The organism is Parasedimentitalea nitratireducens (assembly GCF_057444295.1).
On record NZ_JBYAXC010000003.1, the window covers coordinates 506,367 to 564,037 of the forward strand.

45 protein-coding genes and 3 pseudogenes (2 of these 48 cut by a window edge) are annotated in these 57,671 nt (G+C 55.3%); 11 read left to right on the plus strand and 37 right to left on the minus strand.

Features of this window, described 5'->3' with window-relative positions; genetic code table 11:
- From pbfA to AC2T28_RS13175, 4 genes are all read right to left on the minus strand, one after another.
- Window positions 1–1,178: the 5' portion of a (R)-1-hydroxy-2-aminoethylphosphonate ammonia-lyase gene (gene pbfA, locus AC2T28_RS13160; protein WP_486749446.1), read on the minus strand. It extends 181 nt beyond the left edge of the window; 1,178 of the gene's 1,359 nt are visible here — the first part of the coding sequence; its start codon is at window positions 1,176–1,178; its stop codon lies off the left edge, out of view.
- Window positions 1,179–1,249: 71 nt separating this feature from the next.
- Window positions 1,250–2,701 (minus strand): phosphonoacetaldehyde dehydrogenase, encoded by a 1,452-nt coding sequence (gene phnY / locus AC2T28_RS13165; protein WP_486749447.1) that lies wholly within the window; start codon window positions 2,699–2,701, stop codon window positions 1,250–1,252.
- A 19-nt stretch (window positions 2,702–2,720) separates the two neighbouring features.
- Complete coding sequence (gene phnA, locus AC2T28_RS13170; RefSeq protein WP_486749448.1) at window positions 2,721–3,965, minus strand: phosphonoacetate hydrolase; 1,245 nt, start codon at window positions 3,963–3,965, stop codon at window positions 2,721–2,723.
- 18 nt (window positions 3,966–3,983) lie between these two features.
- Window positions 3,984–5,171, minus strand: coding sequence for a 2-aminoethylphosphonate--pyruvate transaminase (locus AC2T28_RS13175; protein WP_486749449.1), 1,188 nt, complete (start codon window positions 5,169–5,171; stop codon window positions 3,984–3,986).
- A 113-nt stretch (window positions 5,172–5,284) separates the two neighbouring features.
- Here AC2T28_RS13175 and AC2T28_RS13180 point away from each other — a divergent pair, with 113 nt between their 5' ends.
- Window positions 5,285–6,151, plus strand: coding sequence for a LysR substrate-binding domain-containing protein (locus tag AC2T28_RS13180; protein WP_486749450.1), 867 nt, complete (start codon window positions 5,285–5,287; stop codon window positions 6,149–6,151).
- 64 nt (window positions 6,152–6,215) lie between these two features.
- On the opposite strand, the gene AC2T28_RS13185 is transcribed toward AC2T28_RS13180, so the two are convergent.
- The 3 genes from AC2T28_RS13185 to AC2T28_RS13195 all read right to left on the minus strand — a co-directional run bounded on the left by AC2T28_RS13185 (window position 6,216) and on the right by AC2T28_RS13195 (window position 10,619).
- Window positions 6,216–8,237, minus strand: coding sequence for a putative 2-aminoethylphosphonate ABC transporter permease subunit (locus AC2T28_RS13185; RefSeq protein WP_486749451.1), 2,022 nt, complete (start codon window positions 8,235–8,237; stop codon window positions 6,216–6,218).
- Window positions 8,237–9,370 (minus strand): putative 2-aminoethylphosphonate ABC transporter ATP-binding protein, encoded by a 1,134-nt coding sequence (locus AC2T28_RS13190; RefSeq protein WP_486749452.1) that lies wholly within the window; start codon window positions 9,368–9,370, stop codon window positions 8,237–8,239. Before AC2T28_RS13190 ends, AC2T28_RS13185 begins: the two co-directional genes overlap by 1 nt.
- Before the next feature lie 229 nt (window positions 9,371–9,599).
- Complete coding sequence (locus AC2T28_RS13195; protein ID WP_486749453.1) at window positions 9,600–10,619, minus strand: putative 2-aminoethylphosphonate ABC transporter substrate-binding protein; 1,020 nt, start codon at window positions 10,617–10,619, stop codon at window positions 9,600–9,602.
- Window positions 10,620–11,073: 454 nt separating this feature from the next.
- On the opposite strand from AC2T28_RS13195, the gene AC2T28_RS13200 reads away from it, so the two are divergent.
- Together AC2T28_RS13200 and AC2T28_RS13205 are read left to right on the plus strand one after the other, a co-directional pair.
- Window positions 11,074–11,877: an inositol monophosphatase family protein gene (locus tag AC2T28_RS13200; protein ID WP_486749454.1), complete on the plus strand. Its 804-nt coding sequence runs from the start codon at window positions 11,074–11,076 to the stop codon at window positions 11,875–11,877.
- Between the two features lie 13 nt (window positions 11,878–11,890).
- Window positions 11,891–12,673, plus strand: coding sequence for a DeoR/GlpR family DNA-binding transcription regulator (locus AC2T28_RS13205; protein ID WP_486749455.1), 783 nt, complete (start codon window positions 11,891–11,893; stop codon window positions 12,671–12,673).
- Here AC2T28_RS13205 and AC2T28_RS13210 read toward each other — a convergent pair.
- The 6 genes from AC2T28_RS13210 to AC2T28_RS13235 all read right to left on the minus strand — a co-directional run bounded on the left by AC2T28_RS13210 (window position 12,660) and on the right by AC2T28_RS13235 (window position 19,051).
- Window positions 12,660–13,958, minus strand: coding sequence for an amidohydrolase family protein (locus AC2T28_RS13210; RefSeq protein WP_486749456.1), 1,299 nt, complete (start codon window positions 13,956–13,958; stop codon window positions 12,660–12,662). The genes AC2T28_RS13205 and AC2T28_RS13210 overlap by 14 nt on opposite strands.
- 76 nt (window positions 13,959–14,034) lie before the next feature.
- Window positions 14,035–14,976 (minus strand): ABC transporter permease, encoded by a 942-nt coding sequence (locus tag AC2T28_RS13215; protein WP_486749457.1) that lies wholly within the window; start codon window positions 14,974–14,976, stop codon window positions 14,035–14,037.
- A complete protein-coding gene (locus AC2T28_RS13220) occupies window positions 14,976–16,046 on the minus strand; it encodes an ABC transporter permease (RefSeq protein ID WP_486749526.1) in 1,071 nt (356 codons plus the stop codon). The genes AC2T28_RS13215 and AC2T28_RS13220 overlap by 1 nt, the downstream gene beginning before the upstream one ends.
- Window positions 16,046–17,557: an ABC transporter ATP-binding protein gene (locus AC2T28_RS13225; RefSeq protein ID WP_486749458.1), complete on the minus strand. Its 1,512-nt coding sequence runs from the start codon at window positions 17,555–17,557 to the stop codon at window positions 16,046–16,048. The genes AC2T28_RS13220 and AC2T28_RS13225 overlap by 1 nt, the downstream gene beginning before the upstream one ends.
- Before the next feature lie 134 nt (window positions 17,558–17,691).
- Window positions 17,692–18,684: a BMP family protein gene (locus AC2T28_RS13230; protein ID WP_486749459.1), complete on the minus strand. Its 993-nt coding sequence runs from the start codon at window positions 18,682–18,684 to the stop codon at window positions 17,692–17,694.
- Window positions 18,685–18,907: 223 nt separating this feature from the next.
- A complete protein-coding gene (locus AC2T28_RS13235; RefSeq protein WP_486749460.1) occupies window positions 18,908–19,051 on the minus strand; it encodes a hypothetical protein in 144 nt (47 codons plus the stop codon).
- Window positions 19,052–19,171: 120 nt separating this feature from the next.
- Here AC2T28_RS13235 and AC2T28_RS13240 point away from each other — a divergent pair.
- The 5 genes and pseudogenes from AC2T28_RS13240 (at window position 19,172) to AC2T28_RS13260 (ending at window position 23,872) form a co-directional block, all read left to right on the plus strand.
- A pseudogene (locus tag AC2T28_RS13240) lies at window positions 19,172–20,742 on the plus strand (dihydroxy-acid dehydratase).
- Window positions 20,742–21,513 (plus strand): annotated as a pseudogene (locus AC2T28_RS13245) (SDR family NAD(P)-dependent oxidoreductase). Before AC2T28_RS13240 ends, AC2T28_RS13245 begins: the two co-directional pseudogenes overlap by 1 nt.
- A pseudogene (locus tag AC2T28_RS13250) lies at window positions 21,513–22,425 on the plus strand (2-dehydro-3-deoxygalactonokinase). Before AC2T28_RS13245 ends, AC2T28_RS13250 begins: the two co-directional pseudogenes overlap by 1 nt.
- Entirely contained in the window at window positions 22,422–23,027 is a 606-nt protein-coding gene (locus tag AC2T28_RS13255; protein ID WP_486749461.1) for a 2-dehydro-3-deoxy-6-phosphogalactonate aldolase, read from the plus strand. Before AC2T28_RS13250 ends, AC2T28_RS13255 begins: the two are co-directional and overlap by 4 nt.
- Window positions 23,024–23,872, plus strand: a complete 849-nt coding sequence (locus AC2T28_RS13260) for an SMP-30/gluconolactonase/LRE family protein (protein ID WP_486749462.1) — start codon at window positions 23,024–23,026, stop codon at window positions 23,870–23,872. Before AC2T28_RS13255 ends, AC2T28_RS13260 begins: the two co-directional genes overlap by 4 nt.
- A gap of 42 nt (window positions 23,873–23,914) precedes the next feature.
- On the opposite strand, the gene AC2T28_RS13265 is transcribed toward AC2T28_RS13260, so the two are convergent.
- From AC2T28_RS13265 to doeA, 3 genes are read right to left on the minus strand one after another with little or no spacing between them, the layout of a single operon-like run.
- Window positions 23,915–25,285, minus strand: coding sequence for an aminotransferase (locus tag AC2T28_RS13265; RefSeq protein WP_486749463.1), 1,371 nt, complete (start codon window positions 25,283–25,285; stop codon window positions 23,915–23,917).
- 11 nt (window positions 25,286–25,296) lie between these two features.
- A complete protein-coding gene (doeB, locus tag AC2T28_RS13270; protein ID WP_486749464.1) occupies window positions 25,297–26,292 on the minus strand; it encodes a N(2)-acetyl-L-2,4-diaminobutanoate deacetylase DoeB in 996 nt (331 codons plus the stop codon).
- A 2-nt stretch (window positions 26,293–26,294) separates the two neighbouring features.
- On the minus strand, window positions 26,295–27,476 hold the full coding sequence (doeA, locus tag AC2T28_RS13275; RefSeq protein WP_486749465.1) for an ectoine hydrolase DoeA: 1,182 nt from the start codon (window positions 27,474–27,476) through the stop codon (window positions 26,295–26,297).
- Window positions 27,477–27,629: 153 nt separating this feature from the next.
- Between doeA and AC2T28_RS13280 the strand changes: the two genes are divergently transcribed.
- Entirely contained in the window at window positions 27,630–28,097 is a 468-nt protein-coding gene (locus tag AC2T28_RS13280; RefSeq protein ID WP_486749466.1) for an Lrp/AsnC family transcriptional regulator, read from the plus strand.
- A gap of 163 nt (window positions 28,098–28,260) precedes the next feature.
- Window positions 28,261–29,001 (plus strand): hypothetical protein, encoded by a 741-nt coding sequence (locus tag AC2T28_RS13285; protein WP_486749467.1) that lies wholly within the window; start codon window positions 28,261–28,263, stop codon window positions 28,999–29,001.
- Window positions 29,002–29,052: 51 nt separating this feature from the next.
- On the opposite strand, the gene AC2T28_RS13290 is transcribed toward AC2T28_RS13285, so the two are convergent.
- The 21 genes from AC2T28_RS13290 to AC2T28_RS13390 form a co-directional block, all read right to left on the minus strand.
- Window positions 29,053–29,373, minus strand: a complete 321-nt coding sequence (locus AC2T28_RS13290; protein ID WP_486749468.1) for a hypothetical protein — start codon at window positions 29,371–29,373, stop codon at window positions 29,053–29,055.
- A 257-nt stretch (window positions 29,374–29,630) separates the two neighbouring features.
- A complete protein-coding gene (locus AC2T28_RS13295) occupies window positions 29,631–32,765 on the minus strand; it encodes an alginate lyase family protein (protein ID WP_486749469.1) in 3,135 nt (1,044 codons plus the stop codon).
- 1,517 nt (window positions 32,766–34,282) lie between these two features.
- Complete coding sequence (locus tag AC2T28_RS13300; RefSeq protein ID WP_486749470.1) at window positions 34,283–36,445, minus strand: glycosyltransferase; 2,163 nt, start codon at window positions 36,443–36,445, stop codon at window positions 34,283–34,285.
- A 318-nt stretch (window positions 36,446–36,763) separates the two neighbouring features.
- Window positions 36,764–39,184 (minus strand): molybdopterin-dependent oxidoreductase, encoded by a 2,421-nt coding sequence (locus tag AC2T28_RS13305; protein WP_486749471.1) that lies wholly within the window; start codon window positions 39,182–39,184, stop codon window positions 36,764–36,766.
- 13 nt (window positions 39,185–39,197) lie between these two features.
- Window positions 39,198–40,457, minus strand: coding sequence for an NADH-quinone oxidoreductase subunit NuoF (nuoF, locus tag AC2T28_RS13310; RefSeq protein WP_486749472.1), 1,260 nt, complete (start codon window positions 40,455–40,457; stop codon window positions 39,198–39,200).
- Window positions 40,454–40,966, minus strand: a complete 513-nt coding sequence (locus tag AC2T28_RS13315) for an NADH-quinone oxidoreductase subunit NuoE family protein (protein ID WP_486749473.1) — start codon at window positions 40,964–40,966, stop codon at window positions 40,454–40,456. Before AC2T28_RS13315 ends, nuoF begins: the two co-directional genes overlap by 4 nt.
- Window positions 40,963–42,180, minus strand: a complete 1,218-nt coding sequence (gene nuoD / locus AC2T28_RS13320) for an NADH dehydrogenase (quinone) subunit D (RefSeq protein WP_486749474.1) — start codon at window positions 42,178–42,180, stop codon at window positions 40,963–40,965. Before nuoD ends, AC2T28_RS13315 begins: the two co-directional genes overlap by 4 nt.
- Window positions 42,177–42,686, minus strand: coding sequence for an NADH-quinone oxidoreductase subunit C (locus AC2T28_RS13325; protein ID WP_486749475.1), 510 nt, complete (start codon window positions 42,684–42,686; stop codon window positions 42,177–42,179). Before AC2T28_RS13325 ends, nuoD begins: the two co-directional genes overlap by 4 nt.
- Entirely contained in the window at window positions 42,686–43,183 is a 498-nt protein-coding gene (locus AC2T28_RS13330; protein ID WP_486749476.1) for an NADH-quinone oxidoreductase subunit B, read from the minus strand. Before AC2T28_RS13330 ends, AC2T28_RS13325 begins: the two co-directional genes overlap by 1 nt.
- Window positions 43,171–43,533, minus strand: a complete 363-nt coding sequence (locus tag AC2T28_RS13335; RefSeq protein ID WP_486749477.1) for an NADH-quinone oxidoreductase subunit A — start codon at window positions 43,531–43,533, stop codon at window positions 43,171–43,173. The genes AC2T28_RS13330 and AC2T28_RS13335 overlap by 13 nt, the downstream gene beginning before the upstream one ends.
- A 109-nt stretch (window positions 43,534–43,642) precedes the next feature.
- Window positions 43,643–45,094, minus strand: a complete 1,452-nt coding sequence (locus AC2T28_RS13340) for an NADH-quinone oxidoreductase subunit N (RefSeq protein WP_486749478.1) — start codon at window positions 45,092–45,094, stop codon at window positions 43,643–43,645.
- Window positions 45,095–45,104: 10 nt separating this feature from the next.
- Window positions 45,105–46,583: an NADH-quinone oxidoreductase subunit M gene (locus AC2T28_RS13345; protein WP_486749479.1), complete on the minus strand. Its 1,479-nt coding sequence runs from the start codon at window positions 46,581–46,583 to the stop codon at window positions 45,105–45,107.
- Complete coding sequence (locus AC2T28_RS13350) at window positions 46,580–48,352, minus strand: Na(+)/H(+) antiporter subunit D (RefSeq protein WP_486749480.1); 1,773 nt, start codon at window positions 48,350–48,352, stop codon at window positions 46,580–46,582. The genes AC2T28_RS13345 and AC2T28_RS13350 overlap by 4 nt, the downstream gene beginning before the upstream one ends.
- On the minus strand, window positions 48,345–48,551 hold the full coding sequence (locus AC2T28_RS13355; protein WP_486749481.1) for a hypothetical protein: 207 nt from the start codon (window positions 48,549–48,551) through the stop codon (window positions 48,345–48,347). Before AC2T28_RS13355 ends, AC2T28_RS13350 begins: the two co-directional genes overlap by 8 nt.
- Window positions 48,552–48,598: 47 nt before the next feature.
- Window positions 48,599–50,092 carry a monovalent cation/H+ antiporter subunit D family protein gene (locus AC2T28_RS13360; protein WP_486749482.1) on the minus strand — a complete coding sequence of 498 codons (1,494 nt, stop codon included), beginning with the start codon at window positions 50,090–50,092 and terminating at the stop codon, window positions 48,599–48,601.
- Between the two features lie 5 nt (window positions 50,093–50,097).
- Window positions 50,098–50,400, minus strand: coding sequence for an NADH-quinone oxidoreductase subunit NuoK (gene nuoK, locus AC2T28_RS13365; RefSeq protein ID WP_486749483.1), 303 nt, complete (start codon window positions 50,398–50,400; stop codon window positions 50,098–50,100).
- Entirely contained in the window at window positions 50,397–50,948 is a 552-nt protein-coding gene (locus tag AC2T28_RS13370; protein ID WP_486749484.1) for an NADH-quinone oxidoreductase subunit J family protein, read from the minus strand. Before AC2T28_RS13370 ends, nuoK begins: the two co-directional genes overlap by 4 nt.
- A gap of 57 nt (window positions 50,949–51,005) precedes the next feature.
- Window positions 51,006–51,446 (minus strand): CBS domain-containing protein, encoded by a 441-nt coding sequence (locus AC2T28_RS13375; protein ID WP_486749485.1) that lies wholly within the window; start codon window positions 51,444–51,446, stop codon window positions 51,006–51,008.
- Window positions 51,447–51,508: 62 nt separating this feature from the next.
- Window positions 51,509–52,087, minus strand: coding sequence for a NuoI/complex I 23 kDa subunit family protein (locus tag AC2T28_RS13380; RefSeq protein ID WP_486749486.1), 579 nt, complete (start codon window positions 52,085–52,087; stop codon window positions 51,509–51,511).
- A gap of 17 nt (window positions 52,088–52,104) precedes the next feature.
- On the minus strand, window positions 52,105–53,091 hold the full coding sequence (gene nuoH, locus AC2T28_RS13385) for an NADH-quinone oxidoreductase subunit NuoH (RefSeq protein ID WP_486749487.1): 987 nt from the start codon (window positions 53,089–53,091) through the stop codon (window positions 52,105–52,107).
- A gap of 145 nt (window positions 53,092–53,236) precedes the next feature.
- Window positions 53,237–56,182, minus strand: coding sequence for an ATP-binding protein (locus tag AC2T28_RS13390; protein ID WP_486749488.1), 2,946 nt, complete (start codon window positions 56,180–56,182; stop codon window positions 53,237–53,239).
- Between the two features lie 377 nt (window positions 56,183–56,559).
- On the opposite strand from AC2T28_RS13390, the gene AC2T28_RS13395 reads away from it, so the two are divergent.
- Window positions 56,560–57,671 carry the 5' portion of a cation:proton antiporter gene (locus AC2T28_RS13395; protein WP_486749489.1) on the plus strand. It continues 97 nt past the right edge of the window, so only the first 1,112 of its 1,209 coding nucleotides appear in the window; its start codon is at window positions 56,560–56,562; the stop codon falls past the right edge of the window.

The window sequence follows — 57,671 nt, forward strand, 5'->3', positions numbered from 1 at the left end:
GCGGCGCGATCCTCGACAATCTCAACCCCGAACATTAGGCCACGGCCACGGATGTCGCCGACGGTTGGCACATCGGCCAGCTCATTTTGCAGGCGTTGCATGGCGTAGTCACCCAGCTCGGCGGAACGTGCAACAAGGCCCTCTTCCTCGATGATCTGCAATGTGGTCAGGGCGGCGCGGGCGGTGACCGGGTTTTTCTCGTGGGTGTAATGGCCGATGGCAAAGTCGCCGCAGACATCCAGGTCCTTGTGGGCCACACAGGCGGCAATGGGCAGGATGCCACCACCCAGCGATTTCCCAAGAGTGACGATGTCGGGGATGATGTCATCATGTTCAAAGGCAAACATTTTGCCGGTTTTTCCTAGCCCGGTGGGGATTTCATCCATGATCAGCAGCGCACCATGGCGGTTGCAGGCCTCGCGGACGGACTTCCAGAAACCTGTGGGGGGGACAAAAGGTACCGCGCGCATCGGCTCGGCGATCACGGCGGCCACGTCGCCTTCGCGTTCCAGCACGTAATCGACCATCTTGGCACAGGCCAAGCCACAGACATCCGGCCCCGCGTGGTTATAGGGGCAGCGATAGCAGGCAAAGGGGGCGACATGTTCACAGCCCGGCAGCAATGGCCCAGCGATATGGCTGCGGAAGGTTGCCTCGCCGCCAACCGAAGCGGCACCTAGACCTGCGCCGTGGAAGGCATCCCAGAACGAGACAGTTTTGAACCGGCCAGTGGCGGCACGGGCGATTTTCAGGGCGACTTCGTTGGCATCTGATCCGCCGGTGGTGAACAGGGTTTTGCTTAGGCCGCCGGGGGCGATTTCAGCCAGTTTTTCAGCCAGCTCTACCGCCGGGTCATTGGTGAACCGACGTGGGGCAAAGGGCAGATCATCCAGCTGTGCCTTGATTGCGGCGACCAGTTTGGGGTGGCCATAGCCAATGTGATGCACGGAATTTCCGTGGAAATCCATGAACCGGCGACCGTCTTTATCTTCGATCCAGATGCCATCCGCCTTGGCGATGGTGCTGACGCAGGGGCTGGACAGGCTTTGATGCAGAAAGGCATCAGCGTCGCGGTCCAGCAGAGGTTTGGATTTGGGGCCGATGGATTTTTTCAGCCAGGCTTTGCGGGCGTCCGAGGTATTGGACTCCCCTTCGGTGTGTACGATCTGGGGTGTCATGATGCCTCGACCAGTAGTGTGGAAAAAGGCGGGGCCCATGACAGGCCCCGCAGTCGGGGAGAGATTCTGTATCAGTTTGGCCAGGGCAACGAGTAAGTTTTGACGTTGGTGAAGAACTTCATCGCTTCGGTCACGCCCTCTTTGACGCCATTACCGCTATCTTTGATGCCGCCAAAAGGCGAGGTTTCGATGCGATAGCCGGGTTGTTCCCAGATGTTGCAGGTACCCACGTCTAGCCCGTTGATATAGGAAATCGCACGGTTCAGGTCGTTGGTGCAAACACCCGAGGACAGGCCAAACTCGGTTGAGTTCGAAATCGCCATCACCTCGGCATCATCATCCGACACCCGCACGATTGGAATGATCGGGCCAAAGGTTTCTTCCATCACCAGTTCGCTTCCATGGGGCACGTGATCAACCACAATCGGCGGCAGCAATGCGCCCTGACGACCGGGGTGATAGAGGATTTTCGCCCCTTCTTTTTCGGCCTGGTAGACACGGTTTTCAAACAGCTCAGCCGCTTGTGAATGAATCACGCAACCCAGTTCGGTTTCCGGGTCCTGCGGATCACCAAATTTGATTTTTTTGGCTTTCTCCAACACCAGCGGCACGAACTTTTCGGCGACGCTTTCCTGCACAAGAATACGCTTGATCGCGGTGCAGCGCTGGCCCGAGTTGCCGGTGGCACCTGCCACTGCAATAGTTGCCGCCTTTTCCAGATCGGCGTCAGTCAGGTCGTTGCAGACGATCAGTGGGTCATTGCCGCCCAGCTCTAGCGCCTGACGTTTGTAGCCTGCCTTGTCGGCGATGATTTTGCCCACAGGCACGCCACCGGTGAAGGTGATGATGTCGATATTATCATTGGTGATCATCTCGTCACCAATGTCCTGAGGCAGACCGGTGACGATCTGGAACATTTCCGGCGGCAGGCCCGCATCATACAGGATATCTGCCAGCGCAATCGCGGTGAGCGGGGTCAGCTCGGTTGGTTTGCAGACCATGCAGTTGTTGGTGGCAATCGACGGGGCGATCTTGTGGCTGACCATGTTGAGCGGGTGGTTGAACGGCGTAATCGCCGAAATCGTGCGCACAGGTTCCCGCTTGGTGTAAATCTTGCGGTCTTTGCCGTTGTGGGTCAAATCGCAGGAGAAAATCTCGCCATCGTCATTCAGCGCCTGATGTGAGGCAAACTGATAGACGTCCTGCGCGCGCTTGGTTTCATACAGGGCGTGCTGGTGGCAGATGCCCAGCTCCAGTGTCAGCCATTTAGCAAGATCATCGCGACGTTCACCAATCAGCTCACCCGCACGCTGCAGGATCTGACTGCGCTCGTACCGGGTGAGTTTGGATTTGTAATTGGCCGCAATTTCAAAGGCGCGGGCCGCATGTTCGGCGGTGCCCGCAGGCACCGTTCCGATCACTTCGTCCGTATAGGGGTAAAGCACCTCGACCACGTCATCGGTGAACACCTTTTCCCCACCAATGCGCATACCTTCGTGGCGCACTTCAATTTTGTCTGCCATGGACTGGTTATCCTTCATATCAGAGCGCCGCCGCTGTGGTGGCATAGAAAAACGCATCAAAGTTGCGCAGATCCGGCATGCTGCCCAGATCAATCTTGCGGTTGACGATGAAGGGGACAACCTGTTCGGTCAATCCACCATGGCTGCGCAGTGGCTCTTTAAGCGCGGCCAGATCATGGCGGTGCTCGGATGTGCCCAGGCAGATGTTTTCACCCGAGACCATCACAATGTCGCCGATACGGTCGGCGGGCATTTCAAAGTCTACAACCGCGCGTTCACGGGTCAGCACATGAGTGATGCCGTCAATCGCTTGCAGGCGGGCAACAATGTCGTTGCGGTCCGCATCTTCAGGCAGATAGGCGGTGGCAAAAGATCCCAGCGCACCATGGTGAACCACATAAGGGTCGGTGATCGGCAGGATGACGCGGGCCGCAGCCTCGCCCAGCCATTCATCTAGTACGTCCTGAACATAGATCACGGCTGGGGACCCGTCGGACAGGTGCTTGGGCTTCATGCCGTGGTCGGCGGTCACAACGATGGCTGCGCCCATTTCATCGAGCTGGGCCAGATACTTGTCGAACATTTCATAGAACGACTTGGCGTCTGCATCATCGGGCGCATATTTGTGCTGCACATAGTCGGTGGTGGTCAGGTACATCACGTCCGGTTTCCACTCGGCCAGCAGCTTTACACCGGCAGCAAAGACAAACTCAGACAGATCAGCTGAATAAACCTCAGGCTGGGGCATACCCAACCATTTGCTGGCTTCGGCCTGGCCATGTTCAGCAGCAGTCGAAGTATCGGATTTCTCGGCCGAGAAGCACTTGGCGCGGTCATCGTCGAACGACAGCCCAGCCCCCAGCAGCGCGCGCAGTTTGTCCTTGGCGGTGACAATCGCCACCTTGGCGCCGGCCTCGTAGAATTTGGAGAACACGGTTGGTGCGCGCAGGAAGCGCACGTCGTTCATCATCACTTCTTCGCCGGTTTCCGGCTCATACAGGAAGTTGCCACAGATACCGTGCACCGATGGCGGGCGGCCTGTGGCGATGGACAGGTTGTTGGGGTTGGTGAATGACGGGATTACCGAATGGGCCAGCCGGTCGGTGCCGGTTTCGCGCATGCGTTTCAGGGTTGGCATCAGGCCGTCGGCGATGGCCTTGTCCAGATATTCCGGCTCGCAGCCATCCAGACAAATCGCAATCGCGGTCACCTTAGGTGTGGGATATGTGCGGCCATTGGCAGTAACGGGGGATTGAATAGTCATAGGTCTTCCTTTGCGTAATCAGGCCGCCAATATGGCGCGTTCTTCCAGTGCCCGGGCGGGGGGCGTTGCGGATTTCACGCCCATCTCGTCCAGCGAGTCTTTGGCTGCGGCAACCACCTGCCGCATCACATTTGCATCCATCTGCCCGATGCAGCCAACGCGGAAACTTTCCACAACCGTAAGTTTACCAGGGTAGATAATAAACCCCTTGGATTTCATCAGATTGTAAAAGTCACCAAACACGAAGTTCGGGTCTGCCGGGCAGAAGAAAGTGACGATGATCGGCGACAGCCAGCGATCTTTGAGCAGGGTTTCAAAGCCCAGCTCGCGCATGCCTGACACCATCACATCACGGTTGTTGGTATAGCGCGCACCGCGACCCTCTACTCCGCCCTCCGCCTCGTGCGCGCGCAGCGCCTCAAGGAAGGCTGCAACCACATGGGTTGGCGGGGTAAAGCGCCATTGGCCGGTCTTGTTCATTGTGGCCCATTGTTCATGCACATCCAGGCTTAACGAGTTGCAGTTGCCCTTGGCGGCCTCAAGCTCGGACTTGCGAGCGATGACAAAGCCAAAGCCGGGCACACCTTCGATGCATTTATTGGCCGAAGACACCAGCGCCTCGTAGCGGATCTGGCCTACCTCAAGCGGCAATGCGCCAAAGGCGGACATGCTGTCCACCAGCAGTTTACGCCCGGCGGCATAGGTGGCCTCGGAAATCTCTTCGATCGGGTTGAGAATGCCTGAGCTGGTTTCGCAGTGAATCGCAACCACATGAGTGATGGCCGGATCATCCGCCAGGATCTTGGCAACCTCGTCCCCACGGGGTGGCAGGTAGTCGCCCTTGTCCAGAACCACGTGATCGCGGTCCAGATAGGCCAGGGTTTCTGCGGTGCGTTGACCGTAAGCACCATTGGCCAAAACCAGGGCTTTGCCATCGCGGGGGATAAAGCTGCCCAGCATCGCCTCGACCGAGAAAGTGCCGCTGCCTTGCATGGGAACGCAGTCGAACTCATCAGCGCCCTGCCCCAGCATCGCCAGCAGCTTGCGCCGCAACTGAACAGTCATAGCGCGGAAGTCATCATCCCAGCTGCCCCAGTCACGTAGCATGGCCTCTTTGACGGCATACGAGGTGGTCAATGGCCCCGGCGTCAGCAGATAAGGCTCACCCAATCGGGGGGATTCAATCGCGCAGTTCTGGCTGGTCATTGTTGTCTCCGAACTCTCGTTTCTAGGTTACAAATGCGGCATGATGGTCTATATGTAAAATTGCAAAAAACGATCAGACTATAGGTTCAACCTATGCAACTTGGAGGTAGGTTATGCGCCATAGCCAGCTTAAGGCGTTTCACTACGTAGCCCTGTTGGGCGGGTTTTCACGGGCGGCGGAAAAACTGCTTTTGACGCAGCCCGCGATTTCCGAACAGGTGCGCAAACTGGAGCAGGAAAACGACGTGCTGCTGTTCCACCGCGAGCGCAAACGGGTGCGATTGACCGAGGCGGGTGAACAGCTGTTTTTGATGACCAAGCAGTATTTCGAGATTGAGCAGCAGATCCACGACTATATGTCCGAGAGCAGTGCCTCGATTGATGGCAGCCTGCGTATCATCGCCGATTCAGCGCATCACGTGACGGACATTCTAAGCGCTTTTCGCACGCGATATCCCAAGGTCACTGTCAGCCTGCGGGTTGGCAACACCGGCGATATTCTGGAAGAGCTGCGTTCGTATAATGCTGAGATTGGCGTTGCGGGCAGCACCACACCGGGCAAGGACATGGAAGGGCTGGATCTGGGTGCAACCGAGATCATCGGCTTTGCCAGCGCTGATTTCCTGCCTGCAAGCAAGACATCGGTGAGCTTGAAGGAACTGTCGGAAATGCCACTGATTTTCCGCGAACAGGGCTCAAAAACACGCGAGAAACTGGTCACCGAGGCGGCAAAGAAGAACATCACCCTAACCCCGGTGATCGAGGCTGAAGGCCGCGAGGCGGTGCGCGAGGTTGTGGCCTCGGGGGCTGGCATCGGCTTTGTTTCAAGGGCCGAGTTTGGCCATGATGAGAGGCTGGTTCCGCTGATCATTGAAGACACAGATATCAGCATGGGTGAATCGCTGGTGCATCTGGGTCAGCGTCGTGATGTTCGCGTGATCCGCGCCTTTATGGACTGTGCTCGTAATTTGCAGGGGTAAAGAAAACCCTCCGCCCCTTACTCAAAAGGCACGGAGGGCGGCACTCGTTACCAGCACGTAACGACTATCTTGCGCGCCATGCCTGGGTGCGCTGCAGGATGCCCTTGGATATGATTTGGTGCAGGATGCGGGCCGCAGCGTTGGTGTAGAAAATCATCATCCCCATTGCGGCCGCTGGCGCGATGTCGCCTGCATCATCCATGTTCAACACCGCAATCGAGGCCAGCGAGGTTTTGGGAGAGTACAGGAACACCACCGCCGACACCGTCGTCATCGCGTTGACGAACAGATAAATCGAGATATCCAGGATCGCAGGCATGCAAACTGGCACCGTGACCCGGCTGAACAGTTTCATAGTTGGCTGTTTCAGCGAGGCCGACACCGATTCAAATTCACGATCCATCTGTTTCAGCGCTGTTACAGCCGTAAGGTGGGACACTGTGTAGAAGTGGGTGACAGCAGAGATGACAAGGATTGCCATGGTTCCGTAGATGATGTTCAGCGGATTGGATGGGTTGTTGAAGAAGAAGATATAAGCCAAGCCCAAGACCATTCCGGGAATGGCCATCGGCAGCATCGCGATCATCTGGAACAGCGACCGCCCCACCCGGAAACCTTTGGATTTTTCCACCAGATAGGCGCCAAAGAAGATGACTGCGGTCCCGACAACTGCGGTGATCAGGCCAAGCTTGATCGAGTTGTAGTAAGACCCCCAACCGCCACCATCCATCTTATCGAACTGATAGTTGTTCAGCGAAAGGCTGAGATCATAGGGCCAGAACTTGATCAGCGCAGCAAACTGACAGACCGCAAGGATGCCGACAATAAACAGAGCAACGACGCAGGAGTAGATCAAGAAGATCCGGTCTGCTTTGGTATTTGGAGAGGGCTGATAGGGAACAGAACGCGCCGACAGGGCTGCCACCTGTTTGCTTTGCACATATCGATCCAAGGCAAAGGCAAAGATCGCCGGGATGATCAGGACAACGGAAACCACCGCCCCCATTTCAAAGTTCTGCTGGCCGATCACCTGCTTGTAGATATCCACCGCCAGCACGTTGAACTGACCGCCGATCACCTTGGGCAGGCCAAAGTCGGTGATGACAAGGTTGAACACCACAAAGCTGGCCGAGATCAGACCATAGCGGGCTCCGGGGATGGTGACGGTCCAGAAAGTGCGCCAAGGGGTGGCACGCAGGGACACTGCCGCCTCGTATAACCGTGCATCAGAGATCGCCAGCGCGGTTGAAATGATCAGGAAGGCATGCGGGAAGGTGAAGAACACCGAGCCGATAACAATGCCGATGGGGCCATAGATGCTGGCACCAAACAGCAGTTCCTTGAGCATACCCTGATTGCCAAACAGATAGACCAGTGCGATACCCGGCAGCAGTGATGGCACCAGGATCGGGGCCATGGCGATGAGACGGAACACCCCCTTGAAGCGCATACAGCTGCGGTTCAGGGCGTAGGCAAACCAGAAAGCCAACGTGACGGTGACAATGGTGCTGACCACCGCAATGAACAGCGAATTCTTGATCGAGTTGAACAAGGCCGGGGTCGAGAAATAGTTGACGAAGTTATCAACCCCAGTGGATTTCACCGGCCGCAATTGCACCCGGCGGAAAGTGTTGCTGTCGAGCGTGACCCATTCCAGATCGTTGTGCAGAGTGGAGCCTACCAAGAAACGCCCACCGGGCTCGGCATTGCGGATCTGGTACATAACTGGACTGCGGAAACTGAAATTAGGGAACAGTTTGGTCACCGGCATGCGACTGTCAGAGCTTGCGCTGAAGTCTTCCTCGGTGAAGGCACCGGTGGCGGTATTCAAATCCAGTGGCCTCAGGATGGTGCCGTCAAACACGCCCGCCTCGTCCGAGACCTGCATTTCGTATTGCGACAGGTCAAAGCGATAGGTTGAAAAGGATTTTGACAACATAGCGTAGAGCGGGAAGGCCAGTGTCACCACCAGATACAGCGCAATGATAACCATGCCGCTGCGCATGATGATGTCATCGCGGCTCAGCTTGCTTTTAATCTCGGGGCCCGGAGGCATCGAGGAGATATTGGTCGAAGGCGTGCTCATCAGTTTGCCTCCGGGCGGGGAAAGGCCATCAGACGGTCTTGTGGCAGCTCAACCACCATTGTCTTGCCTGCCTCCAGCTCAAACCGGCGCACGGCGTTGATCGAGAGATCAGCAATCAGTTCAGAGTCGCCAAAATATTCATTCTGCAACCGGCAGCGCCAGAAGGAGCCGAGAAACTCCATTTCGGCAATCAGCACGGTAAAGACGTTTTCCGGATCGCCAATAACGTCTGTCTCATCAGGCGTACCCGAGCCATTGGCATGGGGGATCACATCTTCGGGACGGATCGCGGCGACGATGGTCTCTCCATCCGCGAAATGGTGTTGCTGGCTTTTGACGACATCACTGTCGGCTCCGATGGAAATGCCCGCTCTACCCCGCGCAGTGGCGGGCAGCTGATTCATCTCACCGATGAAGTCCGCGACAAACAGGTTGGCCGGTTCGCGGTAGATTTCAGTTGGCGATCCGACCTGTTCGATCACCCCCTGGTTCATCACCACGATCTGGTCGGCCATGGTCAGCGCTTCTTCCTGATCATGGGTCACCATTACAGTTGTCACGCCCAGCTTACGCTGCAATTCCTTGATCTCATGGCGCAGATGGACGCGTACTTTGGCATCCAGCGCTGACAGGGGTTCATCCAGAAGAAGAAGCCCGGGATTGGTGGCGATGGCACGGGCCAAGGCGATACGTTGTTGTTGGCCACCCGACAGTTGTGCCGGGTATTTGCTGCCCTGTTCGGGCAAGCCCACCAGTTCGAGCAGTTCATGCACTCGCACTGCAATTTCGGACTTATCGCGGCCGGTATTTTCCAGCCCAAAAGCGATGTTCTTTTCAATCGTCAGGTTGGGGAACAGCGCGTAAGACTGGAACACGATGCCAAAGTCCCGTTCCGAGGGTGGCAAGTTCGACACGTCTTTGCCGTCTTGCATAACTGTGCCTTTGGTCTGCAGGTCCAGCCCGGCGATGGCACGCAGCAGGGTGGTTTTGCCGCAGCCCGATGGGCCAAGGAAGCAGATGAATTCGCCCTCGTTGATGTCCAGGGAAATGTCTTTCAAAGCCAGGAATTCGCCAAAGGCTTTCCACAGGTTCGAGATGCTCAGGTAGAGATCGCCAGATGCTGATTGCGTCACGGAATTGGTCCTTCGGTCTGCGCCTTGCGCACGGGCCGACAAGTCGCAGCCAAAGCGTTGTCGATTTAACCTGGATCCCTCAACGCTGCCTGAAATCAAAGATTTCAACGCGTTAAGTGATACCCTTTGATTCAGATTAAAATCGAAACGCTATAAGCCACCTGACATTGTCGGAAAAATGTGAGGGATTGGGATGGTGAGGGACAAAAGCCCCTCACCCAATATTGAGTTACTTGGGGTCCGACTTGCCGTCGTAACGCTCTTGCCACTCTTTCAGGATGTCAGCCCGGTTGTTGGCTGCGAACTCGAAATCGTTGTCGATCATCTTGTCCAGCAGACCTTCGGGGAAGTGGGCAACAGGCTTGGCAACGCCAGGATAGGCAACAACCGCATAACCGGTGTTGTACATCTCGTTGGCAGCTTTGGTGACTGTGAAGTCAACCAGTGTCTGCGCCGCTTCGAGATTGGCAGTGCCAGCTACGATCGCAGTGGCTTCCATGTCCCAACCAACACCTTCGCTTGGCACGATGATTTCCAGAGGTGCACCAGCAGCTTTGGATTTGGCACCACGGAAAGCAAAGGAAATACCAATTGGGATTTCACCTGCTGCAGCCAGTTTACACGGCTTAGAACCGGAGTGTGTGTAGCGTGCGATATTGTTGTGCAGCGCGTCCATATACTCCCAACCACCTTCTTCACCAAAGATCTGCAGCCAGCTGGAAACATCCAGGAAGCCGGTACCCGACGAGTTCGGGTTTGGCATAATCAGGTGACCTGCGTATTGCGGGTCGGTCAGGTCCTGCCACGACGTGGGCGGTGTTAGGCCAACCTTCTCAGCCTCAACCGTGTTATAGCAAACCGAAGCTACCCAGGCGTCCATACCAACCCATGCTGGTGGGTTGTCACCGTCCACAAATTTGGCATCCAGCTTTTCCACACCGGCTGGTGCATAGCTTTCAAGCATGCCTTCGGCTTTCAACAGCAGCAGCGATGTTGCAGCAAGCCCCCAGACCACATCGGCCTGCGGATTGTCGCGTTCGGCCAAAAGCTTGGCAGTGATGATACCAGTGGAATCGCGCACCCAGTTGATTTTGATGTCTGGGTGAGCCTCGTTAAAGGTTTCAGCGTAGCGGGCCAGATCTTCGGCCTCGACCGCAGTGTAAACAGTCAGTTCGGTTTCCGCAGCAACAGACGTGGCAAGCAATGCACCAGCCACAAGCGACGTAATCTTAGATACGTTCAGTCTCATTTTCAGTCTCCTCTGTTAGTCTTCAAGAACTTCATGCGGGATTGTTGATCATCCCTTTGTAATGTCTCTGTGAAGCCCCGGTTACTCTGGCAGGTTTTTGGCACAAGAAAAATCGATTAAACCTACAACTTCATTACCGGAACCTATGGATACACATTGACCGCCCTTTAGCTTTCCAACCTTGCGACGATGTTGATGCAGATCTGTCCCAAGCTCCAAGACGCCACTTCGCAACCTCACCGACTTAAGATCTCCTCATATACCGTCGTTATCTGATGGGGATTTCACCCCTTGTGACATCAGCCTAACTTGTCTTTTTGTGTTTTTCTATGTTTTCTTGCAAAAATGTGCTTTTCTATTTTAGTCTGCACAAATAATAGACTGATGCATTTTGTTCGTACGGCAAGGCGCGCCCGACGCGCCCCGGCCTATCCGGCAACATTGGGAAACCGCCATGACCAAAAACCAAGCTACATTGGACGACACCATAGAATTCGCCAGATATCTTGCGGATCAGGCTCGTTTAATTTCACTGCCCGGATTCCGAAAAGACATTGAGATAACAAGTAAAAACGATCATAGCCCGGTGACTGAGATCGATCGGACCGTAGAAAAGTTTGTGCGCGAGATGGTCGAGAAGACCTATCCATCGCATGGGTTTCTGGGGGAAGAATTTGGGTCATACAATCTGGATTCCGATGACCTGTGGGTGGTTGATCCCATCGATGGCACCCGGAGTTTTATCACTGGCTGGCCCATCTGGGGGACACTGGTTGCCAAGTTAAAAGACCAGAAACCTGAAATTGGGCTGATTGATGTGCCCGCGATTCGCGAGAGATGGCTGGGGGTTTGTGGAAAATCTTGTAGTTTTGTGGACAGCAGCGGTGTGGCGCAGGAATGCGCGGTTTCAGATTGCAACGAATTGGCGCAAGCGCGGTTTTACACCACCAATATTTTGTATTTTGAGCCCAAAGACCGAGCCAAAATCGAAACCCTGCTGACTAGCACCGCTGTGCCGCGATTTGGCGGGGACTGTTACGCCTACGGCCTGCTGGCCTCGGGTCATGTGGATTTGGTGGTCGAGGCCATGCTGGAGCCATATGACTATTTCGCGCTGATCCCGGTGGTGGAAAGTGCGGGTGGAATTATCACCGACTGGGAAGGTAAGGCCCTTCATCAAGGTTCGGACGGACGGGTGGTTGCAGCGGCAACGCCAGAGCTGCACCGGGCGGCTCTGGACCTCTTGCAAGATATCTGACACGAGCAGAGCCATGTGGAAAAACCAACGACATCAACGCATATTCCGACTGCTCGACGAGATGGAGAGCGTCACCACCGACCATCTGGTCGAGGCCCTGTCGGTGTCGCGTGAGACAGTACGGCGGGATCTGTTGGACATGGACGCGCTCGGATTATTGCGGCGAGTGCATGGCGGTGCGGTTTCGGCTGATGCGCGTACTGAGCCGCCTCTGGATGTGCGGTCCAAGCTGCAGGTTAAAGAAAAGCAAGCCATTGCTCGGGCGGCTTGTGACCTGATCAACGAACACAAGGTAATCTTTTTTGACACCGGCAGCACCACCATTTTTCTGGCCCGCCAGTTGGCCAGCATTCCCGGGCTTCACGTGATCACCAACTCGCTTGAGGCTGCGCGACAGCTACAAAAAGACTATCATGCCAATCGCAGTTCCAGTCGAGTGACCCTGCTAGGCGGAGATTTGAGCGTGTTTGATTTTGCCACCTCGGGGCAGCAGACTGTTCGAGAGATCTCGCGCATTCATGCGGATTTGGCTTTTGTCTCGCCTACAGCAATCGACCATGCCCACGGCGCCACCAACGCGGTGCAGGAAGAGGCCGAGGTCGCCACCGCGATGCTGGAGAACGCCCGCGAGAATGTGGTGCTGGCAGATGCCAACAAGTTCACATCACAGGGAAACTACCGCTATTGCCGGTTTGAGCAGATGGACAATCTGGTCACGGATGCTGACATCCGCAAACAGGCAAAGCTGGTCGACACTGTTGCTGCTGCGGTCAAAAATCTGATTATCGCTGACTAGGTTGTTGCGGCGCATAGTCAGCCGGATTTAAAACGGTGGGCCTGCCCGGAAGCAACAACTCAGAGGTTTGAGTGGCAGTGCGGGCGATCACCTTGCCCTGCCGAATAACGGCCAAACGGGTGGCGCGCAGACGTATGGCCTCGATTGGATCCTGGGCCTGTAACAGCACCATATTGGCGGCGCAGCCTTTTTCCAGGCCGTAGCCTTGCAGCCCCATGATTGCGGCTGAATTCTGGGTCACGGCATCAAAGCACCAGGCCATATCGGCACGGCTGGATAATTGCCCCACATGCAGGCCCATCATCGCAACATCCAGCATGTCGGCGCGGCCCAGCGAATACCACGGGTCCATCACGCAGTCCGAGCCAAAGCCAACGGTGATGCCTGCGTCACGCAGCTCGGGCACGCGGGTTTGGCCGCGGCGTTTTGGGTAGCTGTCGTGGCGCCCCTGCAGCATGATGTTGATCAGCGGGTTTGGTATGGCGTGGACCTGTGCCTCGACCATCAGTGGGATCAGCTTGGAGACATAATAGTTGTCCATCGAATGCATCGAGGTCAGGTGCGAGCCGGCCACCCTGCCCTGCAGTCCCAGCCGTTGGGTCTCATAGGCCAGAGTTTCGATGTGGCGGCTGTGTGGGTCGTCGCTTTCGTCGCAGTGCATATCAACCATCAGCCCGCGTTTTTCAGCGATCTCACAGAGCAAACGGACTGACTCGGCCCCGTCTGCCATGGTGCGTTCAAAATGCGGGATGCCGCCGACAATATCGACGCCCATGTCGAGCGCACGAATCAGATTCTCCATCGCGGTTGGGTCACGCAGCACGCCGTCCTGTGGGAAGGCCACCAGTTGTAGGTCCAAGTATGGCGCCACCTGATTGCGCACCTCTAGCAGGGCCTGCACTCCGGTGAGGGCGTTATCGCAGACGTCCACATGGCTGCGGATCGCGCCGATCCCCATGGACACGGCGAGATCGCAATAGCGCAGGGCGCGGGTGACGATATCATCGACGCTTTGGATTGGCTTCAACTCTCCCCACAGGGCAATACCTTCGAGCAGTGTGCCCGAGGTGTTCATTCGCGGTGTGCCCAGCGACAGGGTGGCGTCCATGTGGAAATGCGGGTCCACAAAGGGGGGCGAGACGAGGTAGCCGGTGGCGTCGATCATCTCTTGCGCCTCGGCGGTGATATTCGGCTCGACGGCGGCGATCGTGCCGTTTTGGCATGCGATGTCGATGCCGGTGCGGCCATCTGGCAGGCTGGCATTTTTGAGGATCAGATCAAACATGTGGGTGCCTCGTGATTGTTGTCGCTGCTTTTATCTATTCGGGCGCGCCCGACCTATCGGTCGGGCAAACCAAAATTTATCTCTGCCCCTTAAACCAAGGGATGAGCAAGGCGCGCGGGTATTCGGCTTTGCGCGCGGCAACCACCAGGGCGATGATCGACAACACATAGGGTGCCATCAGGAATACCTGGCCGGGCACCAAAGCGCCGACCTCGGTTTGCAGGCGGACTTGTAGGGCATCGAACGCGCCGAACAGCAGCGCCCCTAGCAAGGCCTTGCCGGGTTTCCAGCTGGCAAAGATCACCAGAGCAATGCAGATCCAACCGCGCCCGTTGACCATTCCAAAGAAAAACGCATCAAAGGCTGACATGGTGAGAAATGCGCCGCCCAAAGCCATTAAGGCCGAACCGGCCACCACCGCACCAATACGCAGCCCATAGACGGACAGGCCTTGCGCATCGACGCTGTCGGGGTTGTCGCCCACGGCCTGCAAAGCCACGCCAAGCGCCGTGCGGTTCAGAACGTACCAGACCACCAACACCATCAACAGCGCCAGCCAGGTCATCGCGGTCTGCTGGAACAGGACCGGCCCCAAAAACGGAATATCCGACAGCAGTGGGATATCCAGTGCGCGGAAGGGTTCAATTCGGGGCGGCGAGGACACATTGGGCAGCGCGGTGCGGTAGGTAAAATAGCTGAGCGACGTGGCAAACAGGGTCACGCCCAGGCCTGAGACATGCTGCGATAGGCCCAGCGGCACTGTCAGGACCCCGTGGATCAGCCCAAAGAATGCGCCAGAAAGCGCGGCAACCAATACGCCACCCCATAGGCCCGCACCCAGCCAGACCGCCATCCAGCCACACATGGCACCGGCGGCAAAGATGCCCTCGATCCCGAGGTTCAGCACCCCGGACTTTTCACAGATCAGCGCGCCCAGCACGCCAAAGATCAGCGGTGTGGCGATACGTAAGGAGGCGGCCCAAAAGCTTTCGGACAGGAGGATTTGCAGGATATCCATCATGCTGCGCCCTCAACCGGTTTGCTGCGGGTGATGCGGTAGCGGGCGACAAAGCCGCCGATCAGCACACAGAGCAGCGACATCGAGACCACCAGATCTGCCAAGTAGGACGAAACCCCAATGGAGCGGCTCATGCTGTCGGCGCCGACAAAGACCGAAGCGATGAACAGGGCCGAGATTACCACCCCCACCGGGGACAGCCCTGCCAGCATCGCCACCACAATCCCGGTATAGCCAAAGCCTGGCGACAGGTCGGCTGTCAGATAGCCTTTGAGGCCTGCGACCTCGGACACGCCAGCCAGACCAGCCAGACCACCGGAAAGAAAGGCAACGCCAAACAGCGAGCGATTGACGCCAATACCGGCATGGCGCGCGGCAGCGGCGTTTTCACCCACAGCTCGTAGGCGAAAGCCCCAGACCGAACGTGCCAGCATGAACTGGGCAATGCCTGTGAGGATCAGGGCGAGGATCAGACCGGAATGCACCCGCATGCGCGGCAGCAGTTGTGGCAACATGCCCTGATCCAGAATGGGCGAGGACTGGGGCCAGCCCAATCCCATTGGATCCTTGAGCGCACCTTCGAGCATCATTTGTACAAAAATCAGGATCACGAAGTTCAACAACAGCGTTGTCACCACCTCGTCGGCACCAAAGCGGGTTTTAAGCAGTGCGGGCACCGTCATGCCTGCGGCCCCGGCGGCGGCGCCAAGGGTTACGATCAGCGGGATCAGCAAAAGGCCGGGAATATCCGCCGCCCCTGCCCCGATGGCGACGGCAGCCATGGCGCCAAGATACAGCTGCCCTTCGGCCCCGATGTTCCACAGCTTGGCGCGAAAGGCGAGCGCGGCGGCCAAGCCAGTGAAGATCAGCGGTGTGGCGCGGGTCAGCATTTCGGAGAACGCAAAGAGTGAGCCAAAGACGCCTTTGAACATTTCGCCGTAAGCCTGCGCGATGTCTGCCCCTGCGAACATCAACGGGATAGCCGCCAGAGCAAGTGCAATGACCGCCGAAAGCACCGGCACCCCAAGGGTCATCAGGCGGCCCGGTGATTGACGCGGCTCGATACGGATCATGCGGGCTCTCCTGCCATTTTCAGACCAATCTCTTCGCGGTTGCGGGTTGTGACCTCGGCAAGGTGGCCGTCGTGGATCACCATGATGCGGTCGGCCAGGCCCAGGATTTCGTCCAGATCCTCGGAAATCAGCAGGACCCCTGCCCCGTTGTTACGCGCAAAAAGCAAACGTCGCCCCACCTCGGCGGCGGCACCCATATCCAATCCACGGGTGGGTTGATTTGCGAGGATCAGCCGGGCGTTTTGTTCAAACACGCGGGCCAGGATCAGTTTCTGGATATTGCCACCGGACAAGAGCCGGGCCTTGGCCTTGATGCCGGGTCCGCGCACGTCATAAGACTGGCTAAGCGCGTGGGCGTTAGCAACAATGGCATCGCGGTTCAGCAGGCCCCTTGTCTGCACCTCGGGGTCATCCAAGCGTTCCAACACCATGTTTTCAGCCACCGACATGGTCCCGACAATGCCATCGTGGTGGCGGTCTTCGGGGATGCGGCCAATGCCTGCCTTAATCATGGTTTTAGGGTCCGGGTTTAGCACCTCGGCCCCATCTACAATGATCTGGCCAGTGTCAGGTCGGCGCAAGCCTGAGATCACGGCCGCCAAGGCGGACTGGCCGTTACCAGACACCCCGGCGATACCAAGAATTTCATTGGCATGAACGGTCAGGTTCACATCAGTCAAACTGTCGCGCGAGGAGTGCCCGTGTACGCTGAGCCCTTGAAGCGACAGCACCGGAGCACCGGGCTGGGCCTCTTGCCGGGTGATGGTGGCGGTGTCCTCGCCCACCATCATGCGGGCAATCACGCGCTCATCTGCCTCGTCTGTCGCGATTTCGCCTACCTTTACCCCGTGGCGCAGCACAGCAATGCGATGGGAAAAGGCCAGAACCTCGCGCAGTTTGTGCGAGATGAAGATCACTGCCAGCCCATTGCGGGTCATCGCGCCGATGTTTTCAAACAGGGTGTCTGCCTCTTGTGGGGTGAGCACGGCGGTGGGCTCGTCCAACACCAGAATACGGGCATCGCGATAAAGCGCCTTGAGGATTTCGACGCGCTGCCGTTCGCCCACCGTCAGTTTGCCCACCGGCGTATCCAGCGGCGCGCTGAGGCCTGAGCGGTCCATAATGCCCTGCACTTTGGCCCGCGCGGCGCTGCGGTCGCGGCGCAGGGAGAACAGCGGTTCGGAACCAAGCGTGATGTTGTCGAGTGCGGTGAGGTTCTCGGCCAGGGTAAAGTGCTGGTGCACCATGCCGATGCCCGCAGCCAGTGCGGCCTGTGGGTGGCCAAGGGGCAATGGATGCATCTCGCCCTGCTCGTCCGCCACATCAATGCTACCAGCATCTGGCAGGTAGTGGCCAAACAGCATGTTCATCAGCGTGGTTTTGCCTGCGCCGTTTTCACCCAACAGCGCCAGTACCTCGCCGCGATGCAGGTCAAGGCTGACGGCATCGTTGGCCACGACGGAGCCAAACCGCTTGGACAGGGCGTTCAAGGATAGGATTTTGGACATTGTCATTGAAATATTGGCCGGAGACTTTCGCCACCCGGATCGCATTTCGATCCGGGCAGCGCCCGACCCTCCCCTCGGGAGGGCGCTTTGCACCCACCCAGGGTCAGGCGCAGCCCTCTGTTACGTTTCAATGCCTATTTGTCCGAAACCGGGCGGTCGTCGTTTACGTTGACGCGGAACATGCCCTCCATGATCGACTTTTCGGTGTCCTGCACCTTGGTCAGTACGTCCTCGGGCACCAGGGTTTTGTCCACCACCAGTGATCCACCGCCGTAGCCCATAAAGCTGTATTGACCATAGTCCGCCGCCTCGAACATGCCCGCAGCCACAGCTGCAATAGCGCGGTCGATTGTCGGTTCCATATGCCAGAGCGCGGAGGTCAGGATGGTGTTGGGATAGTCAGCCGAGGTGTCGATCACATTACCCACAGCCTTAACCCCACGCTCAACCGCGGCGTCGGCCACGCCAAAGCGTTCGGCGAACATGATGTCGGCGCCTGCATCCATCATCGCAAAGGCGCTTTCCTTGGCTTTGGGTGGGTCGTACCAGCTGTCGATGAAGTTCACGAGGAATTTGACATCCGGGTTAACTGCGCGCGCGCCGTCCATAAAGGCGTTCATCAAGCGGTTCACTTCGGGGATGGCATAGCCACCAACCATGCCAATCACGTTGGTTTCGGTTGCGGCACCGGCCACCATGCCAGACAGATAGCTGGGCTCGTGTATCCAGTTGTCAAAGACCGAGAAGTTGGGAGCTACCGCCCCAAAAGATGAGCCCATAAGAAATGCGGTTTCCGGGTAGTCCGCAGCCACTTTACGCGCGGCGCGTTCCAGGCCAAAGACCTCGCCCACGACCAGTTGCACGCCCTGTTCCGCATATTCGCGCATCACCCGTTCGTAATCGGTGTTGGCGACATTTTCCGAGAATACATAGTCGATCTCGCCGCGGTCCTTGGCCGCATTCAGAGCCAGATGAATACGGCTGATCCACTGCTGCTCGACCGGGAGGGTATAAATTGCAGCAACTTTCACTGTGTCGGCGCGGGCAACGGTGGCGGGCAACATCAGCCCCAGCGCTGCGGTTCCGGCTAACATGGCTCTGCGAGAGATAGAAATTCTGTTCTTCATCTGTCAGTCCCCTGTTGTGCTATTTTTTAATGAGGCATTTTTTAACCAACTGGTCAATAAAATTCGCAATTAAAATCAACTCAAAGGACTGCTCATTAGTCGGGAAAGCGCCAGTTTTCGGCCTCGACCGCGATACCATGGGCGGTTGCCGACAATTGCCGGGCCAGATCCTCCAGCTTGGCCAGCGTTGCGTGCGCTGTGGTTGTGGTGGCAGATAGCCCCTCTAAAACACGACCACCGAAGTCAGGATGGGAGCTGTCACACAGATATTGCTCAGGTCGTGCTCCTCGCGGTCAAACCCGACAACAATATCCAGCACTTTTAACGTCTTGCCTACGGTGCCATCGTTGCCTTGCTGCTCTGTCATAAATGTCCTCATTGCCGTTCTCGCCCCAAATTCAGGACAAGATTGTTGATATCCTGCAAAAAATTGAAGTCCATGTTGTCGATATTTGAAATCCAGAATCACACAATAGAACCACCTAAGATGAGCAAAAATCGGCGGTCGCAAAATTTGTACGGTAAGACCGACAAAGACGGTTTTATTCACCGCAGTTGGATGAAGAACCAGGGGTTCCCGGTGATGAGCCTGGGTGAGACCCAGATGAGGCCAACAGCGATGCTGTTTCGCAATCTATTGGCGATGGATGTTGAAGAGTCCATTCGCGCCTATGGCATTGACGGCGTTGTGTTGCTTGGCGGTTGCGACAAGACCACGCCGGGGCAGCTGATGGGCGCGACTTCCGTTGATTTGCCTTCGATTGTTGTGAGCTCGGGGCCGATGCTGAACGGCAAGTGGCAGGGCAAGGATATCGGGTCGGGCACCAATGTGTGGAAGTTTTCCGAAGACGTGCGTGCGGATGATATGCCTTGCAAGATTTCATGGCCGCCGAAAGTGGCATGAGCCGAACCAAAGGTGTCTGCTTGACCATGGGAACGGCATCAACCAAGGCGTCCATTGTCGTGGCCATGGGGATATCGTTGCCAACCAATGCGGCCCTACCGGCGGTGGACTCCCGGTGCATGGCGCTGGCGCATCTGACCGGCAAGCGCATTGTTGAAATGGTGGATGAGGATCTTAAGCCATCGGATATTTTGACCCGTGAAGCCTTTGAAAACGCAAGATTGGCCAATACGGTGGTGAGCGGGTCAACAAATGCGGTTGTACATCAGTTGGCATTGGCGGGCCGGGTTGGGAATGATCTGGAACTGAATGATTTTGAGATCGGGTCGGATATTCCGCTGCTGGTCAATTGCATGCCGTCGGGCAAGTACTTGATGGAGGATTTCTACTATGCGGGCGGCATGCCGATTGTCCTGAATGAGCTGAAGAGCGTCGGGCATTTACGCCCTGCCCCCTCAGTACTGGGCGGTGATATCGGAGCCTATGCGGAGGGGGCCGAGTGTTTTAACCGCGATGTCATTCATAGTTTTCATGACCCATTGAAACCGGCGGCGGGCCAGCGGGTTTTGCGCGGCAATCTGTCCCCCAATGGTGCCATTGTGAAACCATCGGCTGCGACGGATCAGTTTCTGGAGCACGAAGGCGAGGCCTATGTCTTTGACAGCATCGAAGATATGAAAGCCAATATCGACTGCTAGGATCTGCCGGTGACGCCGGACGCAATTCTGGTGCTAAAGGGCTGCGGCCCCAAGGGCTATCCGGGCATGCCCGAGGTGGGCAATATGCCAATCCCGCGCAGGTTGGTGCAGCTAGGAGTGCGGGATATGATCCGGGTCTCCGATGCGCGAATGTCGGGCACCGCCTATGGCACGGTAATCCTGCATGTCAGCCCCGAGGCGCAAACGGGTGGAACGTTGGCGTTGGTTCAAACCGGTGACCGGATCCGCGTTAGTGCCTCGGCTGGGCAGTTGGAACTGTTGGTGGGTGAGGAAGTGCTGGCAGAGCGTCGGGCCAATTGGCAGCCGGATGATCCTCACTACACCCTTGGCTATGCCAAGCTATATATCGACCATGTTCTGCAAACCGACAAAGGCGCGGATCTGGACTTTTTGGTGGGCAAAGATATCCGCCTTGTGACGCCGGAGAGCCACTGATGAGCGATACAGCGACATTTCATGATCTTGCCGGGGCCACGGTTTTCATTACCGGAGGCGGATCTGGCAATTGGTGCCGCCCTGATCGAAGGGTTCTTGCGGCAAGGGGCGAAGGTGGCCTTTGTTGGCAAGTCGGACGCCAGTGCATTTGTCGACCAGATGGAGCAGGCCACCGGCCATCGCCCGCTGTTCATTCAATGTGACATCACTGACACCCCGGCATTGCAGGCTGCCATCGCGCAGAGCGCGGATGCCCATGGGCCAGTTTCGGTTCTGGTGAACAACGCCGCCAATGACCAGCGCCATGACACGCTAGAGGTGACCGAAGAGTTCTGGGATTGGGCGCAGGATGTGAATCTGAAGGCTTATTTCTTTGCCTGTCAGGCTGTGATCGAGGGCATGAAAGTCGCAGGCTGCGGGTCAATCATCAACTTCTCATCCATCAGCTACATGATGAGCAATGCGGGCTATCCGGCCTATGTGACGGCCAATGCGGGCATCACCGGGATGACCCGCGCACTGGCCCGCGAGTTTGGCCCCGATGGCATCCGGGTCAATGCGCTGGCTCCGGGCTGGGTGCTGACACAGAAACAGTTGGACAAATGGGCCACGCCCGAGGATCTGGCGGCACATCTGGAGCGGCAGTGCCTGAAAGAACACCTGAAACCGCAGGACATTGTTGACGCCATTTTATTTCTGGCCTCAAAGACAAGCCGAATGATGATCGGCCAAACCATCGCCGTGGATGGCGGTGTGGTTGCAACAAGATAATGGGCAGGAACATGGATAACTTGGACTGGATCGCCGCCGATTGGGGCAGCTCACACCTGCGGCTGTGGCTGATGGATGCGCAGGGCAATGTTTTGCACCAGATCCAAACAGACCACGGCATGACACGCCTTACACCTGACCAGCTTGAACCTAACCTATTAGAGCTGGTCGGTGACGCCCTGCCCTCAGGTGGTTCGGTGCCGGTAATCTGCTGTGGTATGGCTGGCGCGCGGCAAGGTTAGGCCGAGGCCCCCTCCGTGTAAGCCCGCTGCACTGGACGGTGTGACCAAGGTGGAAACCAAGGACCCGCGCCTAAAGGTTCATATTCTGCCCGGGGTGATGCAGCCGTCACCTGCGGATGTGATGCGCGGAGAGGAAACGCAGATTGCAGGCTTCCTGAAGGGGAACCCCAAGTTCGACGGGGTGATCTGCCTGCCCGGCACCCACAGCAAATGGGTGCATATCAGCGCCGAAGAGATTGTCAGCTTTAAGACATACATGACCGGAGAACTGTTTGCGCTGCTGTCTCAAGGTTCGGTTTTACAGCACTCGGCGAGTGGCGACGGCTGGGACGATGCAGCGTTTGAGACCGCCGTATCGGACGCGATGTCACGCCCTGCCGCTGTTGCGGGCAATCTGTTTTCGATCAGGGCTGAAACATTGTTGAATGATCTGAGCGGTGACGCCGCGCGGGCGCGGATTTCAGGGCTGCTGATCGGCATCGAGCTAGCCGCAGCGCGCCCCTATTGGCAGGGGCAAGAGGTGGCGGTTGTTGGCGAAAGCAATCTCGCCCGCGCTTATGATAGTGCCTTGACCCAGCAAGGGGCTTTTGTGCGCAACATTGCGGCTGATGACATGACCCTGAATGAATTGCGCGCGGCATATGCCCGGTTGACAGGTGACGACACATGACACGAGAGATCATCGCCATTTTGCGTGGCATGCAGCCAGATGAGGTTTGCGACATTGCCGATGCTCTCATTCAGGCTGGTATCACCAAAATCGAAGTGCCACTGAACTCTCCAACGCCTTATGACAGCATCTCCCGTTTGGTTAAACACTGCGATGGGCGGGCGATTGTTGGAGCGCGTACGGTTCTGGACACCGAGGCCGTGGCCCAACTGGCCGGGATTGGCGCGCAGTTGGTGGTTTCGCCTGATTGCAATACGCAGGTGATCACAGCCACCAAAGCCGCCGGAATGCTGCCTTATCCCGGGGTGATGACCCCAACCGAGTGTTTTGCCGCCCTGCGCGCAGGCGCCGATGGGCTAAAGCTGTTCCCGGCCTTCAAGATCGGAACCGACGGGCTGGCAGTGGTTGGCGCGGTCTTGCCCGACGGCACCAAGACATACGCAGTTGGCGGCGTGGGACCCGATGATTTTGCAGACTGGAAGCGTGCTGGGGCTTGCGGGTTTGGTATGGGCACTGGGATCTACAAACCCGGCTTCTCTGCCCAAGATGTAGGCACCTGCGCCGCTACCATAGTTGCGGCCTATGATGCGACCTTTGCATGACACAGGCGCAGGTCTTTGGCGACACGGCCTGCACGCTTGGCGAAGGGCCCTTGTGGCACTCCGGACGAAAGCAGCTGTTCTGGTTTGATATTCTTTCTAAGAAACTGCTGACGCAGGTCGGTGCCGCAGAACGTGTTTGGCAGTTTGATGAATGTGTTTCGGCGGCGGGCTGGGTGGATCACGACACGCTACTGATGGCCAGCGACAGTGGGCTCTATCGCTTTGGCATTGGCTCGGGTCAGCGAGAGCTGGTTGTAGAGCTTGAGGCTGACAACCCGGTGACGCGGTCAAACGATGGGCGCGCGGATCCCTGGGGCGGGTTTTGGATTGGCACTATGGGGTTCAATGCCGAACCGGGTGCTGGCGCGATTTATCGGTATTATCGGGGTGAGCTGAAAAAGCTGTTTGGCGACATCACCATCAGCAATGCGATCTGTTTTGCGCCTGATCAGTCCTGCGCCTATTTTACTGACACGGCGGATGGCCGGATCATGCGGCAACCACTGGAGCCTGCGGACGGCTGGCCTGTTGGAAAGCCTGAGGTGTTTCTGGACTTTTCAGCCGAAGACTTTGGTCCTGACGGAGCTGTCGTCGATGCCGAGGGGTGCCTGTGGAATGCACAGTGGGGCGCGGCGCGCGTGGCTCGGTATTCGCCCAGCGGTGCCTTGCTGTCTGTCTGGCCAGTGCCTGCGCAACAGGCGTCGTGCCCGGCATTTGGTGGCGATGATCTGAGCACGCTATTTGTGACCACAGCCGCAGTGGACTGTGAAGACGCGCAGGCGGGCCAGACGTTTTGCATTGAGACCGGAATTAGCGGCCAGCGCGAGCATCAAGTTATTTTGTGAGTAAATCGCCGCCCAACGAATGCGGGGCGGCGGTTGTTAGTTTCAGCCCAGAATTTCAGTCAAGGCTTCTTTGGTGACGGCTACCACGTGATCCACCTCGTCGCGGGTGATGCAAAGAGGCGGAGCAAAGCCGAGGATATCGCCCTGCGGCATTGCCCGAGCGATCACATCACGGCGCGCCATGGCCGAGGAGATTTCATAACCGACCTTTTTGCTTGGATCGAAGAAGTTGAGTGGCTTGGATGTTTCGGCAAATTCGACCGCACACATTAAGCCTTCGCCGCGCACCTGCGCAACATTTGGATGGTCGCCAAGCACATTGGTCAACTGTTCAAGCAGATATGCCCCAGTGGTGCCGGAGTTTTCCACCAAGCCCATTTCGTCAATCAAGTTGAGGTTGGCTACACCTGCCGCTGCCCCAATGGGGTGCGCCGAATAGGTCCAGCCGTGACCGATGGGGCCGTTTTCATCTGTCCCCTGTTCTAGCACCTTCCACATCTTGTCAGACACGATCGAGCCTGACAAAGGCGCATAGGCCGAGGTGAGGCCCTTGGCGATGGTGATGATATCGGGCTTGATCCCATAATGAGTCGAACCAAACATGGTGCCCAGACGACCAAAGCCGGTGACAACCTCATCCGCGATCAGCAGGATGTCATATTTCTCCAGAACCGGCTGAATCGCCTCCCAATATCCGGCAGGCGGTGGCACGATGCCGCCAGTGCCCAGAATGGGCTCACCGATGAAGGCGGCGATGGTGTCGGGACCTTCGGCCAAGATCATTGTTTCCAGCTTAGCAGCGCAATCAGCGGAGAACTCTTCTTCTGACATGCCTTCGGTTGCGCCACGCAGATAATACGGGGCCTCGGTGTGGAGCACCTGCGACAATGGCAGATCGAACTTGTTGTGGAACAGCTCTAGCCCGGTCAATGAACCCGTCATCAGGCCGGATCCGTGGTAGCCGCGCCAGCGCGAGATGATTTTCTTTTTCTCAGGGCGGCCAAGGATATTGTTGTAATACCAGACCAATTTGATGTTGGTCTCGTTTGCATCCGAGCCACTCTGGCCGAAGTAAACCTTGGACATGTGATCAGGCGCGCGGTCCAGAATCATCTTGGACAAAGTGATCGAGGCCTCGGTGCCGTGGCCCACATAGGAATGGTAATAGGCCAGTTCATGCGCTTGTTTGGAGATCGCCTCGGCAATCTCGGTGCGGCCATAGCCGACGTTGACGCAGTACAGCCCAGCAAAGGCATCCAGCATTTTGCGCCCATCACGGTCGGTGATATGGACCCCCTCACCCGTTGAAATCACCCGTGTTGGGGTATCGCCACGTGCGTGCTGGGCCAGATGGGTTGAGGGATGGAAAAAGGTCTCGCGGTCCCATTGCGCGAGGGTGTCATTGGTCAACATGTCAGGTCTTTCTATTTGGAGTGTTCTTGCGCCAGTACGGCAAGGCAGTCGCCCATCTGGATCAGTCCGGGCACATGGCGCACCGCCAGTAACCCGTCCATCTGGGCGTGGATTTCGAGAGGGGGTATTCCAGTACGTTGTGTCGGCCAGACGCGGGCCAAAAGCTGGCCCTGGGTAACCGGATCGCCCAACGAGACTGTGAAATCCACCATCCCCTCGGTTTCAGAGAAGTGGAAACAGGAGTCATCGGTCTGAGTGAGGTGGCGTGTCTTAGACAGCTCAATCTCCCCTTTCAGAATACCCGCATGGATCAGAAGATTGCGCACGCCCTTGCGGGCGATCTCGACGGTTTCGACGCTTGATGTGCCAGCGCCGCCCAGTTCGGTGGTGACAAAGGTCTTGCCCATCCCCTCGGCCGCGTCGTCGTACATGCCCATCGAGTCGATCTCGAGCATTTGCATGGAAAACGGCGCGTTAAAGGCGTCGCGAGCGGCGCAGCAGCGGGCCTCTTGCTCTTTGTCGTCCAACACATGCGACGCCGCATAGGGCAGGAATTCAAGCGTTTTGCCACCTGAATGGAAGTCAAGCACGACATCGGCCATGGGCAGCAAAGTACGCTGGAAATAGTCGGCAATTTTCTCGGTCACGGTGCCGTCAGGCCGCCCCGGAAAGGCTCGGTTCATGTTGCCGCCGTCAATAGGAGAGGTCCGCCGTCCCGCCGCAAAGGCGGGTTCGTTCATGAAGGGAACGATGATAACGCGGCCCGAAATGTCGTCGGCCCTGAGGGTTGCGGCCAGATCAACTAGTGCCAGTGGCCCCTCGTATTCATCGCCATGGTTAGCGCCGGTCAGCAAGGCCGTGGGACCGTCGCCGTTTTTGGCCACAGTGATCGGGATCATCACCGAGCCCCAAGCGCTGTCATCGCGGCTATAGGGCAGACGCAGATGGCCATGGTGAACCCCGTCAACCTCAAAGTCGACGGTGGGCGTGATTGGATTATTCCGCATGATCAGCCCTTTACCACCAGCCCGCGCGGGGTATTACACAGGTTTTCTGCGCCATTTTCTGTGATCAGAACTGGCTCGGTAATTTCAATACCCCCGTCATCCAGCCACAGGGCGGGCATAAAGTGGAAGGTCATCCCCGGTTGCAGCACCGTCATATCGTCGCGGCGCAGCGAGAAGGTGTGCTCGCCCCAGTCCGGCGGATAGGACAAGCCAATAGGATAGCCACAGCGGCTATCCTTTTCGAACCCGAGACGGTTCAGGGTAGCGTTGAATGCGTTGGCGATGTCTTGGGCATGGTTGCCCGGCTTGGCTTGTTCCATGCCGGCTGCAACGGCCTCGAGCACAGCATCCTCAGCCTGACGGTACTTGGCAGGTGGCTCACCAAAGAACAGGGTGCGGGACTGTGGAGCGTGATAGCGGCGATGAACGCCTGCGATTTCAAAGAATGTCGCCTCTCCTGCCATTAGCGGGCTGTCATCCCATGTGAGGTGCGGCGCAGTGGCGTCTTGCCCGGATGGGGCCAGCGGTACGATCGACGGATAGTCACCCCAGTGGCCATCTGCCCCCGAGATACCGGCGTGATAGATGTCGGCCACCAGTTCGTTCTTTTTCATGCCCGGCTCGGCACGCTCCAGAATAGTTGCATGCATGTGTTCCACGATGCGCGCGGCTCGGCGCATATAGGTGATCTCGGCCTCGCTTTTGACCGCGCGCTGCCAGTTGACCAATACGTTGGCATCCACCCATTTCGCTTGAGGCAAGGACTGCACCAAGGACATATAAGCCGCTGCTGTGAAATAGTAATTGTCCATTTCCAGACCGATACGCGCGCCCTGCCAGCCCTTAGCACTGATCAGTTGCGCCAGATCCTGCATTGGGTGTTTGTTTGGGTTTTGAACGTAATCGTCCTGATACCCGTGGATATCATCAGCATCCATGAACACGGTGCGTTTGGCACCTAGTGCGTCCATCGCCCTACCCCACCAGAGCGGCGCACCAGACGGGCCGATTAGCACTGCCTGATGCACATAGAACGACCAGCCTTCATAGCCTGTGAGCCAGGCCATATTGGCCGGATCCGTAACCACGAGCAGATCTATCCCCTTCTGCTCCATCGCGGCCCGGACCCGGGCAATTCGGTCATCATATTCCTCGACCGAAAAAGGCAGGTCTGATGCGTTCATATAGGATGCTCCGTTGTTCCGTGAGTGATGGCTTAGCCTTCGTGAGTGCTGGTATTTTCCCTGCCCTCAGTGTAGCCAACACGCACGCAGAAATTCCGCGATGTTTTCAAAACTGTGCATTTTTTCTGCATTTTTTGTTAGGAAGCGCCCGGTATGAGCAATCTGGATGAACTCGACAGAAAAATTCTGCACGAGGTACAATTGAACAATCAGCTGACCTCGGCGCAGCTGTCGGAGAAGGTTGGGCTTTCTCCAACGTCAACACAGCGCAGACTGAACCGGTTGCGTCGGGACAAAATCATCGAGGCGGATGTTTCGATTGTATCCAGCGAAGCTGTTGATCGACCAATGACAATGATGGTCAATGTACAGCTAGAACGTGAACGGTCTGATATTATTGATCATTTCAAGAAGTCAGTGCGCCATGAGCCCACTGTCATGAGCGCTTATTACGTTACCGGAGACACGGATTTCGTCTTGATTGTCGCGGTCCGGGATATGAAGGAATACGAGAGTTTCACCCGGAACTTTCTCTACGACAACCCAGACATTAAGGGGTTTAAGACAACCGTGGTGATGGACAGGATTAAGGCCTCTTTTTATGTTCCGCCCTGGGAGTGAGTTTGCTCCTTGCACGCCCGCTAGACCTAATTGATAGATCAAAAGTTTGGTGATCTGAGGGTTCGCTTCATGACGAGCCACCTATATCCAATGCGCCTCAAACAACCTCGAATCGACCATTGAAGCGTCACACTCACGCCTAAATCATTGACGAATTTGGCTGATGAAGCGCCAGACGAACATCTGGTTTCTTCTTAGTTCCATTGACGTGAGCACACACATGTACAATCAAGGATGGCCCAGAACAGCAACTGAAACCGCGTTCCACAGCGACCGGTTTGTTTTTGATTTTCAACATCAAAGCCAGATTGCAAGCACCGCAATTGGCAACGGTTGTGTTATTTATCGGCGGGATTTTGCACACCAACTTGATGATACAAATCCTACGGTCCAACAGAGATATTGGTTCCTTAACAGGTATGGCATAGAACCATACAAAAAAAGAGAATCGAGCATGAAATCACGTCAGTTTTTGACTGCAGCCTTTGTTGCTGCAGTATTGTCTGTGGCCAGCACCCAGACTTCCATCGCGGCACAGCCGCCCCGTCCCTCTGATATCGTCATACGGCATGACAATGGCGGCAGTATCATAAGCTATGCCAAAAGGGTGTCGCGCGCTAGGAAACAAAATCTTAGCGTCCAGATTTCGGGAAGCTGCCAATCGGCCTGCACGCTTTTCTTGTCGCTGCCTAGCTCACAAACCTGCATAACCCCAGGCGCGTCTTTTGGGTTTCACCGTGCGCATAGTGCATCGAGGCAGGCAAATGAGTGGGGCACCAACTATCTGATGAAGAAGTACCCTCACTGGGTTCAAGACTGGATCGCAGCCAAAGGTGGTTTGAAGAGCGGCATTATGCGGATGAGTTACGCCTACGCATCCCGCTTTATTCAACGTTGCGCCTAGGCGAAAACCGAAAATCAGAAGTGGCTTTCAAGCCACTTCTGCACATGAAATTCAATAGGCTGAAACAGATACGCCGGGATCCGATTGCCCTTGGCTCCGGTCTTCATCATCGCTGCGATCAGCATCCCCATCCTCAGCAAGAGCCAAAGGCGCACCGCCAAGCAAACCAACGATCATTGGAATACACTCGTGGTTCGGGTCCTGATCAAGCAACAGCTCCAGCTGTTCTTGTAATATGGCACGGTTACCGGTGTCCAAGAGTTCTTGACACTGTTGTGCTACCGATTGTGTTTTGGCCAACGTTGCTGGCGTAAAGCCAACTTGAGCTACTAGAAACGTCAACGCGGAAATTACCGTAGTCTTTTTGGACATATCCCCCTCCGCAGTAAATCCAATTCTAATTAGTAAACAATATGACTTTAGTGCTTAAAAAGTCAATATTTTGCAGGAAGTTTAAGGGTTTTTATGTGCATATTTCCCATAAAATAAAGGGGCATCACCCATAGATGCAGGGAGACTGAGAAAAAACAACCCTACACATACGCAGCTGGCTCAGATGCACTTTCTAACACCCAATTCCACAGTGAAACGCAGCAGGAATTGAGACCACACCTGCATTTTCTTTCGACTTAAATCGCAACCCAATTACACGGTGCCTGAATCGCTTCCTCAATTTCTTCAGATGTTGGCATCGTCCTTCGGAAACCGTCAAATATCTCAGCGGTTGCCAGCTCGGCGCCACATAACACGTCTGCGTTCTGAGCGGCAAAAGTGGGGAAACCGTCTATGGCATGTTCGACAATATATGGATTGCAAATGATCAGTTTTTGGGCGGTGACGCTTTCACCACCACTAATCAGTGTCACAGTCCCATCATCAATAAGCTCTGTCAGCTCTGCGCCTAGATCCGCGTCCCATTGTGAGTGGTAATCTGGCCAATTAAACACTCCGACACGCTGACCATTTTGTTCAGCTTGAACCAGGTGCCTGATCAAAACAGACAGGCCGACCGCCCCCTCTGCAAAGTCGCCCAAATAAATAACGTCGTATTTGCTCCTTCGGGAAGCGAGTTCGGCAAGAGCCGGAAAAACAGTTGCAGATTGATCATCTGATAGCTGTTCTGTGTCGGCTTCAGCCAGTTGATGTTGTATAAACCTAACCTGTCTTTTGTGTTCATCCCTCTGGCGCCCATAAGAAAAGCTCTGATGCGTCGGCATATTGCTTGCGTAAGTGTGCGTGACAAAGGAAAGCGGGACTTGATTACGGGCAATGCCCACGGCATCTGAACCAAAGAGCTTTTTCACCCGCCACAGCAAATAGGCATCTGGATTTTGCTCTACAGCGTCCCACCCGCCCATCTGGACAAGTATCTCAGTTGGAAGCAACAGGCTTTCGCTTAGATCAGATACCAATGAAAACTCGGGATACCAGCCAGCAACAAACTGCATATTTTTGGCCAGTGAAGCCTTGCAAGACATTACAGCTTCGCAGCTCTGGGTTTCCAACTCAGACATTTGTTGAGCAATTTTTTCAGGATGCGCAATCTCGTTTGCACAATGCGTGGTAACGTACGTACCAGAAGCCTGTTGAAGACCAAGATTGCGGGCCTGGTATTCCCATTTGAGATCCGGCGCAGATACAATCTTCACCCGACTGTCAGAGCTGGCTACCGTGAGCAGATCAGCCGCCGTGTTGTCCTGACCAGTCATATCAACAACTATGATCTCAAGGTTTTGCCATACTTGTTGGCGTAAACTCTGCAACGCAATTGCTTGGTACGGGTAGTCGCCACCCACTGTGACAATAACGGTAACAAGTGGCCCGCCACTCTCTTTGGGTGTTTTTTTGTTCTGCGGCAAGAAGTTCACCAAAGCGGCGTTTTGGTCATCCATTTCTTCTTGTTTTTCTAGCGGCAATAGACCGGCCTCATTGTAAATCTGATTGAGCCAGTACAGCCCATTTTTGCCGTCCTCAGCATTTTGAACAGAGCCAAGTCCACCATGTAAATTAGCCATCGCCAAACAAAGATTTGCGTTATCAGGGAAACGCCGAAGCGATTGCTGCAGGAGAGTTTCAGAGGCGTCCAGTTGGCCGAGCTGTTGCCGACAGTATGCTTCCAACAATCTTCGCTCACAGTCTTTGACGCTATTTAAAGCCCTCATGTTTTCCACGTTCTGCAACACACCATCCAAATCGCCGGCAGCAAAATGCCAACGCGCCAACTGTTGTGCCGCCCCATTGATTTTCTTTTGTGGCGTTTCCGGATCTCCTTTAATCGTCTCCATCTCAGTTTGAGCTAATTTGGAAAACCCACCCCACATTTTCTTGTCCAACAGTGGTAGATCAATTTCTTGCTCATGTGATTTCCCGTCACCAACAATGCTGTCGATGACTGGAGCTTCGACGTTTGACACAGTTTGCGTCAACGCACGCGTGCTTTTGCTTGCTGAACCACGAAGAGGTGTATGACCCAGCATCCAAAACGGCATAATACCATCATGCGGGAAGAACAGTGGTTTTGCCTGTTCGGGTTTTGCACCAAAGCCACCACTGCCGCGGGTAGCGAGCTGTTTCGCCGTAAAGAACAGTGGTAGAAAACGATCCCGGTCGAATTGTTCGATTTGCTCAAATGGCCAAGTTTCTTTTGCCAAATATGGCAACAGCCAGTTGAATGCGATTGCGAGCCCCTGGCCCTCTTGTCCTTCAAACTGCCACAGATTGTGACCACAACGGGCTGCCAGAGTTGCAAGGTTTACCCAACACTGAAGGTTGAAGCAGCAATAATGCGCCGTTTGGGTGCGCTTCATTTCATAGGGTTGTTCGCCGCTGTTCGAAAACTGGGTTAGCAGACGTTCCCTGCTGGTACGGAAGGTTGATTGCAGCAACGCCCGGTTGCCAAGATAAGCGGCAATAGCTGCCGTTTGTAGATCAAAACAGGTGCCGTGGTTGTTATGCGATTTTCGTTCAGCCTGGCCTTTTTCACTGGTCAGCAGCCAGTCCAGATAGCTGGTGAGCCATTCCCGTAATCCGGTTTGATCCTCAACGCCAAAGGTCCTGGATTGTTCAAGAAGTCGCACTGCATCCAATAGGAAATACAAATCCTTCATTTCAATCAATCCAGACTTGCCTTCAGCCCCGGAAGGGTTGGCAGTCTTGGATTGCGCAAACATCAGATGCGGGTTCATTTTGCTGTCTTCGGAAATGAACCAATGGCGGATGTTTCGAGTGGCGTGCTCGGCATAGCCAAGATTGCCTGTTGTTTTCCACGCCAGCGCCAGAATTGTTGTGTCGTCAAACAGACGCTGCAATCTGGTGCGATCGAAATTGTCGCTTTCCGCGTCGTAAAGTTTGGTACCGGGAATCCGCAAACCGTCTTTGTAGACAAGCGGCATCCCGTTTGCAGTGTTTGGGTTTGGCCACCAGTACGGAGCGGGATTGTAATAGTCATGTTTGTCGTCACTGGGCGGCGCGGACATTTTGTCGACAACAGAAAACGGACCGCGTTGCAGCGCCAGATCTGCTTCTTGAATAAGACGGCCAAAGATTTTTGCTTTTGGGGAACCCGACGGAGCAGTGGAGAGCGCCATGATCTTATCTTCGTCATAGGCAGTCAGTTTTTTGGGATCATATACAATATCTGCCGCGTCCTGATCCAACTGATCAAGCAAGCTGTTGACCGCGTCACTTCGGGCAACACCACGCGAGCGTAGGCTTTTGCTATTGACTACTTCCAGCTGCTCTTGCCCCGAAAACAACCGGCTCACCCATCCGGTTCGACCACATGATCCGGCATCTTCGACCCGCGCCGGGCGTTCAGGGTCCCAGCAATCATCATACCAAGCGTTCCATCCTCCGGCGAGGCCCAGACGCAGAAACAGCTCGACCTTTGGGCGCCGACCATAGTGATAACTCTCGTCGAATTCCTCACCAGCGTCGCAGCGAAACAGAATTTGAGGCTCCTCGGTGGCCTCGGGCCGATAGCCCTCTTGCAGCAGATCCGCATTGTCCAAAGCCCTGGCCATCGGGACAAGGAAATATTTCATATAGGGGGCAGATGTGACACCTTCGACAACTTCGTCCCAGGCCTCTTTGGTCAGGAAGCAGTTGCCATCCCAGGGCAGCACCCATTTCGCCCGGCCTAGTCCATCGCGCAGCGCGGTATTGCGGGCACCGTTGTTGTTGATTGCATATCTGTTTTTGTGACGTCGGGCATAGGATTCAGCACGTTGCTGCCCGTATTCATTCATGTCTGAAAATCGACCATTCAGGAAGAAATCGAGATCCGGGAAGCTCTCCAAATCCCAATCCTGCTTGCGATATTCGTCTAGTTCAAATGGGATTCTCAAGTAGGGTTGATCATATTGTTCAAGCAAATCCAAAATGGATTGTTCCTGGACCGGGTTCACCATCCGGTTCACCACCCAGCGCTTTTCGCAGTTATCAAGCGGCGGTTCGTGATCCAGTAAGAAGCGCAGATTTTCCAGTGTTTGACCTTCTTTGTGGCGCGGCGGTAAATCGTTGCCCAAAATCCGGTACAGCACAAAAGTATCTTCTTTTTGGTCCAGCCCCTTGGTCAGGTATTCCGCCCTGAGCGCAGCAACATCGGTTGAAGATTGTGACCGGTCGCCAGTGGGTCTTCGACGCGGTTGGAATTTGTTTTCAGGCTCTTCCATGGGGTGGGTTAGCAATTCAAAATCATCAAGACGATCTTTTAGAAAGCCCGGCGCGCTGAGATCCACCAGCGTTTCAGCCCGCCACCTGCCCCAGATTTTCAGAAATTTCTGCTGGAACAATTCTCTTTGGGTCTCGTCGCAATACTGTCCTGGTGGGAAATACTCGAAGTTAAAACCAGCATGCCGAAACACGCTGGGCAAAGCGCTGTCGGTCAGAAAAAGAGGGATGAAGTTCCTGGTCTGTTGTTGTTGCTGTTCAATTTGGCGCACGGTGCCTTGCACACCTTCGTCGTCACGCCCAAATACGGCGACCAGCATAATTGGCGCAGTGGTGGGAACCGAACTGTTCCGTTTGGGCTTAAAAGATTTTGTCGGGGTCATAAGCGTAGGCCATGCCAGCTTTTGTTCTTCGGTAGGAACCTCGCTGTTCACCCGCACCACTGAAGATTTGTGATCCGACACCCAATCGATCTCTATCAGCTTTTCTTGCAAGCCGATTTCGGTAATCCGCTCACGCCCGGCGTTTGCTGGGCAATTCAGAGCCGTTTCTTGTTTGGACATGGTTGTCTTCTCAGGTTTCACATTGAATTTTTCATGTTTTCCAGAATTCATTGGATCCCCACTAATTCCATAACAGCCGACGCAGCTTGACCGGCGCCATTCTTGCGACCCAATCCCAAGCACTTGTCGCGCACAAAATCTCGCGCCTTGTCGTTCAGCAGCGCCTCACACAGAGCAGGAAGGTGAAACAGCTGGTCATCAGGCAAATCAAATCCGGCGCTATTGTCCTGGGCAAATTCCGCCCGAGCACTTTGGTCGTCCATCGCCGGGTGTCGGTTTGGCAAAAATATCGTTGGCAAACCAAAGCCAAGAACCTCATGAAAGGTGTTGTACCCCGCCGCCGCAACCGAGAAGTTGAAGGCGTTGAAATACCGGCTGATGGGAAAACCGCGCAGCACATGTGTGTTGGGCCAGTGTGGCAACTGGCTTAGCCCATTTTGCCACTCAGCCATCACGACCTGTAGGCCCTCGATCCCTTTGAGTTCGTCCATAATGCGGGTGGCAAGCCCAGGGATGTCCCGATTGGCTCCCCCACCCAAGTGTACCAATGCGGCCGGTTTTTCTGGCGATAAGCCAAGAGCACTTATGGCCTGTTCGCGAGGCAACAACTCGCCATCATCCAGCAATCGAATAGGATCCACCTGAATGACCTCGTGCCGACGCAACGATGTCTCTCCAGCGTCCCGTTCCTCGGCGATTTCACCAGGTTCGATTATGCAGTCAAAGAACCGAGAGTTTTCCATATAAGGTGAGGACGTTTCGCCGTACATTCCCCGGCGCATCCAAGCAAGGCGGCAATCGCCATGCGCCATGACCGCATTGATCAAGCCCGGTGTTGGATTGTTGCCATCATAAACTACAACATCGATGTCATAGCGGGCGATCATTTCGCTCAGTTCGTACTGAAACCAGGGGTCCCAATCTGTTATCTTTGCGTCAATTTCAGTTTGAGAAGGGAAGTACTCAGCCAAGTATCCAAAGTTCTCAATTGTCGGTGCCGCCTGAGCCAAGGTAAAGAAAACTGGCTCCACCTGTTGATCCATCCGGCGGGCAATTGCCAGCAGTCGGGTGACGTGGCCCAACCCAACCCCGTTTGAGGGCAGCATTAGCGCGCGTTTAGGGCGGTCTTTTTGCTTTGTAGATTTATGCTTAACAGGCTTGGTGCCCTCTCCTATCAGGGAACGAATTCTATCGCAGTGAGCAGATGCCGAGAATTGGAACTTGCAATGATGGACGCTATTGGCCCGCGCAGTTTCCAGGGCTTCGTCATCTAAGAACAGTTCTTTGACTGTGGCCATCGCCTGCTCAGGCTCCACATAGATGGCACCTGGGCCAAAATGCGATTGAAACCGGGGCGGCAACACAACGATCTTTCCCGACGCCATAACAGCGGCAATCGCCGCCTCTGGCAACTCAGGTGCAACTGCGCTGGGAAAATACATAAAGACGTCCAGCATCTCGATAAAACGTTCAACTGTTGTGTCTTCGAAGTTCATGAAGTCCCAGTTGGCCGAGATCTTGGTTTCTTTGAGCAAATCAGCCAACGGGGCGCCAAGGACACGAAAATCAACACTGCCGTCGGTGGCATAAACAGCTTCTAGCTCTTCGGACGTCTTAGGCCACTGAACAGCGCCGGGCAGACTTACCCTGCCGACTACAATTGGGCCCGCGCTTCTGGCGCGCATGTTATGCCGTTGAATTGGAAGTCCGATCGGCCGCCAATCCTCGGCCTCGATGTCCACCGGCATGCCCAATTGCTCAAGCTTGGCGCGAACCCAGCGGTTGGTGGGGGCCCATGAGACTGGACCAAAATCGAAGCTGAACCAAAGCCCCATCTGTTCGATGTTGGGTTTCCGATCATGAACCAGCACAACCTTGTCGGCGCGAACGCCGGACAGATTATCGGGAGGTGACTTGACCGATTCTGGTGAGTAAACAATCGCCAGTTTGGCCTGTGTCGGATGTGTCGCGTCAATTACATGCGCTTGCCGCTTACGTACGCAACACTGAATGTCAGGTGAAATAATGGCGTTTTTCTTTTGCACCGGAAGGTTCAGCAAGCCAGTGCTATAGCCCATTTTGTGATAGGTTCGAATTTCCTGACTGATGCGTAAACCAATGTCGCCATTGCGTGTCAGATCCGCGATTATAACAATATCACAGACCTGTGTCTGTGAGGTGATATCAATGCCATCCGCCGTTATACTCATTCGGTAATTGCCCATCCATTCCAGTTGAAAATTGATGCGTAAATTCGAGCTCCCTAATTTAGCTAGCTTCGTCACAGGCACTATCCAGCGCCCAAAAACTCGACATTTGAAAAACACCTAACCCCACACAACCACAGGGATAATCACCACACTCAAAACTAGTTTAGCTCATCCAGCTGTAACGTGAGGTGATAGGCAGCGTTGCCTGTATTTCTGGCTACGGCCAAGTTTCAGACCTGGATAAGACAAGTCTATGCGGTCGTAATAACAGCAAAAATCACACACATCTGGCGGTGACCCAACCTGCATAAAAGCGACTTAGGGCTTTGCATCAACAACACCGGACAATACCACCTCCACAACCCTAGGGTAATCTCCACAACACAGATTTTTTTTGCCTTGAACCGTTAAAAATGTCTCGGGAACAAAAACTGTCTTTTCATCAAGGGATCTATTTATCCTAAGCGGGGCGGTAAAACTGAGCCCGCCGGAAAAAAGGGTTGCTGTCATTCCATCAAATGCATGGTCTGGCCCAGATCCGGGGTTCATCTCGACATAGGGGCCTTGGTCCACATCAAACAGTACGGACTGCTGCGATGTGAACTGCGTCGACTGGAACAAGCTATCGCCTGTAATCAAGTGTTTTTGATTTGGCTTCAAATCGCTGTCTTCTAGCCATAAGGCCGGGGCGGACGACAGAGCGGTTGGCTTGGTTCGTTTGGTTTCTTGATCCGGGTCAGATGCACCAAACACGAGGCTATTCTCCGTAATTTGGCCTTGCACATCGTCTAAGGTACTTGCCAAGGGGCCGTGCTCCAGTGCTTGCCCAATAAGATTGAACACTTTCAATGTCGACAGCACCCCCTCTGGCGACGGATAAACCGGTTGTAGTGTTTGAACGCGCCCTTCGTTATTGGTGAAGCTGCCGGTCTCTTCGCTTATAGTTCTTGCAGGCAATACTATGTCAGCCCGATCTGCTGTCGCGTTGTAATATGGCGCCTGAACGATAAGGAATGGTGGATCAGAGGGAGGCGGCTCAGCTGAGCTACTCACAGGGCTAGCGCGCATCGGGTCTGCCCCGAAAACATATTGTAGATCCAGGGGCGTGTCGGTCTTGGGAGCGGGTTTTTCGCACGGCTGCCATCCTGGCGAGATCCCTGTAAGGCATCCCATATCCCAAAGGCCAAGTTGGTTGGGACGGTCAAACAGGAACTGAACATAAACCGTCTTACCCAGAGATTTGAAATAGTCCGCAGTCACGCCAATCCACTGCAGACATTGCACGGCCCCAAGACCGCGCAAAAACTCGGTGCCGATCAACAGGGTCAGACTGTTGGCCTCGGCAAGAATTGAGCCCGAAGTGGATGCAAAATCGCTTAGTTTCTGGGTTGGCAAGGGTGGCACACCTCTCACCAAGTGCGACAACAGGGTAGCTTCGTATCCCGGAAGCAAATGGCATGACGCCTTGGCCATGTTGTCCAAGCTACTGGGCCGGGATGAGGCAACAAGCAGCTCGTTGCGCTGCGCCCTTAAGCCCGAGCGTAGCAAGTAGCTGCTTACCGGGTTTTCTTCGCTGATATTTGCGCCCAGAACAAATATGCACTCTGCCCGCAACACGGTTTCAAATGGCACACGGTCAATGCACTCTGGCACCAAGTGAGCCAGAGCCTTTATCCCATCCAGGCTATGCAAACCGGTGAAGCGGGTGCTTGATTGAATGTCCTGAGACCCAAACACTTGGCGGATCAATCTCTGAAACATAAATGCGTTTTCGTTGGTTTGCCGCGGTGATATCACGCCCTGAATACGGCCATCGCTGTCCTTGATCGCGCGAACGCGATTAGCGATAAATTGGATGGCTTCAGACCAGCCCACGGGTACAAGCGCGCTATTCTTGCGGATCATTGGTTCGGTCACGCGACGACCAGTCTCCACAGCGTCAAAGGCAAACCGACCTTTTGCACAGAGTAACTCGCCATTTATTCCGGTCTCGGGATCACTTTTGATCCGCTTAAACTCTCCATCCCGGGTTTCTACTGTCAGGCTGCAACCCGTGCCGCAGATGTTGCAGATGGTTTCCGTTTTCACCATATCCCAGGGCCGCGCCTTATAGCGATATGGGATACTCATTAGGGCGCCAACAGGGCAGACCTCGATGCAGTTGCCGCAATGGCTGCAATCTTTTAGACTGTTGCCAACTCCGGTGATTTCACTGTCTAGCCCGCGTTCGGCGGTACCAAGGGCCACATCGCCCACAACCTCTTCGCAGACCCGTACACAGCGCTGGCATTGAATGCAGCGGTTGGCATTGAACACGATCACCTGGTTTAACTCTATGTCACGCTGACGAAACACTCGCTTGGGATCGCGCAGGCGGGAGTCCCCTTTGCCATAGCGAAACACTGTGTCCTGCAACTCGCACTCGCCGCCTTTGTCACAAACCGGACAATCCAGCGGGTGGTTGGCCAGCAGGATTTCCAGCATGTCCTCGCGGGTACCGGCCACTTTGTCGGTCTGGGTGCGGATCACCATATCAGGTGCAATAACCGTGGCGCAGGCGGGTTCCAGCTTGTTGCGGCCCTCAATTTCAACCAGACACATGCGGCACGATGCAGACAGGGACAGACGTTCGTGGAAGCAGAAAGTTGGGATATCAATCCCAACCGCGTGCGCAGCGGTGAGGATTGTGGTGCCGGGTTCCACTTCAACTGTTTGACCGTCCAATGTGCAGGTTAGCATCTCTGCGCTCCTTTCAGCCCACCCTTGATTGCGGCGTGATCAGGTCGTCAAATTCATGCCGAAAGTGTTTTAGCGCTGCGCCCAGCGCCCAGGCGGCACCATCTCCCAACGCGCAGAAGCTTTTGCCAAAGATGCCACCGCAGAGCATTTCCAACTGCTCCACATCGCCCTGCCGCCCCTGCCCCGCCTCAATCCGGCGCAGGATCTTGGCGGCCCAGGTCAGCCCCTCGCGGCACGGGGTGCATTTACCGCAGCTTTCGTGATTGAAAAACTCGGTGACGCGCCGCGCAACAGCGGGGATGGAGGCGGTTTCGTCCAACCCAATCACCCCAGCAGAGCCCAACATGCTGCCCGCCTCGGCCAGCGAGGCATAGTCCATCTTGATGTCAAATTGGCTGCAGGGGAACATCGGGGCTGACACCCCGCCAGGGATCGCGGCCTTAAAGGAGCCATTGAGTGCCCCACCACCGAAGACCTCGAGCATCTCGCCCAAAGGCATCCCCATTGGCATTTCGTAAACCCCGGGCTTTTTGACATGCCCGCTGAGCCCAAACAATTTAGGACCGGGTGAGTGATCTGGCCCGATAGAGGCAAACCATTCGCCGCCAAGCCGGAACAAATGCGGCAGGCAAGCAAGGGTTTCGACGTTATTCACCACTGTCGGGCATTCATAGAGCCCGGCCACCGCTGGGAACGGGGGCTTAAGTTTGGGTTGCCCGCGCCGACCTTCGATGGATTCCAACATCGCGGTTTCCTCACCGCAGATATAGGCACCGGCACCTTTGTGGATGTGGATTTCCAGCGAATGCTCGCTGCCCATTATGTTCTGTCCCAGGTAACCCTGGGCGTGGGCCTCGTCTATCGCCTGCTGGCAATGCTCAATCGACAGCCCGTACTCCCCGCGAATGTAGAGATAGGCGGTGCGGCAGCCGATGGCATAGGCGGCGATGGCCATGCCTTCGATCAGTTGATGAGGGTCGCGCTCCATCAAGATGCGATCTTTGAAAGTGCCCGGCTCGCCCTCGTCGGCGTTACAGCACAGGTAGCGCGGCAAGGGACTATCTTTGGGTACAAAGCTCCATTTCAACCCGGTTGGAAACCCGGCCCCACCGCGACCACGCAAGTTGGCGGCTTTGACCTCTTCGATCACCTCGTCCGGGGAATACTCTTTCAGCACCCGACGCAAGCCAACATATCCGCCTGAGATTTCATAGGTTTCGACCCTATGCCCATTGGGGATGTTGATGTTCTTCAACAAAACAGGCGTATTCATGACACCTCCTCGGCTGGGTGCGCGAGCCAAGCCGTCAGAAACTCATCCAGTTTTTCTGTTGTCAGATTGCCGTGGTATTGGTCGTCGACCATCATCATTGGTGCCATTTCGCAGGCACCAAGGCATTCAACAGCCGACAGTGTCACCGCGCCGTCGCTGGTGGTTTCACCGATACGGATGTCCAACTGATCTTGGAGATGTTGCAGCAAGGCATCCGAGTTTTGCAGCATGCAGGACAGGTTTGTGCAGAACCGAACGTGGTGTCGCCCTTTGGGGGTGCGGTCGAACAGCGTATAAAAGCTCGCGACCTCGAACACCCAAATTTCGGGCACGTCCAGCAATTCAGACACCGCCTTATAAACCATCTCGTCAACGCTGCCGTATTTCTGCTGAGCCAGATCCAAGGACGGCATGATTGCACTGCGATTAGTGGGATATCGGCTGATGACCTGGTGCACCTCGTCGGCCAGATCATGTTTGATGTCACTCAGACTGCGGGCGTCGCTCATTTGTCGACCTCCCCCATCACCGGATCCAAGCTACCCAACATGGCGATCACATCCGCCAGATAACGCACATTGGTAGTGCGTTCTGTCAGCGACTGGAGGTTCACAAAGGACGGCGATCGCACCTTGAGCCGGAAGGGTTTTTCGCTACCGTCCGATATCAGATAATACCCAAGCTCGCCCTTTGGGGCCTCGATGGCGGAATAGTACTCTCCGGCGGGAACCTTGAAGCCATAGGCCGACAGCTCAAAGTGGTGGATATGGGTTTCCATCGAATGGGAGAGGAGATCCTTGTCGACCGGGAAGGCTATTTTGGGGTCATCGACCAGAATGTCGCCCTTGGGCATTTGTTCGATACATTGTCGGATCATCGACAGGCTTTCGCGCATCTCGTCCACGCGGCATTTCCAACGGTCATAGCAATCACCGTCGTGACGGGTGATGACGTTGAACTCCAGCTCACCGTAGATCTCATAAGGTTCATCGCGGCGGATGTCCCAATCAACGCCCGAGGCCCGCAGATTGGGGCCGCTTAGGCCCAGCGCAATGGCATCTTCCGCCGTGATGTTGCCGATGTTTTCCACACGGGCGAGGAAAATGCGATTATTTTCGAGCAGGGTTTCATAGTCGGAAATCCGCGCAGCGAAGATATCGCAAAACTCAAGGATCCGTTCCTCGGCCCCGTCCGGAAGGTCTTCGCGTACGCCACCAACCCGGACAAAGGAGGTGTGCATTCGAACACCGCTGATCATCTCCATCAGGTCCATCACCATTTCACGGTCGCGCATGGTGTACAGAAGTGAGGTCATCGCGCCGACATCCATAGGCAATGCGCCGGTGATCAGCAGGTGGCCGGAGATCCGCGACAGCTCGGCCATGATCACCCGGATGTACTGCGCGCGTTTTGGGGCCTCTATTTCCAGCAATCCCTCGACCGCCAGCGCATAGCCAAGATTATTGGACGGCGGGCAGAGATAATCCAAGCGATCTGTTAGCGGGAAAATCTGGGTGTAGGTGAAGCTTTCGAACAGCTTCTCGGTGCCCCGGTGCAGCAGGCCAATGTGCGGCTCAACCCGTTCGATGATCTCGCCATCCATTTGCAACAGCAGGCGCAGCACGCCGTGAGTGCTGGGGTGCTGGGGACCAAGGTTCATCAGCACTTCACGCGAAAGGCCGGTGTCCGTGGTGACCTCGTCGATGACGACGGTGTCGGTCATTGCTCACCTCCGTTTGGCCGTTCAACGCCCAACGGATTGTAGTTATCCTTGTAGCCACGCAACGGGAAGTCTCGACGCATCGGATATCCGTCATAGCCCTCCCACATGTAGATGCGGCGCAGATCCGGGTGACCATCGAACTGGATGCCGTACATGTCATAGGCTTCACGTTCGTGCCAATTGGCAGTGGTCCAAACAACTGTGACCGTGGGCGCGACCGGGGGATTACCAAGATGACATTTCAGCCGCAGCCGCCATTTATGCCGGACTGAGAACAAGTGATAGACGAGCATGAAGCGCGGGGTTTCAGGATGATGATCTACCGCGCAAATGTCGGACAGGAAATCAAAACCAAAGGCCGGATCATCCCGCAGTTCGGTGCACAGGGCGACCAAATCTTCGGGGGATACTTGCAGACAGGGCATGTCAGCGGCGGATTTATCCAGGCTGATCCGCTGACCATAGGCCTGCATTATCGGGGTGAGCATGCCATCGACTTCTGCCATCAAGAAACCTCGGCCGGTTGTTGGCGGCGCAGCACCCGCGTGCCAGTGATTTTCTCTTGCAACTGCACAAATCCATGTAACAGCGCCTCGGGGCGTGGTGGGCAGCCGGCAACGTGGATGTCTACCGGAATGATATGATCCACCCCCTGCACCACGGCATAGGTGTTATAGACCCCGCCCGAGATGGCACAGGTGCCCATGGCGATGACATATCGCGGCTCGGCCATCTGATCGTATAACCGCCGCACAATCGGGGCCATTTTGCGGGTCACCGTGCCCGCCACGATCATCACATCCGACTGGCGTGGCGATGGGCGGAACACCACGCCAAAGCGGTCCAGATCATAGCGCGCACAGCCGGCCGAGATCATCTCGATCGCGCAGCAGGCAATGCCAAAGGTTTGCGGCCAGAGCGAGGATTTTCGGCTCCAGTTGATGATACTGTCTGAGGTGGTGAAGAACACGTTGTCTTGGAAGCGGTCGGTCAGGTCACCCATTCGAGCGCCCCCTTGATCCAGGCATAGGCAAAGCCCACCAGCAGCAGCGCGATGAAAACGAACATCTCGATATAACCGAACAGGCCCATGTCCTGCAGCACCACCGCCCAGGGGAACAGGAACATGGTTTCAACGTCAAAGACCACAAACAGGATGGCAATCACAAAATACTGTACTTTGAATAGTCCAGCCGAAGCCTCGCCCACGTGATCGACCCCACATTCATAGGGTCGGTTTTTCTCGGGGTATGGATTGTTTGGTCGGATCAGCCGTGACAGCGTCAGGATGAACACCGACAGAGCCACAACAATTGCGACCATCAGGAACACAGGAAGGAAATCAATTGGCATATTACTTTCCTTGTTGTCGTTGCTCTAGTCCACCTTTGCCACGTCAACTCCAGATCTGGTGCGCCGTGACGGGCGCTTCATAGATCAAGGTAATCCAAACCCAGCATTTTCAACCAAAACCGCCCATCGTGGCCACCTTAGCTGCGCCAATGAACCAAGCAGGAAGGACGCCGGTGATCACTGTACCGATCAGCGTGATGATCAACGCCAATCCGATAGAAGGTGCGATATGGAACTCTGCAGGCGGCTCGGCCGGGGTCATGTACATCAGCATGATGATGCGAAGATAGAACCACGCCGCGATGGCACTGAACAGCACGGCGATTACCGCCAAGGGCACAAACCCCGCGTCGACCAGAGCCACCAGCACATAGAACTTGGCAATGAAGCCTCCGGTTGGCGGGATACCGGCCAGTGACAGAAGAAAGATCATCGCCATCAGGGCCACGCCGGGGTGTGACTTACCGAGACCAGCGAAGTCTTCGATCGGCTCGCCATGATCTGCGCCTTTGTTCAACAAAACAATAACCGCAAACAGACCAAGATTGGTCAGGGTGAAAATCAGCAGATAGAGCATCACGCTGGCTATGCCTTCGGCCCCACCCGCGAGCAGGCCCATCAGGATGAACCCCGCATGGGCAATCGAAGAATAGGCCAGCATGCGCTTGATGTTAGTCTGCACCAGAGCCGACAGTGTACCAATGGCAAGTGTCAGCACAGTGACCACCACGAGGCTGTCCCGCCAGATGGTGTCCAGCACCGACAGGTCCTGAACCAGCAGCCGCAGAATTACTGCGACAGACGCAACCTTGCCCACGGTGGACATAAAACCGGTGATTGGCGACGGCGCGCCCTCATAAATGTCTGGCACCCACATATGGAACGGCACCATGCCCACCTTGAATAGTAGGCCAGCAACCAAGAACAGGGTGGCCAGCGCCAGCAATGGAGAGCTGGTGTCGGTGATGTCCAGAACCTCAGCCATTGCGCTCAGCTGGGTGGTGCCGGTCAGGCCATAAAACAGCGACATGCCAAACAGCATCAAGCCGGATGAGAACGCGCCAAGGATGACGTATTTCAGCGCCGCCTCGTTTGAGCGGCCGTTGCTGGTCAGGAACCCCACCAAAACATAGATCGACAGCGCTTGCAGTTCGATCCCGATGTAAATCATCAACAGATCGGTTGACGAGACCATGATCATTGCCCCGGTCAGAGCAAACAAGATCAGCACGTAGTATTCGCCCTTGGCAGCATGTTCCGAGGTCAGGTAACCACCCGAAATCAGGATCGTCAGCGCTGTGCCCAGATACAGCAGCAGCTTGAAATAGGTTGAAAAGCTGTCGATCACAAACATGCCCGCATAGGCGGATTGGGGCTGTTGGCCCAGCGACAGGGTCATCATTGCCGCCAAAGCAATCATCAGCAGGCTAAGCCCGGCCAGCAGTGTCCCCTGCCCCGGACGTGGGACAAGAGCCAGCATCAAGGCCACACAAGCACCAAGGATGATGATGATCTCAGGCCCCGAGGCTAAGACCGATGCCATGACAACCGTCAGATCCATGCGCATCTCCTCATGGCTCTGCCTGCTGCGTATCGAGTTGCGTCATCAGGTGATCCAGCGAGGGTTGCAAGATGGTGAGGAAGGGTTTGGGGTAAAGCCCGAACCAGACCACAAACAGCAGTAGCGGCGCAGCGCAGGCCAGCTCTCGCCGCCCCAAATCCCACAACGGCGCATCATCCGGAGACCGGGTCTCACCCAGTAGCATTTGCCGATACAGGCCCAACAGATAGGCCGCGCCAATCAGCGCGCCCAGAACCCCGGTTACCCCGGCCCAGCTGTTGACAGCAAAAGCTCCGGTCAGCACCAAAAGCTCTCCGATAAAACCATTCAGACCGGGCACCGCCATTGAGGCCAGCAGGAAGGCAGCGAACAGGATGCCAAACAGCGGCACAGCCTTGATCAACCCGCCATAGGCGGCGATCTCGCGTGAATGGGTGCGCTCGTAGATCAGACCTACAAACAGGAACAAGGCTCCGGTGGTGACACCGTGGTTGAACATCTGGATCACCGCGCCGGACATGCCGTTTTGGTTCAGCGTGAACAAACCAAGTGTGATGAATCCCATGTGGCTGACACTGGAATAGGCGATCAGCTTCTTGATGTCGCTCTGGGCCAGCGCCAGGAGGCCGCCATAGACAATCGCCACGGCAGACAGGGCAATCATCATCGGCGCGAAATACTGCGAGGCATCGGGCAACATCGGCAGCGAAAAGCGCAGGAACCCGTAGGCTCCCATCTTGAGCAGCACACCGGCAAGGATAATGCTGCCCGCAGTGGGGGCCTGCACATGGGCATCTGGCAGCCAAGTGTGCACCGGCACCATCGGGATCTTGACGGCAAAGGCGACGAGGAAGGCTAGGAATACCCAGATTTGCAAGGTGAACGGATATTGCACCTCCATCAGGGCCAGAACATCAAAGGTTTGTCCGCCGCCAAAGTAAAGCAGGAGAATGCCGATCAGGAACAGCAGGCTGCCTGCCAGTGTATAAAGAAAGAACTTGAATGCGGCATAGACACGGTTGGCCCCACCCCAAATGCCGATGATCAGATACATCGGCACCAGCATTGCCTCCCACAACACATAGAACAGGATCATATCAAGTGCGCAGAACACGCCGATCATCAGCCCCTGCATCGTCAACAGGCAGGTCATGAACTCTTTAACCCGCACGGTGATTGCCCGCCACGAAGCCAAAACACAGATCCAACCCAGCATGCTGGTGAGAAGGATAAACCATACACTGATGCCATCAATGCCCAGCTTGTAGCCCATGCCCAGCGCAGGCACCCAATCGTGGCTTTCGACAAACTGCATTTCGGGCGTGGTGGTGTCGAACTTGTACAGGATCCACAGCGCGATCAGAAAGTCGGCCAACAGCGCCTCAAGCGCGAACCAACGAACGGTTTTCAGCCCATGCATAAATGGGATCAGCGCCGCACAGATAAGCGGTAGCAGGATCAATATGCTGAGAACCGGAATGTCTGTCATGGTAAGACCATGCTTGTTACCAACGGCACGCAAAGGATCACGATCAGCCCCAAGATCATCGCAAAGGCATAATGCGACACAATCCCGGTTTGCAGCTGTCGCATCAGCAATCCACTGCGCCGCGCAACCTTGGCCACTCCATTCACTGCGGCGTCCACCAAATGCTCATCCAGCCACATGCTGAACCGCGACAGGTGGTGCAGTAGTCGCAACCCTACACCATCCCCCAGGCCGGTCACCCAATGTTCCCACCACTGCAACGGGTGACGGGCCACCCACATGAAACCACGCGCCCCACGGCGGTAGAACCAATCAGTATCCAGGCTGATGGTCTTTTCCGGATCAAGATATTTCAGGAACAAGACAAAGGCCAACAGGGTGAACATCAACAGGCTTAGGCTCTCGGTCACATGGGCGCCGCTGTAGGGGTGGTAATCCACTTGGTACGGCATCAGCGCATAGAGCGCCTCGGGGAAAACGCCGATGCCAATGCAGAACAGCGCCGCTATCCCCATGGCCAGCCGCATGTTCAGCGGCGGTTCGGGTGGGCGCATTCCACAGTCTTTGCCAAAGAACATGTAATACGGCAGCTTGAGCCCGGTGTGCAGGAATGTTCCGGATGAGGCCACGGTCAGCAGCAGCGCCACAGCGGCGCGGTGATCCCCTGCGGCGGCTGAAACGATCATGCTTTTGCTGACAAAGCCACTAAACAAAGGAAAGGCCGAGATCGCCAGTGCGCCAACCATGTATAGCACCACCGTCATTGGCATGGTGCGATACAGCCCGCCCAACTCGGTCAGTTTGCGCCGTCCGGTCATCAAGATCACCGACCCCGCCCCCATGAACAGTAATCCCTTGTACAGGATATGGGCAAAGGCGTGCGAGGCCGCACCGTTCAGCGCCAATTCGGTGCCAATGCCCACAGCGGCCACCATGTAACCAACTTGGCTGATGATGTGATAGGCCAACAGGCGGCGGCAGTCGTTTTCCAGCACCGCAAAAACCACGCCATACAGTGCCATCGCCACGCCAAGGCCCACCAGAACCTCGGTTCCGGGGTAATTTCGGATCAGCACATAGACGGCAGTTTTGGTGGTAAAGGCGCTGAGGAACACCGCCCCTGTCACCGTGGCTTCGGGATAGGCATCGGTCAACCAGGCGCTAAGCGGCGGTACAGCCGCGTTGATCAGGAAGGCAATCAGGATCAGGTAGTAGGCGACACCACCCTGCCCATGATCCAAGGGGCCAACCAGATAGGACCCGGTTTGCGTTCCATGAAGGACGATGCCACCGAACAACAGCACGCCCCCTGCAACATGCACCATCAAATAGCGGAACCCAGCCCCAACAGCCCTCGCGTTGGCCGAGGCAAAGATCAAATAGGCCGATGCAAAGGCCATGACCTCCCACCCGACCAGCAGGGTGAGCCAATCGCCGGCAAAGACCACTCCGAAAGCACTACCTATGTAGAGAAAGGCGGCAACCCGCTGGGCGGTATCAGTGATATGCCAAGCGTAGATGTTGCCGATCACCGCCATGATCGCAAAGACCCAGCCAAAGACCAGCGACAACCTGTCCGCCTGGAACAGCACAAGATCCACTCCGATAAAGCGGATATGGCCTGTGCTCCCTTCTGCCATCTGCACCACTGCCGCCAGCGCAAGGAGCGGAACCAGAACCGAGGTGAGTTTCTGCGCCGTGTTTTGCACAAACGGCAGCACAGCCGCACCAAGCAGCATGATCAAGGCGGGATGCGACCACTCAGTCATAGTAGTCCTCGTTGCGCATAATACCGCCACTGTGGCCGATGAATTTGCTGACAAAGATGATGGCAACGCAGCTGGCAAAGCCAAAGACCGCGCTCCACCCAGGAATGGTTTCCCAGAAATATTCAGTATGGTGGCGTGGCACCAACAGGTCTGCGACCACAATAACAACCAATATTCCAATCAGTACACGCCAGCGCATTTTCTTGTAATGATTATCGCCAAAGAATCTTACCAAACGTGTCACTATCACAGCCCTGCCCCCCGCATCACGATCTGCGCCAAGTCAACAAAATATCCGGGATTTAATCCCAATATCAGCGACATAACTGCCGTGATCATCAATGGCGCCACCACCATAGGTATCTCGCGTACCTCGTGCAGTGCGACCAAGGACAGGTCGACCTGCGGCTTGGGTTTTTCAAAAAACGCGGTGTAGGTGACGGGTAGAAAATAGGCGGCATTCAGGATGGCGCTGACCAGCAGCACGATCAGGAACACCATTTCATTCGCCTCGATCGAGCCAAGGACCAGGTACCATTTGCTGATGAAACCGCCCGATGGTGGGATGCCGATCATGCCAAGAGAGCCAATGAAAAACGCCGCCATGGTCCAGGGCAGTTTCTGCCCTATGCCTGCCAAATCGCTGATATTGCGCCGGTGAGAGGCGCAGTAGATCGACCCTGCGCAGAAAAACAACGTGATTTTGGAGAAGGCATGGGCCACGATATGGGTGATGCCGCCAACTGCCGCCATCGGGGTGAGCAGCACTGCACCAAGAATGATATACGACAGCTGGCTGACCGTTGAATAGGCCAATCGGGCCTTGAGATCATCGCGGGTCAGCGCATAGATCGAGGCCATGACGATGGTGAACGACGCCAAATAGGCAGTGGCTAAACCCAGCCCCAATGTGCCCATCAGGTCCACGCCCATGACGTGGAAGACCACCCTTAGCACGCAGAACACGCCCATTTTGACCACGGCCACGGCGTGCAGCAAAGCACTGACTGGCGTTGGGGCCACCATTGCCGCAGGAAGCCAGGCGTGAAACGGCATAATCGCTGCCTTGGCAAAGCCGAACAGGTAGCAAAAGTAGACGATGCAGAGTAGCACGGCAGAAGCATCGACGCCTCCCAGCAAACCCAGCGGCATGAAATCCAGCGAGCCCGCCAAATGATAGGTCAAGGCCAGCGCCGCCAGCAGTAGCGACTTTGATGCCCCAACCAGATAAACAACATAGCGACGGCTGCCCGCCCAGCTGCTGTCGTCTTCTTTGTGGTAAACCAGTGGATAGGTGATCAGGCTCAGCGCCTCGTAGAAAATCACCAGAGTGAACAGATTGGCGGCAAAGGCCCCACCAACTGCGGCAGACAGTGATACCGCAAAGGACGCAAAGAAACGGGTTTGCGCGTGCTCGTTCTGGCTGCGCATGTAGCCGATGGAATAGATCGCGGCAAAAATCCACAACAGGCTGGAGACCAAAGCAAAGACCATGCCCAGCGCATCCACGCGGAACGCAAATTCGATCCCCGGCAGGACCTCGAACAGGGCTAGATCATGGGTGCCACCGGCCAGCACCATCGGCACCAAAGAGACAACGATGAGGAATTTCAACACGGCTGCGACAACAGATGTGGCATCTCGCATGTCGGCTCGATTGCGCAAACACAAGATCACGACTGCAGCCGTCAGGCTGACGGCGATGGCAAGTAAAGGTCTGATAGACAGCAGAAATTCCAAAGAGTTCAGCCTTTCAGTATTGTCAATTCATCCACTTCCAACGTGTGTTTGTTGCGCAAAAGCGCAACGAGAATTCCAAGCGCCACCGCAACCTCGGCTGCGGTGATCGCAATGACAAAAATAGCGAAGATCTGGCCGCGCAGGTCCTGCAACACATGCCCAAAGGCCAGCAGGTTGAGGGTGACGCTGTTGAGCATGAGTTCGAGTGACATCAGCACGATCAACACGTTGCGGCGCAACAGAACGCCCGCCGCGCCGATGATAAACAGCGTTGCGGCAAGCATCAGATACCAAGCAGTGGGGATCATCGCGGAACCTCTTCCTGGTTCTCTTGCTTTGGGGCCACTGCGACCGCGCCACCAGGGCGGGCTAAGATAACAGCGCCAACAAGGGCAACCAACAGGATGACCGAGGCGACCTCAAACGGGAGCAGGAAATCCTGGAACAGCAACAGGCTAAGTTCTTCGACTGAGGGCTGCGTTGTTATTTTCTGACCGGGCCCCATCACCGCGTGCAGTCGGGTGCTTTGGATCAAAAGCATGATCAGTTCCGCCGAAAGGACCACTAGAACCACAAGACCCGGTACTTTAGCGCTGTTCAGATATCTGGTCTGGGCCTCTTTGCGCACATCCAGCATCATGATGACGAACAAAAACAGCACCATGACAGCGCCAATATAAACAAAAATCTGGATGACCGCCAGAAACGGTGCGCCAAGCAAAATATAGAGCGCTGCGATCTGAACCAAACAGGCAACCAGCGCCAATGCGCTGTGAACAGGGTTTCGGGCAACGACAACCAGCACGCCTGATGCAACGGCAACAACCGCTAACAGCAGAAAAAACTCGCGCTCCATCCTCGTACTCCTGTGTTGCCCTTTGTCCAAAATGCAAGGTGGCTCAGTCGCCTGTTGTCACAGGCTGTAACCCGTACCATCGATGTATTTCAGCAGCTCTTCCTCTTCGCGCATGATCTCATCCAACCGGTGTTTGACCACATCGCCGATGCTGATCACGCCCTGTAACCCTTCATCATTGTAGACCAGCATGTGCCGGTTTCGGGTTTCCGTCATCAGCGCCATAATGCGGATCAGGTTGTCATCCGGGGCACAGGTTGCGACCGCGGTCATGACATCGCGGACAGGACGCTGTCGCCCCTCGCCTTCGGCGTTAGCAAGTGATTTGCAGATATCCCGTTCAGAAATACCGCCCATTGGCTTACCTGCCGGATCCATCACAACCGCAAAACCAATTTTCTTGGTATTAAATAACTGAAGCGCAGTCAGGACACTGTCGTCTGGAGCAACGGAATAGGTTTCTGACCCTTTGTGCTGCAATACTGTGCTGACATACATTCGATCACCCTTTCTATCACATTTGATGGTGCAACGTTTCGGGCATTGCTCCCTCGGTATCGTTATTTGCCCCTGCGTATCCGTGACCACCAGTCCAAGCTTTTGGATGGTTTATCGGTTCGTAATTCTGATCTGAGGTCCCCTGATCGGTTCAGCTTTGCAGGACGAACTGTACCGCCGTCAGCGGCCTTGCCCGGGGCAGCAATCAGATCGTCGAGATGCACCAACAGCTTGGCCCGGTCGTTTGTTGCAACTTCATATTCTTGTCCAAGTTTGATCGCATCTGCGGGGCAAGCATCCTCGCACAGCCCGCAGTACAGGCACCTTGCCAGATTGATGTCGAACACCATGGGACGCCGATCGCCTTTGTCGTTTTCAAACGGGATGACGGTAATGCAATCACAGGGGCAGATCTTTGAGCACAGCTCACAGGCTACACAGTTCACCTCGCCCTGCTCATTGGTGTTCATAAAATGATGCCCGCGGTGGCGTTGATAAGGCACCCATTTTTCATAGTCAGGATATCGATGCGTCACGGTTCTAGAGAACATATACCCCAAGGTCAGACGCAGTCCGGCAAGCAGATCAGCAAAGAAAACCCGCCCAATCCAACCGCGTTGTTTTAACCCCGTTCGTGCCATCAATCGGGCCCCATCACTCACAACATCAAAAAGCCGCTTACTAGAATATTCAGCAGTGAAAACGGCAACAGTACCTTCCAGCCGATTGTCATCAGCTGATCATAACGGTAGCGCGGAAACGTGAAACGCAACCACATAAACACCCAGACAAAGAAACCAACCTTTAAAAACAGCCAGATAACAGGTGGGATAAAGGCTGGGTTGCCAAGCCATCCCCCAAAGAAAAGCAGCACGTTCAGGAAGGAGAGAAAGACCACCACCAGGTATTCGGCCAGCATGAAAAGCGAGAAGCGAATGCCGCTGTATTCGGTGTGATACCCCGCCCCCAGATCACCTTCGGCTTCGGGAAGGTCAAAGGGAATGCGCTGTGCCTCGGCCATGCCGGCAACAAAGAAAACAAAAAAACCAATCGGCTGGACAACAATATTCCAAAGCCCCTGTTGCGAGGCGACGATCTGACTGAGCTGCATGGAGTTGGCCAGCATCACCACGCCAATAACCGAAAAGCCCATTGGTATTTCATAGGAAATCATTTGGGCGATTGATCGTAGGCTTCCCAGAACAGCGTATTTACTGTTCGATGCCCAGCCGGCCAAGATGGTGCCAAACACACCAATCCCCGACACCGCAAGTATGAAAAGCAACCCAACATTCAGGTCCGAAATGGACAGTGTGACCTCATGTCCGAACATCTGAATGGGCTCTCCAAACGGGATGGCCACAAACACCAGAAATGGCGGCACCAGGGCAACAACAGGCGCGATAGAAAAAAGCAACCTGTCGGCCTGGGCCGGGATGTGATCCTCTTTGGTCAGGAGTTTAACGGCATCAGCCAGGGGCTGTAGCAGACCATGCCAGCCAACCCGCATGGGACCGGGGCGTTGTTGAATATGGGCCGCAATTTTTCGCTCTAGCCAAGTCAGTGGGAGCGGCAACAACAGCAATACGCCAACCACTACTGCCATTTTGATCAACAGCGGCAATAGCGACCACAGAAAATCCATGCTGCCAAACCTCCACCTCAGTGACAACAGATGACCGCCGGTGTCTCGTGATGATCACGACCCGACAGCACCTGCACAATCAGATGGGGCAAAACAAATAAATTTCCAAAATCGCAATTTAGCAGCGTTGGCGGAACCGCGAATGTTACGCCGTTTTTTGCGTGTTTTGACGCTCAGCCTGTAGCGCGGCTAATGTTTGGAGCAACAGCGCCTTTTTGATCGGCTTTGACAGAAAGCAATCCATGCCGGCTGCAAGACATGCTTCGCGATCACTTTCAAAGGCGTTGGCCGTGAGTGCCACAATTGTCGGCTGCTCGATATCCAGCGCCCGGATCTCACGTGTCGCAGAAATACCATCCAGCTCGGGCATCGACATATCCATCAAGATGATATCTGGCAGATGTTCCTGACACATCTCAACAGCTTCTCGGCCATTGACCGATTCGATCAATTTCAGCGGCTGATCCGCCAAATATTTATGTACCAGCAATCGGTTAACCCGGTTATCTTCGGCAAGCAGAACCAGACTATCGGCCAGAACTGCCACAGGTGTCTCTGGCTGTGGCTCTGCCTCGACAACCTCACCCTGTGATGGCGACAACTGCACAACAAGACTAAAGCAACAGCCCTTCCCTAGTTCCGAACGCAAAGTGATCGTTCCGCCCATCCGCTCGGCCAGAACATTCGAAATGGTCAACCCCAACCCGGTACCACCATAGGCGCGTGTCGTTGCACTATCGGCCTGCGAAAAGCGGTTAAAGATGTGCTTGGCTTGCTCGGGCGAGATCCCGATCCCAGTATCTTCGATATCAACCAAAAGCCGATAGGGATCATCCTCTGTCGTCGAGACATTTACTGTCACTGCCCCCTCAGAGGTGAATTTCACCGCGTTGCCAACAAGGTTTACCAGGATCTGGCGCAAGCGCCCATCGTCACCGTGAACCGCGTAAGTCATGCCCTTGGCATATTTGACTGTTAGTTCAATTCCTTTGTCTTTGGCCTTGGGTCGCAGCAAGTCCATTGAGCTTTCAATGCAGTGACACAGGTCAAAATCTGCGGGTGAAATTTCAAGTTTGCCCGCCTCAAGTCGTGACAGGTCGAGTATATCGTTGATGATCTTCAGCAAAGCCAACGAGGATTCCTGTATCGTATCCGCATACTTCTGCTCGTCGGGTGCGAGACCAGCCTCGGTCAACAAACCCGCCATTCCGATAATTCCATTCATCGGAGTGCGAATTTCATGGCTCATATTTGCAAGGAAATCCGATTTTGCTCTGTCAGCCTGCTCGGCGGCAAATTTGGCCTCAGCCAGCTCAAGTTCGCGCGTCTTGACGCTGGTAATGTCGCGCTCGATGCCTATGACAAGATCAACTTCGCCTTCGTCGTTCAGAACTGGCACCACATTAACATCAAGCCAAAGCGCTTCGCCTGCTTTGGTGTAGTTTTGAATTTCCGTATAAAAAATCTCACCCCGTTTTACATGATCCTGAATCCGGCTTACGACCTCGAGGTCAGTTTTGGGGCCGTTAAACATATCGCCGGGTGTGGCGCCAATTGCTTCTTCGTAAGAGTAGCCTGATACCCGCGTAAAGGCATCGTTGACCCAAACCACACGGTTATTTGCATCCGTCAATACGATGCTGTCAGAGGCATGTTTCGCTACAAGAGAAAGCCTATGCAACTCGGCTTGGTTTTCTTGCAGCTTTGCGTGGGTTTTTTCCAAGGCTGCTTGGCCAGCATTCAATTCAACATTGCGTTGTTGCAGGGTACGGTTGGCTTTCATCAACTCTTCGCGCAGGTGTACATCCTGCGATACATCCCAGTTCACCCCAACCATGCGGGTCCGACCGGTGGCATCAACAAACGCTCTGCCCAGCGCACGGATGTGTTGCTCCCGGCCATTTGGCAGGACTATTCGGAAATCTGACGCATATTGCCCGGAATTTGCCAAAGCGTCCTCAAAGATCTGAACTGCGCGGTCATGATCATCGGGGTGCAAGCGCTGCAACCAGTTTTCCAAGTCAATTTCTTGGTCCTTAGCAAGATAGCCATAAAGACTTCGCATCCGCTGATCCCAGATGAGCACACCCCGATCCGGATCGAATTCCCAAATGCCAATTTTGGAGGTTTCGACTGCAACGCCCAGCCTTCGCGAAAGCGTTTCAAGCTGGCGTTCACGCCGTTTGAGGGTCATGATCACCGCACGCCTTGCTGCCGAAAGGCGACCAACCAGTAAAGTTGGGAAAAGTATGAGCGCGCCTGCTGTCAGCAATGTCAGCCGCATCGCCCACAAATTGGATGGCTTTGCAGGCCAGCCATCAATTGGCCGCGCAGCGAGTTGCCATGTCCCGACAGGAAGAGAGATATCCAACAGAACGGGATTGTCATCCACAACTGCGGCGTCTCCAAAAAACAGCGCACCATCTGCCCCCATGCCATCTTGGCCCGTCAGGGCGACTTCGATATCGGCATTAGGATCGGTTACACCAGCTTCAGCATAAAGGGTATCAACATCAATTACGGTCGACAGAATGCCATAAAAGCGACGGTCAGGGCCTGAACCCAAAAAAACTGGATGCCGACTGATAAACCCGCGCCCCCCTTGGACCAAGTTTACTGGACCTGCCAGAACCATTTCACCACTGTCACGAACACGATAGGCGGCGTCACGCTGTGCTTGGTTTTTGTTATAGTCTAACCCCATCACGGCTTCGTTGCCTTCGATAGGATAAACCAATGACACCACAAGATCAGGTGCTGCAGCGACCAAGCGTACTTCTTTGTGGTCGCCGATCACTTCGTGGGCAAGTTGGTTAAAGCGTTCTTGTGTCATATCCGGCTCGGTTGCCAACACAGCAACCAAGCCGCGGACCAGTTGAATATTGGCGCTAAGATGACCTTCTAAACGGGACCCCAGCAAGCCCGCCTGATGCTGAACATCCGCCCTAACTGACTGATTGTGAATTGTTGCATTCTGTTTTTCAGCAAAGATAGTGGCGACCAAAACAACGACAAAGGTCACCAACGCGGGCAAATAAGTCCGGTTCGTCAGCGCTGCTAGCCATGTTCTGGGATTTACACTAATGGCCATAAACCACCTTTGAGAAATGTCGAATCAGTTTCAGAGCGTCTGGCCACCCTAACTACAAGGTATGCAAAACGTCTTAATAATAGTTGACCCACCGGAAAGCAGTTTTGCCGCAAAGGACAACCGATGAAATTATGGAGGGGTTTCCCCGTAGCCGGCAATAGGTTTCACCACTGTTTCCTTGTCTGACCCCCCCTCACCCAGAGCAGGCCTATGAGACGCCAACCTTGGGTTCTATGCAGATTTCTAGCCAGTCGTTCACCATGATACCGGGCATCGGTTAGAGAATTCTCTTTTCAACGTCACCGGCAAATGCATGAATAAGTTAGCTATTGATACAGCACGCCAAAATTCAGCAACCCACATTTAAGGACATGATCATGCACAATGAAGTTCTTATTCTGGCAGTATTTGTGTTTCTCTACAGCATCGTTGCCGGGAGGGTTGAGCGCAGTGTCATCTCAGGACCGGTGATTTTTGTGGCCGCAGGCATTCTGATGGGACCTTTGGTTTTGGACTGGTTCGAAGGCCGAGCCATGCGAAATCAGTTGCGCATGTTTGCCGATATGACGCTGGTCTTGATATTGTTCAGCGATGCCGCAAACGCGGAACTGGCAGTGCTGAAATCCAGATTCAAAATTCCAGCAAGAATGCTGTTGATCGGCCTGCCCGGTGTCATCGCACTTGGATTTGGCTTGGCCTTGGTATTGCTGGATGTGCTCACTTTCTATGAGGCTGCCATTATTGGGACCATTCTGGCCGCAACAGATGCCGCACTCGGCAAGGCGGTGGTCACAGACGAAAATGTGCCGGATTGGATCCGTGCAGGACTGAACGCCGAAAGCGGCTTAAACGACGGTTTATGTGTCCCCTTTCTGTTTATCTTCATTGCCCTAGCACTAGAGGCCAGTGGCGCAGATGCCGAAACAATCCGGCCCTTCACAGTTGTGCTCGAAGAGCTGGGAATTGGATTGCTCGTTGGTCTGGGGCTGACATTGGTCGCGTCGCTGCTCATCAAACAGTGCCTTGCCAAGGGATGGCTAACCGAGGTTTGGCTGCAAGTGACTGTGCCTGCCCTTGCTCTGGCCTGTTTCTCGCTTGCGCAGTCCCTGCACGGCAGCGGCTACATTGCTGCCTTTACCGGTGGATTGTTATTTGGGTACATGCTTGGCCACTCAAAGCACAAGTTTGTTGTGGCCGCCGAAGGTATCGGGGAAACCCTTGCCATGCTTACCTGGCTTTTGTTTGGCTCTGCTGTCGTTGGTAATATCATTGGATTGGTGACTTGGCAGATCGTGCTTTATGCCCTGCTTAGCCTGACAGTTGTTCGCATGTTGCCGATATTCCTGTCGCTCACCGCAACAACAGCAACCAGTCACGACAAGCTTTTTCTCGGATGGTTCGGGCCACGTGGCCTTGCCAGTATTGTGTTTGCAATCATTGTTTTAGACAACGGACTTCCCGGTGGTGAAACCATCGCATTGGTCGTTAT

Coding starts and splice junctions, on each gene's coding strand:
- AC2T28_RS13260 (WP_486749462.1), top strand. CDS start 23,024: ATGACACAGGCGCAGGTCTTTGGCGACACGGCCTGCACGCTTGGCGAA.
- AC2T28_RS13210 (WP_486749456.1), bottom strand. CDS start 13,958: ATGTTTGATCTGATCCTCAAAAATGCCAGCCTGCCAGATGGCCGCACC.
- AC2T28_RS13330 (WP_486749476.1), bottom strand. CDS start 43,183: ATGGGTGACCTGACCGACCGCTTCCAAGACAACGTGTTCTTCACCACC.
- AC2T28_RS13200 (WP_486749454.1), top strand. CDS start 11,074: ATGACCAAAAACCAAGCTACATTGGACGACACCATAGAATTCGCCAGA.
- AC2T28_RS13215 (WP_486749457.1), bottom strand. CDS start 14,976: ATGGATATCCTGCAAATCCTCCTGTCCGAAAGCTTTTGGGCCGCCTCC.
- AC2T28_RS13290 (WP_486749468.1), bottom strand. CDS start 29,373: ATGTCCAAAAAGACTACGGTAATTTCCGCGTTGACGTTTCTAGTAGCT.
- nuoD (WP_486749474.1), bottom strand. CDS start 42,180: ATGACCGACACCGTCGTCATCGACGAGGTCACCACGGACACCGGCCTT.
- AC2T28_RS13230 (WP_486749459.1), bottom strand. CDS start 18,684: ATGAAGAACAGAATTTCTATCTCTCGCAGAGCCATGTTAGCCGGAACC.
- AC2T28_RS13350 (WP_486749480.1), bottom strand. CDS start 48,352: ATGACTGAGTGGTCGCATCCCGCCTTGATCATGCTGCTTGGTGCGGCT.
- AC2T28_RS13380 (WP_486749486.1), bottom strand. CDS start 52,087: ATGGCACGAACGGGGTTAAAACAACGCGGTTGGATTGGGCGGGTTTTC.
- AC2T28_RS13370 (WP_486749484.1), bottom strand. CDS start 50,948: ATGGAGCGCGAGTTTTTTCTGCTGTTAGCGGTTGTTGCCGTTGCATCA.
- AC2T28_RS13195 (WP_486749453.1), bottom strand. CDS start 10,619: ATGAGACTGAACGTATCTAAGATTACGTCGCTTGTGGCTGGTGCATTG.
- AC2T28_RS13185 (WP_486749451.1), bottom strand. CDS start 8,237: ATGAGCACGCCTTCGACCAATATCTCCTCGATGCCTCCGGGCCCCGAG.
- AC2T28_RS13300 (WP_486749470.1), bottom strand. CDS start 36,445: ATGAGTATAACGGCGGATGGCATTGATATCACCTCACAGACACAGGTC.
- doeB (WP_486749464.1), bottom strand. CDS start 26,292: ATGCGGAATAATCCAATCACGCCCACCGTCGACTTTGAGGTTGACGGG.
- AC2T28_RS13180 (WP_486749450.1), top strand. CDS start 5,285: ATGCGCCATAGCCAGCTTAAGGCGTTTCACTACGTAGCCCTGTTGGGC.
- nuoK (WP_486749483.1), bottom strand. CDS start 50,400: ATGATCCCCACTGCTTGGTATCTGATGCTTGCCGCAACGCTGTTTATC.
- AC2T28_RS13335 (WP_486749477.1), bottom strand. CDS start 43,533: ATGCCAATTGATTTCCTTCCTGTGTTCCTGATGGTCGCAATTGTTGTG.
- AC2T28_RS13390 (WP_486749488.1), bottom strand. CDS start 56,182: ATGGCCATTAGTGTAAATCCCAGAACATGGCTAGCAGCGCTGACGAAC.
- phnY (WP_486749447.1), bottom strand. CDS start 2,701: ATGGCAGACAAAATTGAAGTGCGCCACGAAGGTATGCGCATTGGTGGG.
- AC2T28_RS13255 (WP_486749461.1), top strand. CDS start 22,422: ATGACACGAGAGATCATCGCCATTTTGCGTGGCATGCAGCCAGATGAG.
- AC2T28_RS13345 (WP_486749479.1), bottom strand. CDS start 46,583: ATGACAGACATTCCGGTTCTCAGCATATTGATCCTGCTACCGCTTATC.
- AC2T28_RS13325 (WP_486749475.1), bottom strand. CDS start 42,686: ATGGCAGAAGTCGATGGCATGCTCACCCCGATAATGCAGGCCTATGGT.
- doeA (WP_486749465.1), bottom strand. CDS start 27,476: ATGAACGCATCAGACCTGCCTTTTTCGGTCGAGGAATATGATGACCGA.
- AC2T28_RS13355 (WP_486749481.1), bottom strand. CDS start 48,551: ATGCGCTGGCGTGTACTGATTGGAATATTGGTTGTTATTGTGGTCGCA.
- AC2T28_RS13305 (WP_486749471.1), bottom strand. CDS start 39,184: ATGCTAACCTGCACATTGGACGGTCAAACAGTTGAAGTGGAACCCGGC.
- AC2T28_RS13205 (WP_486749455.1), top strand. CDS start 11,891: ATGTGGAAAAACCAACGACATCAACGCATATTCCGACTGCTCGACGAG.
- phnA (WP_486749448.1), bottom strand. CDS start 3,965: ATGACTATTCAATCCCCCGTTACTGCCAATGGCCGCACATATCCCACA.
- AC2T28_RS13175 (WP_486749449.1), bottom strand. CDS start 5,171: ATGACCAGCCAGAACTGCGCGATTGAATCCCCCCGATTGGGTGAGCCT.
- AC2T28_RS13225 (WP_486749458.1), bottom strand. CDS start 17,557: ATGTCCAAAATCCTATCCTTGAACGCCCTGTCCAAGCGGTTTGGCTCC.
- AC2T28_RS13280 (WP_486749466.1), top strand. CDS start 27,630: ATGAGCAATCTGGATGAACTCGACAGAAAAATTCTGCACGAGGTACAA.
- nuoH (WP_486749487.1), bottom strand. CDS start 53,091: ATGGATTTTCTGTGGTCGCTATTGCCGCTGTTGATCAAAATGGCAGTA.
- AC2T28_RS13375 (WP_486749485.1), bottom strand. CDS start 51,446: ATGTATGTCAGCACAGTATTGCAGCACAAAGGGTCAGAAACCTATTCC.
- AC2T28_RS13265 (WP_486749463.1), bottom strand. CDS start 25,285: ATGTTGACCAATGACACCCTCGCGCAATGGGACCGCGAGACCTTTTTC.
- AC2T28_RS13285 (WP_486749467.1), top strand. CDS start 28,261: ATGAAGCGCCAGACGAACATCTGGTTTCTTCTTAGTTCCATTGACGTG.
- AC2T28_RS13315 (WP_486749473.1), bottom strand. CDS start 40,966: ATGAGCGACGCCCGCAGTCTGAGTGACATCAAACATGATCTGGCCGAC.
- nuoF (WP_486749472.1), bottom strand. CDS start 40,457: ATGAATACGCCTGTTTTGTTGAAGAACATCAACATCCCCAATGGGCAT.
- AC2T28_RS13235 (WP_486749460.1), bottom strand. CDS start 19,051: ATGACAGAGCAGCAAGGCAACGATGGCACCGTAGGCAAGACGTTAAAA.
- AC2T28_RS13340 (WP_486749478.1), bottom strand. CDS start 45,094: ATGGATCTGACGGTTGTCATGGCATCGGTCTTAGCCTCGGGGCCTGAG.